General features: G+C 69.0%; 55 protein-coding genes and 2 pseudogenes (1 of these 57 running past the window's edge). 41 read left to right on the top strand and 16 right to left on the bottom strand.

Translation table 11 applies throughout. The annotated features are described in order from the left end of the window. Positions 1 to 415, top strand: the 3' portion of a protein-coding gene (locus ACWD6P_RS09190) for a hypothetical protein (RefSeq protein WP_451443406.1). Its footprint begins 143 nt before the window's first position; the window shows 415 of its 558 coding nt (coding positions 144-558); the start codon falls outside the window, past its left edge; its stop codon occupies positions 413 to 415. Positions 416 to 565: 150 nt separating this feature from the next. Here the strand turns inward: ACWD6P_RS09190 and ACWD6P_RS09185 are convergent, their stop codons facing one another. Further along, positions 566 to 1423: a 2OG-Fe dioxygenase family protein gene (locus ACWD6P_RS09185; RefSeq protein WP_451443405.1), complete on the bottom strand. Its 858-nt coding sequence runs from the start codon at positions 1421 to 1423 to the stop codon at positions 566 to 568. 215 nt (positions 1424 to 1638) lie between these two features. Here ACWD6P_RS09185 and ACWD6P_RS09180 point away from each other — a divergent pair, with 215 nt between their 5' ends. The 3 genes from ACWD6P_RS09180 (at position 1639) to ACWD6P_RS09170 (ending at position 5659) form a co-directional block, all read left to right on the top strand. Further along, positions 1639 to 3681 (top strand): NACHT domain-containing protein, encoded by a 2043-nt coding sequence (locus tag ACWD6P_RS09180; RefSeq protein ID WP_451443404.1) that lies wholly within the window; start codon positions 1639 to 1641, stop codon positions 3679 to 3681. Positions 3682 to 4088: 407 nt separating this feature from the next. Beyond that, positions 4089 to 5297, top strand: coding sequence for a PP2C family protein-serine/threonine phosphatase (locus ACWD6P_RS09175; RefSeq protein WP_451443403.1), 1209 nt, complete (start codon positions 4089 to 4091; stop codon positions 5295 to 5297). Between the two features lie 194 nt (positions 5298 to 5491). Next, a complete protein-coding gene (locus ACWD6P_RS09170; RefSeq protein ID WP_451443402.1) occupies positions 5492 to 5659 on the top strand; it encodes a hypothetical protein in 168 nt (55 codons plus the stop codon). Positions 5660 to 5829: 170 nt separating this feature from the next. Here the strand turns inward: ACWD6P_RS09170 and ACWD6P_RS09165 are convergent, their stop codons facing one another. Beyond that, positions 5830 to 6366: a YcxB family protein gene (locus tag ACWD6P_RS09165; protein ID WP_451443401.1), complete on the bottom strand. Its 537-nt coding sequence runs from the start codon at positions 6364 to 6366 to the stop codon at positions 5830 to 5832. Between the two features lie 187 nt (positions 6367 to 6553). Between ACWD6P_RS09165 and ACWD6P_RS09160 the strand changes: the two genes are divergently transcribed. Then, on the top strand, positions 6554 to 6748 hold the full coding sequence (locus tag ACWD6P_RS09160) for a hypothetical protein (protein ID WP_451443400.1): 195 nt from the start codon (positions 6554 to 6556) through the stop codon (positions 6746 to 6748). A gap of 108 nt (positions 6749 to 6856) precedes the next feature. Here ACWD6P_RS09160 and ACWD6P_RS09155 read toward each other — a convergent pair whose 3' ends face one another. Together ACWD6P_RS09155 and ACWD6P_RS09150 are read right to left on the bottom strand one after the other, a co-directional pair. Beyond that, positions 6857 to 7306 carry a hypothetical protein gene (locus ACWD6P_RS09155; RefSeq protein WP_451443399.1) on the bottom strand — a complete coding sequence of 150 codons (450 nt, stop codon included), beginning with the start codon at positions 7304 to 7306 and terminating at the stop codon, positions 6857 to 6859. A gap of 184 nt (positions 7307 to 7490) precedes the next feature. Then, positions 7491 to 8012, bottom strand: coding sequence for a DUF6924 domain-containing protein (locus ACWD6P_RS09150; protein ID WP_451443398.1), 522 nt, complete (start codon positions 8010 to 8012; stop codon positions 7491 to 7493). Between the two features lie 317 nt (positions 8013 to 8329). On the opposite strand from ACWD6P_RS09150, the gene ACWD6P_RS09145 reads away from it, so the two are divergent. Next, entirely contained in the window at positions 8330 to 8506 is a 177-nt protein-coding gene (locus tag ACWD6P_RS09145; protein ID WP_451443397.1) for a hypothetical protein, read from the top strand. Positions 8507 to 8575: 69 nt separating this feature from the next. Here the strand turns inward: ACWD6P_RS09145 and ACWD6P_RS09140 are convergent, their stop codons facing one another. Together ACWD6P_RS09140 and ACWD6P_RS09135 are read right to left on the bottom strand one after the other, a co-directional pair. Next, positions 8576 to 9826 carry a WD40 repeat domain-containing protein gene (locus ACWD6P_RS09140; protein ID WP_451443396.1) on the bottom strand — a complete coding sequence of 417 codons (1251 nt, stop codon included), beginning with the start codon at positions 9824 to 9826 and terminating at the stop codon, positions 8576 to 8578. A 173-nt stretch (positions 9827 to 9999) separates the two neighbouring features. Then, positions 10000 to 10197 (bottom strand): DUF1918 domain-containing protein, encoded by a 198-nt coding sequence (locus tag ACWD6P_RS09135; protein ID WP_451443395.1) that lies wholly within the window; start codon positions 10195 to 10197, stop codon positions 10000 to 10002. 280 nt (positions 10198 to 10477) lie between these two features. Between ACWD6P_RS09135 and ACWD6P_RS09130 the strand changes: the two genes are divergently transcribed. Further along, complete coding sequence (locus tag ACWD6P_RS09130) at positions 10478 to 10957, top strand: hypothetical protein (protein WP_451443394.1); 480 nt, start codon at positions 10478 to 10480, stop codon at positions 10955 to 10957. Between the two features lie 518 nt (positions 10958 to 11475). Here ACWD6P_RS09130 and ACWD6P_RS09125 read toward each other — a convergent pair. After that, positions 11476 to 13299, bottom strand: a complete 1824-nt coding sequence (locus ACWD6P_RS09125) for a hypothetical protein (RefSeq protein WP_451443393.1) — start codon at positions 13297 to 13299, stop codon at positions 11476 to 11478. Positions 13300 to 13908: 609 nt separating this feature from the next. Between ACWD6P_RS09125 and ACWD6P_RS09120 the strand changes: the two genes are divergently transcribed. Then, on the top strand, positions 13909 to 15573 hold the full coding sequence (locus ACWD6P_RS09120) for a M35 family metallo-endopeptidase (RefSeq protein ID WP_451443392.1): 1665 nt from the start codon (positions 13909 to 13911) through the stop codon (positions 15571 to 15573). Positions 15574 to 15677: 104 nt separating this feature from the next. On the opposite strand, the gene ACWD6P_RS09115 is transcribed toward ACWD6P_RS09120, so the two are convergent. Continuing rightward, a complete protein-coding gene (locus ACWD6P_RS09115; RefSeq protein ID WP_451443391.1) occupies positions 15678 to 16154 on the bottom strand; it encodes a bacterial transcriptional activator domain-containing protein in 477 nt (158 codons plus the stop codon). Positions 16155 to 16259: 105 nt separating this feature from the next. Between ACWD6P_RS09115 and ACWD6P_RS09110 the strand changes: the two genes are divergently transcribed. The 12 genes from ACWD6P_RS09110 (at position 16260) to ACWD6P_RS09055 (ending at position 27037) form a co-directional block, all read left to right on the top strand. Continuing rightward, positions 16260 to 19094 (top strand): cyanobactin maturation protease PatG family protein, encoded by a 2835-nt coding sequence (locus ACWD6P_RS09110; protein ID WP_451443390.1) that lies wholly within the window; start codon positions 16260 to 16262, stop codon positions 19092 to 19094. Positions 19095 to 19416: 322 nt separating this feature from the next. Beyond that, positions 19417 to 19662 (top strand): hypothetical protein, encoded by a 246-nt coding sequence (locus ACWD6P_RS09105; RefSeq protein WP_451443389.1) that lies wholly within the window; start codon positions 19417 to 19419, stop codon positions 19660 to 19662. Between the two features lie 163 nt (positions 19663 to 19825). Further along, entirely contained in the window at positions 19826 to 20026 is a 201-nt protein-coding gene (locus ACWD6P_RS09100) for a hypothetical protein (RefSeq protein ID WP_451443388.1), read from the top strand. Positions 20027 to 20099: 73 nt separating this feature from the next. Continuing rightward, a complete protein-coding gene (locus ACWD6P_RS09095) occupies positions 20100 to 20342 on the top strand; it encodes a hypothetical protein (RefSeq protein ID WP_451443387.1) in 243 nt (80 codons plus the stop codon). Between the two features lie 226 nt (positions 20343 to 20568). Then, positions 20569 to 20742: a hypothetical protein gene (locus tag ACWD6P_RS09090; RefSeq protein WP_451443386.1), complete on the top strand. Its 174-nt coding sequence runs from the start codon at positions 20569 to 20571 to the stop codon at positions 20740 to 20742. Positions 20743 to 20875: 133 nt separating this feature from the next. Beyond that, positions 20876 to 21055 (top strand): hypothetical protein, encoded by a 180-nt coding sequence (locus ACWD6P_RS09085; RefSeq protein WP_451443385.1) that lies wholly within the window; start codon positions 20876 to 20878, stop codon positions 21053 to 21055. A gap of 201 nt (positions 21056 to 21256) precedes the next feature. Then, positions 21257 to 21511 (top strand): hypothetical protein, encoded by a 255-nt coding sequence (locus tag ACWD6P_RS09080; protein WP_451443384.1) that lies wholly within the window; start codon positions 21257 to 21259, stop codon positions 21509 to 21511. A gap of 319 nt (positions 21512 to 21830) precedes the next feature. Then, on the top strand, positions 21831 to 22547 hold the full coding sequence (locus ACWD6P_RS09075; RefSeq protein ID WP_451443383.1) for a hypothetical protein: 717 nt from the start codon (positions 21831 to 21833) through the stop codon (positions 22545 to 22547). A gap of 176 nt (positions 22548 to 22723) precedes the next feature. Continuing rightward, on the top strand, positions 22724 to 23137 hold the full coding sequence (locus ACWD6P_RS09070; protein WP_451443382.1) for a hypothetical protein: 414 nt from the start codon (positions 22724 to 22726) through the stop codon (positions 23135 to 23137). Positions 23138 to 23346: 209 nt separating this feature from the next. Continuing rightward, the gene (tap, locus tag ACWD6P_RS09065) at positions 23347 to 25557 is read left to right on the top strand and encodes a telomere-associated protein Tap (protein WP_451443381.1); all 2211 of its coding nucleotides are present in this window, start codon (positions 23347 to 23349) and stop codon (positions 25555 to 25557) included. 9 nt (positions 25558 to 25566) lie between these two features. Then, positions 25567 to 26124 carry a telomere-protecting terminal protein Tpg gene (gene tpg / locus ACWD6P_RS09060; protein ID WP_451443380.1) on the top strand — a complete coding sequence of 186 codons (558 nt, stop codon included), beginning with the start codon at positions 25567 to 25569 and terminating at the stop codon, positions 26122 to 26124. Positions 26125 to 26686: 562 nt separating this feature from the next. After that, the gene (locus tag ACWD6P_RS09055) at positions 26687 to 27037 is read left to right on the top strand and encodes a hypothetical protein (protein ID WP_451443379.1); all 351 of its coding nucleotides are present in this window, start codon (positions 26687 to 26689) and stop codon (positions 27035 to 27037) included. A gap of 329 nt (positions 27038 to 27366) precedes the next feature. On the opposite strand, the gene ACWD6P_RS09050 is transcribed toward ACWD6P_RS09055, so the two are convergent. Next, positions 27367 to 27540, bottom strand: a complete 174-nt coding sequence (locus ACWD6P_RS09050) for a hypothetical protein (RefSeq protein WP_451443378.1) — start codon at positions 27538 to 27540, stop codon at positions 27367 to 27369. Positions 27541 to 27679: 139 nt separating this feature from the next. Here ACWD6P_RS09050 and ACWD6P_RS09045 point away from each other — a divergent pair, with 139 nt between their 5' ends. The 8 genes from ACWD6P_RS09045 (at position 27680) to ACWD6P_RS09010 (ending at position 34239) form a co-directional block, all read left to right on the top strand. After that, entirely contained in the window at positions 27680 to 28180 is a 501-nt protein-coding gene (locus tag ACWD6P_RS09045; RefSeq protein ID WP_451443377.1) for a hypothetical protein, read from the top strand. 441 nt (positions 28181 to 28621) lie between these two features. Continuing rightward, the gene (locus tag ACWD6P_RS09040; RefSeq protein WP_451443376.1) at positions 28622 to 29116 is read left to right on the top strand and encodes a hypothetical protein; all 495 of its coding nucleotides are present in this window, start codon (positions 28622 to 28624) and stop codon (positions 29114 to 29116) included. Positions 29117 to 29405: 289 nt separating this feature from the next. Further along, a complete protein-coding gene (locus ACWD6P_RS09035) occupies positions 29406 to 30185 on the top strand; it encodes a helix-turn-helix domain-containing protein (RefSeq protein WP_451443375.1) in 780 nt (259 codons plus the stop codon). Between the two features lie 16 nt (positions 30186 to 30201). Next, a complete protein-coding gene (locus ACWD6P_RS09030) occupies positions 30202 to 31386 on the top strand; it encodes a M20 family metallopeptidase (RefSeq protein WP_451443374.1) in 1185 nt (394 codons plus the stop codon). 139 nt (positions 31387 to 31525) lie between these two features. Continuing rightward, entirely contained in the window at positions 31526 to 31693 is a 168-nt protein-coding gene (locus ACWD6P_RS09025; RefSeq protein WP_451443373.1) for a hypothetical protein, read from the top strand. Positions 31694 to 31787: 94 nt separating this feature from the next. Further along, complete coding sequence (locus tag ACWD6P_RS09020; protein WP_451443372.1) at positions 31788 to 31994, top strand: hypothetical protein; 207 nt, start codon at positions 31788 to 31790, stop codon at positions 31992 to 31994. A 28-nt stretch (positions 31995 to 32022) separates the two neighbouring features. Continuing rightward, on the top strand, positions 32023 to 33471 hold the full coding sequence (locus ACWD6P_RS09015; RefSeq protein WP_451443371.1) for an asparagine synthase-related protein: 1449 nt from the start codon (positions 32023 to 32025) through the stop codon (positions 33469 to 33471). A 357-nt stretch (positions 33472 to 33828) separates the two neighbouring features. Further along, positions 33829 to 34239, top strand: coding sequence for a RidA family protein (locus ACWD6P_RS09010; RefSeq protein WP_451443370.1), 411 nt, complete (start codon positions 33829 to 33831; stop codon positions 34237 to 34239). A gap of 30 nt (positions 34240 to 34269) precedes the next feature. On the opposite strand, the pseudogene ACWD6P_RS09005 reads toward ACWD6P_RS09010, so the two are convergent. Together ACWD6P_RS09005 and ACWD6P_RS09000 are read right to left on the bottom strand one after the other, a co-directional pair. After that, a pseudogene (locus ACWD6P_RS09005) lies at positions 34270 to 35155 on the bottom strand (IS5 family transposase). A gap of 72 nt (positions 35156 to 35227) precedes the next feature. Next, a protein-coding gene (locus tag ACWD6P_RS09000) for an IS5 family transposase (protein ID WP_451443476.1) occupies positions 35228 to 36060 on the bottom strand; the annotation gives its coding sequence in 2 pieces (ribosomal slippage) (positions 35228 to 35721 and positions 35721 to 36060; 834 coding nt in all). Here ACWD6P_RS09000 and ACWD6P_RS08995 point away from each other — a divergent pair. The 3 genes and pseudogenes from ACWD6P_RS08995 to ACWD6P_RS08985 form a co-directional block, all read left to right on the top strand. After that, a pseudogene (locus ACWD6P_RS08995) lies at positions 35987 to 36463 on the top strand (transposase); the annotation flags it as partial. The gene ACWD6P_RS09000 and the pseudogene ACWD6P_RS08995 overlap by 74 nt on opposite strands. 141 nt (positions 36464 to 36604) lie before the next feature. After that, complete coding sequence (locus tag ACWD6P_RS08990; protein ID WP_451443369.1) at positions 36605 to 37111, top strand: DUF6624 domain-containing protein; 507 nt, start codon at positions 36605 to 36607, stop codon at positions 37109 to 37111. Positions 37112 to 37413: 302 nt separating this feature from the next. Continuing rightward, a complete protein-coding gene (locus ACWD6P_RS08985; RefSeq protein ID WP_451443368.1) occupies positions 37414 to 38187 on the top strand; it encodes an SDR family NAD(P)-dependent oxidoreductase in 774 nt (257 codons plus the stop codon). 83 nt (positions 38188 to 38270) lie between these two features. On the opposite strand, the gene ACWD6P_RS08980 is transcribed toward ACWD6P_RS08985, so the two are convergent. Both ACWD6P_RS08980 and ACWD6P_RS08975 read right to left on the bottom strand, forming a co-directional pair. After that, positions 38271 to 39497 (bottom strand): transcriptional regulator, encoded by a 1227-nt coding sequence (locus ACWD6P_RS08980; protein ID WP_451443367.1) that lies wholly within the window; start codon positions 39495 to 39497, stop codon positions 38271 to 38273. 573 nt (positions 39498 to 40070) lie between these two features. Continuing rightward, positions 40071 to 41045: a ScbA/BarX family gamma-butyrolactone biosynthesis protein gene (locus ACWD6P_RS08975; protein WP_451443366.1), complete on the bottom strand. Its 975-nt coding sequence runs from the start codon at positions 41043 to 41045 to the stop codon at positions 40071 to 40073. Positions 41046 to 41205: 160 nt separating this feature from the next. Between ACWD6P_RS08975 and ACWD6P_RS08970 the strand changes: the two genes are divergently transcribed. From ACWD6P_RS08970 to ACWD6P_RS08950, 5 genes are all read left to right on the top strand, one after another. Further along, entirely contained in the window at positions 41206 to 41919 is a 714-nt protein-coding gene (locus ACWD6P_RS08970; protein WP_451443365.1) for a ScbR family autoregulator-binding transcription factor, read from the top strand. Positions 41920 to 42290: 371 nt separating this feature from the next. Beyond that, positions 42291 to 45581, top strand: a complete 3291-nt coding sequence (locus ACWD6P_RS08965) for a condensation domain-containing protein (RefSeq protein WP_451443364.1) — start codon at positions 42291 to 42293, stop codon at positions 45579 to 45581. A 392-nt stretch (positions 45582 to 45973) separates the two neighbouring features. Then, the gene (locus tag ACWD6P_RS08960) at positions 45974 to 46807 is read left to right on the top strand and encodes an AfsR/SARP family transcriptional regulator (RefSeq protein ID WP_451443363.1); all 834 of its coding nucleotides are present in this window, start codon (positions 45974 to 45976) and stop codon (positions 46805 to 46807) included. Between the two features lie 193 nt (positions 46808 to 47000). After that, on the top strand, positions 47001 to 47702 hold the full coding sequence (locus ACWD6P_RS08955; protein WP_451443362.1) for an acyl carrier protein: 702 nt from the start codon (positions 47001 to 47003) through the stop codon (positions 47700 to 47702). Positions 47703 to 47783: 81 nt separating this feature from the next. Then, complete coding sequence (locus tag ACWD6P_RS08950) at positions 47784 to 48614, top strand: 4'-phosphopantetheinyl transferase family protein (protein ID WP_451443361.1); 831 nt, start codon at positions 47784 to 47786, stop codon at positions 48612 to 48614. A gap of 89 nt (positions 48615 to 48703) precedes the next feature. Here the strand turns inward: ACWD6P_RS08950 and ACWD6P_RS08945 are convergent, their stop codons facing one another. After that, the gene (locus tag ACWD6P_RS08945; protein WP_451443360.1) at positions 48704 to 49642 is read right to left on the bottom strand and encodes an alpha/beta fold hydrolase; all 939 of its coding nucleotides are present in this window, start codon (positions 49640 to 49642) and stop codon (positions 48704 to 48706) included. A gap of 169 nt (positions 49643 to 49811) precedes the next feature. Here ACWD6P_RS08945 and ACWD6P_RS08940 point away from each other — a divergent pair, with 169 nt between their 5' ends. Further along, entirely contained in the window at positions 49812 to 50759 is a 948-nt protein-coding gene (locus ACWD6P_RS08940; RefSeq protein ID WP_451443359.1) for a LysR family transcriptional regulator, read from the top strand. Positions 50760 to 50834: 75 nt separating this feature from the next. After that, positions 50835 to 52007, top strand: coding sequence for a UDP-N-acetylglucosamine--N-acetylmuramyl-(pentapeptide) pyrophosphoryl-undecaprenol N-acetylglucosamine transferase (locus tag ACWD6P_RS08935; RefSeq protein ID WP_451443358.1), 1173 nt, complete (start codon positions 50835 to 50837; stop codon positions 52005 to 52007). A gap of 17 nt (positions 52008 to 52024) precedes the next feature. Here ACWD6P_RS08935 and ACWD6P_RS08930 read toward each other — a convergent pair whose 3' ends face one another. After that, positions 52025 to 52225, bottom strand: coding sequence for an arsenate reductase/protein-tyrosine-phosphatase family protein (locus ACWD6P_RS08930; RefSeq protein WP_451443357.1), 201 nt, complete (start codon positions 52223 to 52225; stop codon positions 52025 to 52027). 134 nt (positions 52226 to 52359) lie between these two features. Between ACWD6P_RS08930 and ACWD6P_RS08925 the strand changes: the two genes are divergently transcribed. Beyond that, positions 52360 to 52542: a DUF5302 domain-containing protein gene (locus ACWD6P_RS08925; RefSeq protein WP_451443356.1), complete on the top strand. Its 183-nt coding sequence runs from the start codon at positions 52360 to 52362 to the stop codon at positions 52540 to 52542. 141 nt (positions 52543 to 52683) lie between these two features. Here ACWD6P_RS08925 and ACWD6P_RS08920 read toward each other — a convergent pair whose 3' ends face one another. Beyond that, the gene (locus ACWD6P_RS08920) at positions 52684 to 54057 is read right to left on the bottom strand and encodes an NDP-hexose 2,3-dehydratase family protein (RefSeq protein ID WP_451443355.1); all 1374 of its coding nucleotides are present in this window, start codon (positions 54055 to 54057) and stop codon (positions 52684 to 52686) included. 156 nt (positions 54058 to 54213) lie between these two features. On the opposite strand from ACWD6P_RS08920, the gene ACWD6P_RS08915 reads away from it, so the two are divergent. Together ACWD6P_RS08915 and metK are read left to right on the top strand one after the other, a co-directional pair. Beyond that, positions 54214 to 55287, top strand: a complete 1074-nt coding sequence (locus ACWD6P_RS08915; RefSeq protein WP_451443354.1) for a glucose-1-phosphate thymidylyltransferase — start codon at positions 54214 to 54216, stop codon at positions 55285 to 55287. Between the two features lie 492 nt (positions 55288 to 55779). Further along, on the top strand, positions 55780 to 56666 hold an 887-nt coding region (gene metK / locus ACWD6P_RS08910), incomplete at its 3' end, for a methionine adenosyltransferase (RefSeq protein ID WP_451443353.1).

Genomic DNA, 56666 nt, shown 5'->3' with positions numbered 1-56666 from the left:
CTTCGACTTCAACATGGGGCTGATCGATCCAAACGCACCGGAGTGGGTGTGGTGGGCCATCCCCTACGTGTTCGGACTCAGCATCGTCTCGGAGGCGTTGGCGCTGCTCTCCTTCGGCCTGGTGCGGGGCTGGGGCGAGGCGGCGCCCCGCTGGCTGCCGGTCATCGGAGGGAAGCGCATTCCGCCCTTCGCAGCCATCGTCCCCGCCGCGCTCGGCGGCCTCGGCGCGACTGCCTTCTGGGCGCCCACGCTGCTGCACTGGCTCCACGTCCCCGGCTTCGACGGACTCGGGTTCTCCAACATCTGGTGGGAGATCCTGGCGAAGGTCTGCATCTCCCCAGGCATGTTGTGGGGCCCCCTGGTCCTGGCCCTGACCTACGCCTACTACGTACGCCGCTGCCGACCCTCACACTGACCGAACATCGGCGCTCTCCTAAGGACTCCAGGACGGCACGATCTTCGACATCGGGGCGGCCGCCAGTCCGCCAGTCCGCCAGTCCGCCAGTCCGCCAGGGTGAGTGGACGCCCTGCTGAGACCAGCGGCCAGGGGCACAGCGCTACACGGCTACGGGATCCGGCCAGGAGAAATACGCCCCGTACACCGAGGCCCACATCCGGGTGGCCGCACCGCAGTTGGAGCAGATCGCCATCCGGAGCTGAACGTCACTACCAGCACGTCCCGCAGGCCGGGCCGGTGCGGGTCGGCCTGGACCAGCGGGGTGACTTCGTGCCGGACACGCTCGTCGTTGACGAGCACCAGATCCATCGGGTCTCCCAGTGTCACCTCGGCCTGGCGTTGATCGTCCAGGTCGTACAGGATCGTCGTTCCGCCGCTGACGTTCTCCCGCCGCACCAGGACCATCATCACGAAGCTGACCCCGTCACGGTGCCGGCCCTCCGGGGTCGGTGGGGCGCTCGCCGTGCCCTCCGCCGTGATGCGGAACTGGTGGACCTCGACATGCCAGTCGTCGTCGGGGGACAGCTGGCCGAACACCTCGGCTCCCAGCTCCAACAGGCTGTTCATCGTCTGGCTGTACAAGATCTCGTCGAGGACCGGAGCGAAGTAACGGGGGATTCCGCCGTTTAACCAGTTGTGCTGGAGATGCTGATGGTGGGGCTGGGGCGGATTGATATAGAACGTGTCACTGGAGGCGCATGCGCGCAGTGTTGAGAATCGGCGGCGCCGGTAACGGCCGCCATCGTTCATGAAGCCGTCGAGCGGCATTCGGGACCAGCTCTGCTGGAACGCGTCCCAGTCCGCGAGCGAGCGGGGATTCCGGGACAACAGCAGCGACTGCGCCCATTTGCCGGGCAGGATGCACGCGTTGTCCCGGTCGAGCTTCCGACACAGCTCACCGATGGCGGGAGCGGGTGGCGTGGGGATCGCCGTGCACGGGCTAAACGGATCGAGCCGAATGGCCATTGCGTCACACCTTTGGGGAATTGACGCTCTTAAGTGCGGGAGATACAAGTGTAGAAGTTGGCGCGGCGGCGTCGGAAGGCACTCATGCCTATCCGCTCCCCGGCACCGTACCTTCGGGGGGATCTTCGATATGCCGGACGCCTGGTAGGCCTGTCGTGGCGACGCGCAGGACGAGAGTGGTAGCTGCGATTGCGCTGGCTTGCGCCAGCGTCTGCTTGGGGCTTGCCACCGAGCTTGTTCCCGATCATCTGCCGGACTGGCTGGTGAAGAACTCCGCGCTCTCCTTGGCCACCTTCGGCATCACGTTTGTGCTGTGTGTCGGGGTCGTGGTGTGGCAGGAATGGATCCAGCCGAAGGATGATCCCGCACCCGATGCTCCGGTTCAGGAGCAGCACCGGAGACTGATGCTCCAGCGCCAGCGGGACTTTTGGATCGACGGGGTCCTGAACCAGTCGCTGGAGGTGGTGACGAGGCTTGAGCTGGGGCTGGAGGCCCGCTCGGACGCGGTCCAGCTCCCGTGGGACGTCGTGGTGTACGACGATCCGCACCGGCCGCGTGCACTTCCGCCGGGAACATCCGCCATCGATGTCTTCGACCAGTCCGGAGGCTCCCTGCTGATCCTTGGCATGCCCGGGTCCGGCAAGACGACGTTATTGCTTGAGATAGCCGAGGAGTTGCTTCAGCGGGCGCAGACTGATCGCGAACAGCCGATGCCCGTCGTCTTCAAACTCTCTTCCTGGGGGAAGTCCGAAAGTCCGCTGGACCAATGGCTTGAGGACGAGCTGCATAGCCGGTACACCGTTCCGCGAAAACTGGCCCGGCAGTGGCTTCACGACGAGATGATCCTGCCCCTTCTGGACGGTCTCGACGAGGTCAGAGCCGACCGCCGCGATGGCTGCGTCAAGGCGATCAATGAATTCCTCGGCGCGAACGGCCCACTGCAAATCGTCGTCTGCTCACGGGTCGCGGACTACGACGCCATCGGCTCGCGGCTCCGCCTGAACCGGGCGGTCCTGATTCGTGATCTGACGCAAAACCAGGTGCGCAACCACCTCGCCGGCGCCGGAGCCCAGCTCGCAGGGTTACACACGGCTATTGAGCATGACGACCAGCTGCTGTCACTGCTGTCCTCTCCGCTGCTGCTGAATGTGGCCTCCCTGGTCTATCGGGGCTTGTCCGCAGAGGAACTGCAGGCCGAAGGCCGGGTCGCGGACCGACGTTCACACCTGATCGACAGCTATATCCAGCACACGCTGCGCCGCAGGCCGACCGGCCGTACCTACGACGACGAACGCGTCGTCCGCTGGCTCGGTGAGCTCGCGCATCAGATGAGCCGGGACGACCAGACGGTGTTCCACGTGGAGTGGATGCAGCCTGGGTGGTTGTCGAATCCGCTGCTGAGGGTCATCACGGCATGCTTATCCCCTCTTCTCCTCGGGGTGGCGATGGCTCTGGCGAGCGGGTACGCGATCGACCACGCCAACGCCCTCGGCGCCAGGCTCTTCGGCTTGGGGAACGACGTCCATGTGGCGGGCATGTCGACGGGCTGGCTCACGGGTGCGGCGATCGGGGCGCTGGTCTGCGTCTTCGCGTTCGACAGTGCGATCCGTCCAGCCGAGACCATCTCCTGGTCGATGCACTCCCTGCGGCAGAAAGCCGGCCGGCAACTGCGCTCGGCCCTGCCCTGGGGCGTTGCGCTCTCGACCATCGTCGGGACCATCATGCATGTGTGGGGCCTGACCACCACCGTGGTCTTCGGGGCCTTCTTCATGGCCTTGCCGATCACCTTCTACGTGATGGTCGGTGGGGTGTCGCCGCAGCTTCGCGATGCCCGCATCAGTCCGAACGAAGGAATGCGCCGCTCCCTGATGAACGCCGTCGCCGTCGGTCTGCCCGGAGGAACGGCCGTCGGCATCCTGGCCGGAGTGGCGTTCGGGGCACGGATGACGTTGCTGTTCGGCGTGATCGACGGGCTGACGTGCGGCACTTCCGTGTTCGTTCTGACGGCGTTGCACACCGGAGGACGTGCCTGGCTGCACCACTACACCCTGCGGATGATGCTGGCGCTACGGGGCCGCATCCCGCTGAGGTGGGTGCGGTTCCTGCAGTACGCGAGCGACCGCATCCTGCTCCGCCGGGTCGGCGGCGGCTATATGTTCGTTCACGGCCTGTTCCTCGACCACTTCGCGGCCCTGCACGCCCGTACCGTGAACGGCTCGGCACCCGCCGGACCGTCGGCCGGGCCGCCATCGCCCTGACCTGGCCGAACATGCCTGGGTACCCCTAGATACCCCTAGATATCGGCTACGCAGTTGCGGACTTCTGCGGTCGGCGCACACTGGAAAAACGAGGCCACGCGAGGGGGCCCGATGCGCGCTGGCGATACGCACTGGCGAGGCGCTGGCTCCAGGCAGGATGCGCGCTGGCGATGCGCTGGCTCCAGGCAGAGTGGGCAGAAGCGGAAAGCGGCGTAGCGGCGTAGCGGCGTAGCGGTGTAGCGGTTAACGCTCGCCGCGCCGCGCGCCGCCAGTGTCATTGGCCCTCCAGGTCGTCGACGCGGCGTGGCCTGGCTCAGCGGGCGCCGCTGAGGTGAGAGGCGCTGTGCTCGGGCTGAGGTGAGGGGCGCCGTGATCGGTGTGAGACTGGGTGCGGAAGGGGTGATCCCGTGCCGGACCCATCGCAGGCGCCCGGCGATTCCGGCGCCGCCATCGACGAGCGTCTGCTGGAAGAGCTGATCACCGAGGCGCAGGTCGTCCTCCCGGTGGATTTGTCCGCACTGGCGAACCGGTGCGCCTCGGCCCTCGGCCTGGACACAGCGCTGATCTACCTCGTCGACCTGCAGCAATGGATACTCGTCCCGCTCGACGAGTCCCTGGAAACGCTGCCGGTGGACGCCTCGCAGGCCGGCTGGGCGTACCGCACGGTCTCCCCGCGGGTGACGGACAACGGCAACGGCCTGGTCGTGTGGGTGCCGCTGGTCGACGGCGCGGAGCGGCTGGGGGTGCTGGCGGTGCGGACCGCCACACTGGACGGGCCGCGGATGCGCCGCAGCCGGATGCTGGCCGATCTGCTCGCGATGGTCGTCACCTCCAAGCGCACCTACAGCGACTGGATCGTCGCTCGCACCCGCACCGCGACCATGCAGCTGCCCGCCGAGATGCTGCGGGCTTTCCTGCCGCCCCGCACCATCGGCAGCAAGCAGTGCGTCTCGACCGCGGTGCTGGAGCCGGCGTACGACGTCGGCGGCGACGCCTTCGACCACGCGGTGGTCAAGAACGTGCTGCACACCATGATCCTCGACGCCATGGGCCACGATCTGGCCTCCGGCCTGACCACCTCGGTGGCCATGGCCGGCGCGCGGAACGCCCGCCGCAGCGGCGCCGACCTGCCCGACCTCGTCGGCAACGTCGACCGCGCGTTCGCCCAGTGGCTGCCCGACCACTTCTGCACTGGTGTGGTGTGCCGGCTCGACGCCAACACGGGGGAGTTGCGCTGGATCAACTGCGGTCACCCGCCACCGCTGCTGATCCGTGCCGAGCGGGTCCTCGACGGGGCGCTGGACAGCCCCCCGCAGCCGCCGATCGGCCTGCACCTGGAACTCGGCGAAGCCGTCCGGCAGGTCCACGAGACCACACTCGAACCGGGCGACCGCGTCCTGCTCTACACCGACGGTGTGGTCGACGCGCGCGACGCGGACGGCGTTGAGTTCGGCCTCGACCGGTTCACGGACTTCATCATCCGCGCCTCCGCCGTCGGCCAGCGCCCGGCCGAGGTGCTGCGGCTGCTCATCCACGCCATCCTCGACTACCAGCGCAACGACCTGCGGGACGACGCCACCATCCTGCTCTTCGAATGGCACCCGCAGGACCTGTGAAGGGTATGGCGCTCCGCGCCGTCCTGACGGCCGTCGGCCCCGTGATGCACTCCCAGCCGGTCTCGGCCAGCGCCAGGCAGTGCTCCTCCCGGTGCAACTTCATGCCCTGGCCCTGATACGACGCGGAGGCAACTGGCGCACCTGAGTACCTCTACGGATGGCCTGCCACCATCGCGATCAGCACCATGGACTCTGTGACTGAACACCAGGGTGAGCCTCAGGCTCCCATGCGACCCGCCCGCGACCATCGGGCCGCAGAGAACGCGATGAAAGCCGTCCTCATCGTGGCGGCTGCAGCGGGGGCGATTCTGCTGCTCTCCATGGCCCCCTTCTTCATCAGCCTGTTTGCCGTGGCCCGTTGACCGTGGCATCTCCCCTTGTGCGCCCGGCGTCCCTGCAGCGGCAACATCCGAGACCGGCACCGGCACCGGCTCCTGCCGCGTCGCCACCAACCGCCCTCGCACCGGACAACAGCCGGTCAGCTGAACTGAGCCGGATCAGCACTCAATTGAACGCTGTCTGACTCAGGTCACTAGCGGCCTTGTGTCCTGCGGCTCGTGGAGCGGCGGACCCGGTTCTCCAGCAGGGCGCCCATCAGCTCGGTCTCGCCGGGCCCGGTGAGCAGCCGCTTGGGCACGATCAGCAGGCTGGTCTTCAAGCCGAGGCGGCCGGTCACGACGTAGACCCGCTCCGTCTCATAGGAGCGGTACATGGTGCGCCACGGCAGCCGTATGAGCTCCTCGGAGCCGCGGGAGACGACGAAGCCGGCATCGTCGACGACGGCCTGTTTCTCCCCAGTGGCCTGGTCCTTGCGGAACATGCGGCCGGCGAGCAGCGGCGGCAGGAACAGGCCGAGCACACCGTAGACCAGAGCGAGCATCAGCAGGCCGGAGTTGACCGGGCCGCCGTGAGCGAAGGGCCTCAGGCTCAGCGCCGCCATCAGGACCGCAGCCACGACGATGAGCCACCGCAGGCGCCGGAACCATCCGATCGCTGCGACGGCCTCGTCGAACTCCTCCCGCGTCAGGATTCCGCTGAAGGCGATGGTTGTCTGTCGTATGTCGGCCACGGGCGCGGAGCCTACAGGTCCGGGCCCGGCCCGCCAGGACCTGATCGGGAAGACAGGTCCCGGTGACGTGAGTCAGAGATTCGGTGGCAAGAGCGTTTCGTCCTGGCGGGGTGTTTGAGGAGTGGGCGGTCGGCTGGCACTGGGGCTGCGTCGAGCTGGCATAGGGCGGCTCTGCCAAGATGACTCAATGTTCGATTTCGGCATCGGTGGCTACGAGCCGGTGTGGCTGCACGGCCGTAGTGGCGAGGATCCGGTCCAGGCGAGTGTTGACGTGAGTTTCGTCTTCGAGGCGAGCCGGGCAACCGTTTTCAACGCCCTCGATGAGAACGGGCTGAGCGTCGGTTCTCCTGGTCCGCGTCAGCGGACCCATGCGCTCGACTGACGCACTCGGAGGTCAGGCATACCGCCAGTTCGTGGTGGTTCCGCGGGTGAGGCGTCGGTTTATGAGGTCGACGCATTGCGCGCATCGCGGCGGTCCGAGCCGACGACCTTACACACTGATCCAGCAGTACAACCGGTGGCCGCGAACGAGTGCCCTCTCTGCAAGAGCAGCGAGATCCGCCAAGAAGCCCGTGAGCCCACTCAGATCCGACTGAGCGCTGAAAACGCTCGACGTAGACCAACCACGGGCCACTTCGCCCAGCTGCTTCCGGTCGAAACGGCCGAGGGAGTCACGAAAGGAATCAGTAAGCGACAGCGTGACGACTTCTCCGTCACCCGTCATCCCGATCACATGCCCGTGTCGCGGATCCGCCTCGACGGCATCGGCAGTTCGCCCGGTAACCAGCACCTCGGCCGGAAGCAGCTCGACCACCGGATCGACGCCTTTCACGACGAACGAGTCATACCCCGTCCCCATCAGCTGGCCGTCCTCGCGGACCACAGCCCGAACGGCGTCTTCGTCATCCGCAGCGGCGTAGTAGCCGAAGAGAGCTCCCATACGACCGATCATGACACTCAGCCAATGGCCGGACGCAACGACCGTTCACCACGCAGCGTCACCGATCACAAAATGTGTGCCAGAACCCGAGACATGACGTCATCGCGTGTGGGGATGGCCCGCCACCTGGAGGGCGGCGGGCCATCGAGGGGGACCGTCTCCATGTGGCCGGGCTCGCACCCCGTCAGTCGTCGTCCTCGTCCTCTTGATCCATCTGGCGGAACTCCTCGTACACGGCCGTCCCTGGCCCCGCCACATGCACGTCGAGGTCCGACCAGTCGGAGTCGTGGAATTCGCGGAAGAACAAGTTGGCGATGCTGTCGTTGACTTCGACGCCGGCCACGTGCAGGGCCGGAACGCGGAACGGCTCCTCACGCGGCCAGGGCTCATCGCCCGCGTCGTCCACATGGATGTCGATGCCGAGCAGCGGCAGATCGTCGGAGGCGAAGGTCTCCGCGTCGGCCAGATAGACGTGGTCGTACGGCAGGTCGTGGCCGGTGTCGGGGGCGGCGGCGAGCACCGTCTCGGGCAGCAGGCCCCGGTACTTCTCCTTGTCGATCGGGGTGACATACGAGATGGCCCGGTCGTAGTCGCAGACGTCCTGCGAGCCCTCCTCGAAGGTGACGGGCATCTCCAGGGCCTGCAGCAGGCGAGCCCAGCCGGCGAGGTCGGTGAAGTCGGTGCGGAGAACGGGAGCGGCGTCCATGTGGGGCAGGCGTATCGGTCGTCGATCGTGATTCACGCCGTGGACCGTAGTGCCGGGCACTGACAGGGCGAGGACGCGAGGACGCGAGGACGCGAGGACGCGAGGACGCGAGGACGAGTGGGCATGTGCGGTTTGCCCGCCATGCCCGTCCGCATCCCCTGTCCGATAGCCCCGAGTGCCAGGTCGCCTCGCCCAGCCCGCAAACCCTGACACGCGCTCCGGCCCTCAATAGGTTTCAGGTGGCGCCTTTTTACGACAACCCGGACCGGTCCTGACCTACGCCCACAAGCCCGCCTCCCGAGCCGAGAGGACCCGCCATGACCGACCCGTCCAGCGAGCAGCCCACCCCGCCCCACACCCGCGCAGGCCAGGGCACCGGCCGTCGTCCGGTGGCTGCTCAGCCCTGGTGGCAGGAGTTCGTCCGCGGCGCGACGTACACGGCCGGCGGTGGCATCGTCACCCTTCTCGTCCAGTGGCTCCAGCACCTTCTGTGAGCCGCTTGGGACCGGTCACCGGTATGCCGGGAACGGGCAAGAGCTGCCTCGCCTACGCCATCGTCCATGTCACGCGTGGTCGGTTGTCCAGGTGCCGCTGCCCGCCCGGAGTACGACGATGCTGCCGCTGTCGCCCCCGCACGCGAGGAGGCTCCCGGTGTCCGAGAACACCACGCGGTGGGTGCGCCCGGTTCCCGTGAAGGGCGGCTGGACGGGGGCCTCGGCGCCGGTGGCGGCGTCGCGCAGGCAGACCCTGCTGCGGTCGCCGACCGCGAGCCGGGAGCCGTCGGGGGAGAGGGCCCATCCGTAACACGTCCCCCACCGGTCCGTTCGATGGGGATCCGGTACGGCCCATTCGAGCTTGCCCGTATCCAGCGCCATCGAGCAGGGGCCTTCGGCGTAGCCTCCGTTCGCGATCAGATACCGCTCCGTCGGATCGAAGCCGAGCGAGTCCACGCCGCAGCCGGCCGCACCGCGGTCGAACGGGAACGGGAAACGGTGGCGGTGCACCTGCCGGCCGGAGTCGACGTCCCAGACCTCGATGTCGTCGGCGGGCACGCCGAAGGCGAGGGCCAGCAGGCGCCCGGACGGGGACAGGACGCCGGCCCGGCATTGGGGGCGCCCTGCAACGTCGAGGTCCAGCAGGGGTTCCCCGGCGTCGGCATCGAGCACGCGGACCCGGTTCCCGGCATCGAAGACCAGCAGCCGGTGCCGGGCCCGGTCCCACGAGGGCTGCGCGCAGAACGGATTGAAGTCCGCGCTCTGATGCTCCTCGTAGGAGGCGAGGGTGCGCGACGTCCCCGTGTCGAGGTCCAGGCGCCGGGTGTGCCCATTGAGGGCGTAGACCACGCCCCGTCCGCCGGCGTCGAAGCGGACGGTGTGGAGAAACGTCTGCCGTGCGCCGGGCGGTTCCGCGTGGACCAACTGCCGGATTCCGGTCCTGACGTCGATCAGGTGGATCTCGGCGCCGTAGGCATCCTTGAGCGTGGTGCCGACCACGACGGTGTGCCCCTCAGGGTGCAGGTCAAGAGCCCCGGACGAGCAGCGGTTCGGCGCGGCGCAGACCAGGACCGGTTCGCCGAAGGCCGCCTCGGCCGGGTCGCGGAGCAGCACGAACCCGTCGTGCATCCGCTTCCTGACCTCCTTTGCCAAGGCGTCCCGGGCCTCCTCCGGCGAGCCGAAGTCCTTGCCGCTCCGCCGCGGAGTGCCGGCCGCCCCGGTTATGCTCTCCCGCCGCAGCCATCCGCCGTCCACCCACAGCCGCGCCTTCTTGGGCTTCGGGAAGCCCGGGTGCACCAGGGTGATCTCGTCCTTGTCCATGGCGGGGGACGGTAGTGCATCGCGGCTTACCGTTCCCTGGCGGCTGAGCTGTTGCCCGCTGCCGGGGGAGTCTTCGGCCCAGCGGAAGTGGTTGCCCGCCGCTCTCTCTCCCCCCCCGCACGAGAACTACGACGTCAGTAGTCCTGCGTAGTCCTCCGTGGTCCTCCGTAGTCTCAGTAGTCCTCCGGTACGCGCTGCTCGATGAGGCAGTCGGGCCCCGGGAAGATCAGTGCCTCGTGTCCGTCGTCGAACCTGACTCGGTACGGCGGCTCGCCCTGAGAACCGCGCACCTCGATGATCTCGCCAACGTGCTCCTTCATCCCCACGAGTCTTCCCTTGATCCGGACCCGATCTCCGATCGCCGCATGCATGTGATCCCTCAACCGCCTTTCACCGCTGTCAGGCTCAAGCCAGAGCGGCCAGAGCGGCGGAGCCTTACCCGTAGGCCGCCGCTGATATCCCCCTCAGCTGGATATTTACGACGGTTGGCGCTGTCCGGACCCCGCCCCGAATGCCCAAGGACCGCGGCAATGGCTGGTGCCCCGGTACGAGGTGTCCGTCGCCCGGGCAGTCGGCCATTTGATGCCCTGCGGGACGCTGGTCGGATGTTCCACGTGCTAGTGGAGAAGGCCGTGCGGCCGGTGGCGGTGAGTGTTCAGTTCTGTGTCGTCTCCACTTTGCCGCCGCCGTTTTCTTCCGGATTTTCGAGTCTTTCTTTCCTGCTCGCGCGGGGTCGACCTTCCCGGTGTTCGCATCGACGTAGACGGGATCGAGTACCACGTTCTTGTCGTCGGTCTCAAAGCCGGTCAGCCATTGAGCCCGCCACCTGCCCGCGCGCTGGACGGCCAGCAGTTCGCTGTCGGCGATGCGCACTTTGTGACCCTTGGGCTGTTGCAGGGCCTTGAGAGCTGTGCGCTGGGCCGTCTTCTTGTCGATGGTCAGCGCGGGCAGGTCGTGTGGGTCTTCCTCAGTACGGACAAGGAGCTGGGAGACTCGGCCGGCTGTGTTGATCTGAACGTCCAGGCGCATGGGCATCAGGGCGCCGTCACCGTTGCGCCGCCGCCAGCTCACGATCCATCCGAGCTCGGCTCGGTCCCCTACGGGGTGGACACGCGGCTCGGATCCACGTAGCTCACGTAGCTCACGTGGGTAGTGCTCTTGGGCGTAGCGGCGTGCGAGGGGGAGCGCGTCCTTCTCGCTGACGGGCTTTTGGGTGATGCCTGGGATGGGGTAGCTGGACGAGGTGGTCTTGCTGGAGCTTTCGAGGCTGACGTGGAGTTGTGAGGCGTCGGGCCAGGTGAGTTCGGCGAAGCCGTCGTCGAGGGCGATGAGCAGGGTGTCGGGGCTGTCGTCGACGCCTGCTTGCAGCTGTACGTTGCTGATCTTGTAGCGGTCGCCGAAGGCTTGGCGTATCGCTCGGTGGGCCGCGGCCTGTTCCTTGTCTCCGGTGAATTGGAGGCTGGTGGCGTCGACGGCGACGGGAGTGATCCAGGTGGCTACGACTCCGCCTGCGGCGACGAGGACGATTGCCGAGGTGACGGCGGTGGCTCGGGCGTGACGGCGGGGCGGGGCGACGGGACGTTCGGTTCGCCTCTGGCTTCGCTCGTGACCTGCCGGACTGTCCTCAGGGCATGTGCCTGACTTTGCGGTTATGACAGCTCACAGTTGGTTCTGGTGCCGTGGTTGTCGGGGGTGATGGTGCAGGTGTCACCGAGGGTTTCGGCTTCGGTGCCGCCGTCGATGGTGCCGTTGGCGTCGTTGCCGTGACCGCGCTCCGTGTCATGGCTGGGACCGCCGTTGACGCTGATCTTGTCGTCGCCGGGCCCGCCGTTGATGACGCCGGATTGCCCTTCGAGCTCGTAGCCGTTGCCGGCCCCGCCGCTGCCGACATCGCCGGCAGCGTTGGTTCCCCCGGCTCCGCCTGTGGTGGTGATCTGGTCGTTTCCTCGGGCGCCGTTGATTGTGGCGGCGCGGGCGGTGGTGCCGGCGTTGGCGTTGCCGCCGAAGCTGGCCAGGGCCCGGCTGTTGGTGTCGCCGCCCTTGCCGCCGGTCACCGCGATGAGGATGTCGGCGTTGCCGTCGGTGGTGATGGAGCCTTTGTTGGCGCCCCCGCCATTGCCGCCTCTGCTGGTCGTCGCCGGGCCGCCGTTTCCTCCGCTGACCTTGATGGTGTCGGCGCCGTTACCGCTGTCGATCGTGCCCTTTGGAGTGTTGCCGATCCCTCCAAAGCCCCCGGCGCTGGCGCCGCCACCGTTGCCGCCGCCCACGATGATGGTGTCGATGCCCGCTTCGGCAGTGATCTTGCCGTCACTGTTGCCGTCCCCGCCGGTCCCTCCAGTGAAGGTGGAATTGCCGCCATCACCACCCAGCACGGTGATGGCGTTGCTGTCAGCGTCACCGAAGACGGAACCGGCGTTGGCCCGGCCGCCGCCCCCGGCGACACCGACGGTGGCGAAGGGGGAGCTGCCGTCACCACCATTCACCTTGATGATGTCGCTGCCGGCGTCGCCGTGGACGGTACCGCCGTTACCGAGCCCGCCGCTGCCGCCGGTGGCATTGGTGGGGCCGGTGGTGGCGCCCCCGGCTCCTCCGTCTGCGGTGATGGTGTCAATGCCCGCGCCGCCGCTGACGGTCCCGCTGCTGCCGAGCCCGCCTCCCCCACCGGTCGTGGTGGAGACTCCGCCGACACCACCGATGGCGGTGAGGGCATCTGTTCCCTCGTCGCCGGTGATGGTGCCGCTGTTGCCCCGACCGCCGGTGCCAGGGCTGTTGCCGGTGGTCACGCCGCTGCCGCCGACGCCGCCGGTGGAGAGGACCTTGTCATCGCCGGTCCCGCCTTTGATGGTGCCGCCGTTGCCGACACCACCCACGCCGGCGCGGCCGCTGGGGCCGCCGGGGTTGGCGCCGCCGATCCCTCCGGTCACCGCGATGGTGTCGTTTCCGTCCCCGCCATCGATGGTCCCGGAGTTGCCCGTCCCGCCGTTGACGCCGGCCGCGCCGTTGGTCCCGATGACCGTGATGGTGTCGATGCCGCCCAGACCGTTGACCGTGGTCCCGGTATTGACCGCGGTCTCTCCGCCGACCCCGGCCCGGCAGGTGATGACGTCATTGCCAGGCGTGCCGTTGATGGTGGTCCCCGTGACCAGCATGCCGTTCACCGTGCAGCTGCTGCTCGCAGCCCAGGCCGGTGCGGCGGGAACCAGTACAAACCCGCCTGCCAGTACACCGACCGCAATGATTGCCAGGCGCCGCCGCCCGGCCCGCGGCCGCCCGGCTCGGTGTGACCCGGACCTGAAATCCTGGCCATAGAGCTCCAGCGCCTGGCGCCGGTCATCTCGCCTGGCCACTGCCCGGCGTACGCCTTTCGGCATACATGCGAACCGGGCCTTCGTGAACTGCGCGATCAGTTTCCGCCCTTGAGTGACAAGTTGCCTGTAATGCGTTCCGGTGAAGTTTCTGGCCTGTTCCGACATGGTGCCTGCCCCTCATCTCAGGCAGGGGACAACCACCCGGCGGCGGTCGTATGTCTGGCTACCTGCCCAAGTCGACGCCAGAGTGACACCAGTGGTCATCACCAGGCAGGGCGCGAACCCGGGCGCTTGATGCGCCTGCCATGAGCCGGCGAAGCGTGTGCAGGGCGTGAGTGGCTCGTGATAGGGGCAAGCTGGGGCAAGCTTCTGCAACACCGTTCCGCGATGATGATGCCCTCTGGCCCATGAGCCTCCCCATACCGGCCGGAACGATGTGAATGCTGGGTCGGTCACACGACCCATCGGACAGGCCCCCTAGCCCGGCGCAGCAGCTCCCTACCCCCGCCGACGTTTGACCCGACGCCCGGTCCGCGCGGCCTGCGCCCATGCAGCAGCCGATACGGGGCGGTGGCCGCGCCGCGGACGTTGGCGCGAGATGTCCGGCAGACGAGTGGGAAACGCGGCGGGAACGTTCCGGAGAACACCCATGGGATGGGTGAGGCGGAAGCTCAGGAGGGTGGACACATGGTGCCCCGCGCCGGACGGGACTGAGTTGCGGGGAGAGCCGATCCTCAGCCCTGGGCGGGTCAAGACACGAATTGAGGAAGCCCGATGAACGAAGACTTCCGTATTTACCTGCGGACCGAGCAGCCACGTTACCGTCTGGCGGAGCCGGTGCTGATCACCTGCGAGCTGACCAACGTCAGCGATCGCGATTATCGGTTGCTGGACTGGAACAGCCCCTTCGAGAGCGGGGAGGTCTTCCATTACTTCACCGTGCGCCGCGACGAGGAGCGAGTTCCGTATGACGGGCGGTGCGTCAAGCGCGGTGAACCCGAGGAGTCCTCCTACCGGCTCATCAGGGCTGGCGAGTCTCTGGCCGCAACGGACGATCTCACGACGGCCTATCCGATCACGGCGCCAGGAACGTACACCGTCACGCTCGACGCACGGATCCTCGACGCCTTCGTGGTGGAGCCGGGCGCGCCTCTCGTGCGACAACGCGAAGAGCACCACGGATTTCAACTCGACCCGATTTCGGTGACCTTTGAGGTCGTCGGTGAGGGCGAGCCCCGTATTACGGTGGCGGAAAGGGTACGGCGGGAGCTGGGAGGGCCACAGGCGCCGAGTGCGAGCCTGGCAGTGGCGAAGCTGGCTCCTCGCACACCAGTGCTGATAGGGGGGACTCTGGCGGAAAGGGAAGCGGTTCTCCGAGCTCACGAGAATGCAGGTGTGTTCTCCGAGAGTTCGATGCATCAGCTGATGTGGGTGGCCGGAGTCGCGAATGCGCACTCCAAGGAGTGGTTCGGCGCTCATGACGCGGGGCGCTATGCGACCGTCCAGCAGCACTACGTCGACATCAGCGGGGTCGTCGCGGGACAGACCGTCACCTACGACCTCACCGGCACCGGCTGCCAACCGGGCTGGTACGCCTACACATACAAGAACACACGGAAGATCTGGCTCTGCTCCGGCTTCTGGTCAGCCGCCGCGACCGGCACGGACTCAAAGTTCGGCACGGTCGTGCACGAGCTCAGCCATGCTGTCTGCAGCACCGACGACCTGGCGTACGGCGAGGCGGGAGCGCGTAACCTCGCATCGACGAAGCCCCCGGACGCGATACGCAACGCGGACAATCACGAGTACTTCACAGAGCACCTCGCCGCAAAGGTGATCACGGCTCCCATCCTGGTGAAGAACGGCAAGGCGCATATGTTCGTCGCCGGGAACCTCTTCCAGGTCGACATCGCCTTGAGCAAGGCCGAGCTGGGGCCGGTGCCCCTCACCTCCAAGTGGAGCGGGGTCTTTCCGGACCGCGTAGACGCCTGTGTGGAGTGGCCGAGCACCAAGGACGTCTACTTCTTCCGAGGCTCCGAGTACGTGCGCTTCGACAGGGCGTCGAGCGCGGTCGCCCCCGGATATCCGCTCGCGATCGACGCGCCCGCGCCGGCCGGCTGGCGGGGCGTCTTCCCGGACGGTATCGATGCCTGCTTGATGTGGCCGGGCGGCAAGAAGATCTACTTCTTCCGGGGCTCCCAGTACAGCCGTTACGACATCGACGAGAGCGGAGAGGACGGGGCGGTCGGCCCCGGGTACCCGCTCCCCATCACCGAGGGCTGGCCGGGCATATGGCCGGCGGACCTCACGGGGGCGGTCACATGGGTCGACGGCAACGTGTACTTCTTCCGAGGCTCGGAGTACATGACCTACCGGATCGCTGACGACGTGGTCGCAGGTCCCAAGCCGATCAGCTCCAAATGGCAGGGGCTGCCCTGAGGCACCGCCGATACGCCCTGTGTGCACCTTCGGCAGTATGCACCGGGGGCTTCCACCGCCCCCGGCCCGCGACCTCGTCGCACAGCTAAGACCTCGTCGCGCAGCTACGTGGGCATCAAGTCCTCGACGAGCTGGGTCATCTGCCGCGACGGTGCGACCCTCAGCTCCCGGTGCAGGAACGCCCGGTAGTCCTGATAGCGCTTGACGGCACTGGCGAGGTTGCCTTCGGCTATGTGCACCTCTATGACGATGCGATGGGCCGTCTCCCGGATGGGGTCGACCGTCATGGCTGCAAGCGCGGCCTGCAGGGCGGGAAGGTAGTGGCCCGCACTCTGGAACTGCTGGGCGAGGCTCTCAAGGGCGTACACACGCGTCTGATCCCAGCGCTCCCGCTCCAGGACCAGCCAGTCCTCGGCCCAGCCCGGCAGCAGCTCTCTGCTCAGGTCGCCGATCAGGCCGTCCCGGCCGACGGGCAACGGGCCGTGGCCGGCAATGACCTGACGGGCTGAAGCCCAGACCTCATGGAGATCGACCCGTATCGACGGTGTCAGCAGAAGGCGCCGGTCGACACTGTCGATCAAAGTAGCCGAGCCTACGCGCCGGCCGTGGCACAGGGCCGACCGCAGGTTCGCGGCCGCCCGGTAGGGAGTGCAGTCGGGCCACAGCTGCTCGGCCGCCGCCCCCCGGTGCGCACCGTCGTCGTGCAGGGCAAGGTACGCCAGCAGGCGCTGCGCCCCGAGGGGCAGGCAGATCCTGTCACTGGCGTAGGTGAGCTCGAAGGGCCTCAGAAGTTCGAGGCGGGCGCCATTCCACGACACATCCACCACTGTGCAACCGGCATCTGCCAAGCGCACCTGCTGCGCACCCTTGCCGGGTACCTGCGCACCCCTTCTGGCCTGCAAGAACGCATGAAGGATGAACCAACGACGCCAGAGAAACGCACTCGAACGCTGTGGGGAACGCCCTCGGAACGGGCGCGGGGGAACCTCGTACCGAGTCGGCTACGACGGCCGCGACAGAGAGGCGAAGGAGCTGAGATGCACATCCGGTCGGTCCTGCAGGGCATCCCTCCACAGCAGGAGCTCCTCGGCGACACCGAGGTGTGCATCGCCGTTCTCGACGGACCGGTGGACCTCTCCCATCCCTGCTTCGCGGGTGCCGATCTCACACGGCTCGACACCCTGGTGCAGGACCCGGCCGGTCCGGGACCGATGTCGCTGCACGGCACCCATGTGGCGAGCCTGCTCTTCGGCCAGCACGGCAGTGCTGTGGAGGGCATCGCACCACGGTGCCGGGGACTCATCCTCCCGGTGTTCCGGGACGCCCAGGAATGGCGGGTTCCGCAGCTCGACTTGGCGCGGGCCATAGAACGGGCCGTGCAAGAGGGCGCGCACGTCATCAACATCAGCGGTGGCGAGCGCACGGATGACGGTCGCGCCGAGAACATGCTGGAACGGGCTCTGCGGCTCTGCGACGACAACGGGGTCCTGGTCGTCGCGGCCGTCGGGAACGACGGGTGCGACTGCCTGCAGGCCCCCGCCGCGGCGCCGTCCGTGCTCGCCGTGGGAGCGGCAGGGCCCGATGGCAAGCCGCTGGACAGCAACAACTGGGGCGCCGCGTACAGCACCAACGGGATTCTGGCACCGGGGCAGGACATCGAGGGAGCGGCACCCGGCGGCGGGCGAATGGCCCTTACCGGTAGTAGCTTCGCCACCCCCGCCGTCTCCGGTGTGGCCGCGCTGCTGGTTGCCGCTCAGCTCCGGCAAGGACGCGATGCGGATCCGATCGCGGCGGGCAGCGCCATTCTCGAGACCGCGACGCGGCCCCCGTGTTCCCCCGGCGAAGCCCCCGAGTGCCGCCGGCGCCTGGCCGGCAATCTGAACGCCGCCGGCGCCCATGGCCTCATCAGGCACCAGAGCCCCGCCGTGATCGATCTTGACCTAGCTCCGGTCCCGCCTCGCCCCGTGCGGTCAACAGCGCCGCACGCCGGGGCCGTCACTTCCGGTTCGGGGGTCAACGCCGCCGGCGGACCCTCGTCGCTCCGGATACCCCAGTCCGTACCGAACGAGGGAGCCAGTGCCATGGACACCCAGCACGCAGACCCCAGTGAGAGTGCCGACATCACAGGCGAGCAGGCCGGAAACCCTGATGCCGGCCCGGCCGCCCGCCCACCCGCGCAGACCATCGCGCAGGAGGCGGAGCCCACCTCGCCCCAGCCGGAGGCCGATGCCTCCGATGCACCCTCGCAGCTCGCCACACCACCCGAACCGAACGAGGGAAGCAACGCCATGGACATCTCTTCCGCACCCGTCACCGCGTCCGGAGGAACCGTCACCGCAGGTGAGGCTCCCTCCACTCCGGCCTCTGCGGCCCCTTCGGGTCCCGCGCCGGCGGGGCACTCCCCGGTGCAAGGTGTCCGCCCCTCGTCGGATTGCGGGTGCGGCGGGGTCTCACCGTCAGGCTGCCAGTGCGGGGGGAACGGCGAGGGCTCGCGCCGCCAGTTGGTCTACGCGATCGGCACGATCGGGTTCGACTACCAGACTGAAGCCCGCCGGGACTACTTCCGCCAGCAGATGCCCGCAGTACCGGGGCAGAAGGGCGACAAGGAGACCGAAGGGCCGCCCAACATCTACGACCCGCGGCAGCTCTACGCCTTCCTGTCGAAGAAGCCGTGGCTGTCGGACAAGCTGACCTGGACGCTGACGATGGACGCCACCGCGGTCTACGCGCTGGAGGCCGAGACGCCGGTCGGCATGGACTGGCACCAGCCGCTGGTCCGCAGCCCGAAAGCGACGCCCGAACAAATAGCAACGGCCGCAAAGACGACGGCGGAGGATCCAGACCGCCTCTCCCAGGTCCTTGAGACGCTCATGTACCCCCCGGTGTCGCACGTGTACCGAATCTTCCGCGACGCGATCTTGGGCCAGATCCAGCCTACGGACGACCAGAACTATGTCTCGCGGGTGTCGATTCCCGGCGAGCTGACGGGCCGAACGACCCGGCTGTACTCCGGGCAGGAAGTGCCCGTGGTCAAGGTCAGGGCAAGCGACAGTCTGTCCACCTGGAACGAGGCTGCGCTCGTCAATGAGGTGGTCAGGGCGGTCAAGGCGATCCACGAGGAGCAGTCGCCCGATGTCGCGGTCAAGGAACTCGATCTCAGGACGACCATCCGCGCGCTCCTCGACAAGGTCTACTGGCAGTTCCGCAACCTCGGGCAGAGCTCTGCCGACCGGGCGCTGAACGCCGCCGGAACCAACGCGTTCACCATCAGCGCTTCGATCCGCGACGGCATCCTGTCCGCCCGGCACGTCCCGGGATCGACCGGCAACTTCTACACCCTGGACACCATCACCGTCGCCAAGAGCCCGTTCTGCCGACCCGGTTCAGACTGCCAGGACGTCACGCTGCACTTCTTCGACCCCGAGGACGACCGCCGGGCGAGGGTGTCCTACCTGTACACCTTCGACGTCAGCGACGAGCCCGTCAGTCTCGCTCCCGTCCACCAGTTCATCGGCTCCTGAGCGTGCATCGAACGAGGAGGTCACTCATGGATACGACAGGCATCGAGCCCAGGATCACTCTGCCGGTCCAAGCCCCACCCGTGTACCGGGAGGAATGGACGACGCCAGCCGCTCAACGCACAGCGGGCGGCGTGGAAGGTTCCGGCTCCGGCTGCGGCAATCTGACCGGAGCGGCTCGGCAGATGTGCTACCTCCAACGCCACGGGATCACGACGTGACGCACGGCAACCCAGCCTTCGGTGGGTAACCGCGTACGTCGGCCCGCCCCTCGGGTGCAGGCGGAGACCGCTCGGCTCGCATCACGAAGGCACAGGGAGAAGACATGACCATCGACCAGAACCTGGTGGAAGACATGACCGGCCCGGCCACCCTCCAGATGCCCCAGCAAGCACCCCCGATCCTCCGTAACGCAGCCGCCTCCGCGGGCGCGCTCGGCGTCACGGCGGGGGTCGGGGCGAATTTCGACTTCGACTTCTTCGGGTCTCTGGGTGGAACCGTCGACCAGATGATCGGCAGCTCCCTCAGCCAGCTCGTCGGCGCGATTCCCGACCTGAGTCAGTGGTTCTGAGGCGCTCGACGCACCGGCGACGGCGGACCGTCCGTCCTTGACCCTGACGGTGCCCGACCCCTCTCGGGCAGGGCAGCAGGAACCAGCGCAGACGGCGCCATACGAGGCCGTCATGCCAGCGGGCTTCCCGGTGACACGACGGCGAGGTGGAAGGAGTACACCCGTGATCGACCAGAACCTGGACGACGTGACCGGCCCGGCCACGCTCCAGATGCCCCAGCAAGCACCCCCGATCAACCGGACCGCGGCCCGGCCACAAGGAGCCGGAAGTGATGCCCCGGGCGTCGAGGCCGACGTCCTCCCTTGGCTGTGGGATGACTGGGACCGCCCGTGGGGACCAGACGCCCCCATGATCGTCGCTTAGCCCGGCGCCATTCGAGGCCGTCATGCCAGCGGGCTCCCCGGTGACACGACGGCGAGGCGAAGGGAGGAGACCCATGATCGACCAGAACCTGGACGACGTGACCGGCCCGGCCACGCTCCAGATGCCCCAGCAAGCACCCCCGATCAACCGCAACGCAGCCATGTCCGCGGGCGCGCTCGGCGCCACCGCGGGCGCCGAGGCCGACATGTTGCCAACCCACCTCTGGGACACGCTCCCGTGGATGGAAAGCGGCCCGTACCGACCTGGCCCTCAGCTTCCTGGCGGCATCCCGATGATCTGGGCCAAGCAGACCTGAGGGCGACAACGACAACCCGGTGCAGTGACAGCGGTCTGTCTCGGACCATCGGGGCCCGGACATCGCAGTCGGACCATCGGGGCCCGGACACCGTAGTCGGAATGCCCGACCCGGCACCTACCGCCCTCGTGCGGCTGCGCCGCTCTCACCGGCACCGCCAGCCCTCAAGAAAACGTGCCGCCGGGGGACCTCCCCGTCGGCAGGGCGAAGGTGAAAGGAGCACGAGATGAACGAGCAGATCATGCAAGACGAGGTCCAGCCGGCGTCTGCCGTGTTGCAGATGCCGCAGCAGACCCCTCCCATCGACCGGACGGCAGCCATTCCTGCCGGTGCCGACAGTGACACTCCGGGCGTCGAGGCGAACAACGTGCTTCTCGACCTCATCGGCAGCCTCTTCTAGCTGAACCGTCGTGCGTCGGCGACTTCGGTCCGTCCCAGTCGCCGACGCCCCGGAGTAGTCGCCACGCCATCCGGAAGGGAGGGGGCAGGCCCCTCTTCCTTCCACCGGCACGCCTACGATGGAAGGAGAACAAGTGAACGAGCAGACCATCCGAGACGAGGTCCAGCCGACGTCTGCCGTGTTGCAGATGCCGCAGCAGACCCCTCCCATCGACCGGACGGCAGCCATGCCCGCTGGTGCCGACAGTGACACCCCGGGCGTCGAGCCGAACATCCTCCCGCTGATTGCGGGCCTGGCCTCCTTGTTCCTCTGAGGCCGCCATGCGCCGGCACTGGCAGCTTTCCCCAGTCGCCGGCGCTCCGGCTCCGTTGCCGGGGAGGCAAGTGGTAGTGCCGCGGCAACGCCAGTCGCCCACCTCGCCCGTCACGCTGCCGAGACCCCGGGGGTGACGACGAACTGCGTGGCTTCGCCTCGCAGGATCATGCCGCGCCTCCACAACGACCATGGAGTAGCCATGCCACTCACCTTGCCAGTCCAGGGGGCAGCGATCGAACGCGGCCAGTGGAACTTCTACGAGCCATACCTGCACGAACTGGGCACCTACACCAACCCTGACACCGGCGCTCCCGGCATCCTTCTGGGCAACCCCCCGCCGACGTACGGCCATGGCGGAACCGTCATCGGGGACCCTGGCCCGCTGGCCTGCCGCGACACCCGCGGCTGGCAATGCCAGCCGATGGCCGGATGCATATGGGTGGGCGTGCTCTGACCGGCCGGGGGGCCGGACCGGTGCCGCGTCTCCGGCGTGACTCGTCGAGGTTGGCGGTCGCGCACGGAAGGCCGCTTCCCACGCGAGAGCACCAGGGCCTGGTCGAGGAGGGCGGTCAGGCTCATGGCGGCCTGGATTCTCCGGATGAGCACCCCGGGCAGCGGCAGCGGCAGCGGCTCCTTGGCGCATAGCCGAATCGATGGGCTGCGCGCAGCTGGCGTCAATACTGGCGTCAGTGCTGGCGTCAGTGGTTGCGCGAGGTGGGGCTATGGCGAGGGCGGACCCGTGGTCAGTAGCCTCAGCGGCAAGGGGGGAGCAGATGTCGTCGGTTCTCGCGAACATCCTGATCGGACTGATCACCAGCCTCATCAGTGGCACGTCCGTGTGGTTATGGCAGCGTGCCAAGTCAGCGCGTATATGGCGGCGCCAGGGGGAGTTCTTCGGTATCAGCCCAGGTCAGACTTGCCTGATCATCTTGAGTCATCGTCACGACTCGCCTTGGGTAACGGCTCACTACGATGTCTACGCCTTGCTTGAGACGGCCGCCCTCGTGGACCAGATGCGCGGACAGATCACTTTCGAGGCGGCCAACGAAATCCGTGGCGGCAATGGAAATCGCACCGAGTTCTGCATCGGTGGACCAGATGCCAACGAGCGTTCTGCTGGGCACCTCGCGCATCACCTGCCCGGCGTCATGTTCCGGCCCTTCAGCGATGGCCCCGACGCGCTTGCGCTCGTGGTCGGGGGCCGCGAGTTCTTGTATGTGCGTGGCGAGCGGGAGTACGCAGTCGTCGCCAAGTTCACTCCTCGGGGCGCGAGCAGTCCGGTGTTCCTCATCTGCGGCCAGACGGCGAACACGAATCGCGCGGCGGTGCACTTCCTCAAACACCACTATCAGGAGCTGGTGAAGACCCTGCCGTCCGTCGATCGGTTCTGCCTGGTCGTTCGGGTCTCGGCGCCACGTGTCTACGGGCATGAGCTGGTCGAGCTCGAGCGGGATGTCACAGCCGAAGCGTTCGCCGCCGTCGGAGCGTAGGGGGCAACCAGCCCGGCATGAGAGCGGTCGACCGATGACCTGTCTCGTCGAACCTTGACCGGTCTCATCGAACCTTGACCGGTCTCACCGAAGTTTGACGACTGTCCTGTTCGTCTCATCGAAGTTGGATCACCGGTAGGGGTGTCTCGTGGATCAGCCCGCGTACCCTCGGCTCCGTGCCCCGCAATCCGAAGAAGCCCCGCCGGCTGGTCGCCGACGGGCGCGTGTACCTGTGGACGCTGCGCCACAGCCACCGCGTGCTGGACGACGGCCGGTCCGCGGACTGCCGTGAGACCCTCACGCTGCACCCGCAGCCGGCCGGCACCGGCGGCCCGCTGCGCACCGTCTTCACCGAGGGCCCGGGCCGGTACGTCCCGGGCGGGTTCCCCCTGGGCTCCGGGGACGTGGGGTACGTCCGGGGCGGCTCCCTGAACCTGCACGAACCCGGCGCCGTTCAGGCCCTGCTCGACGCGGCATCGGCCCGCGGGTGGCAGCCGGGGGAGCGGCGGGCGGTGGAGGTCGACGGCTGGCCCCTGCTGGAGGCGGCGGCCGCCTCGCGAGCCGGGGACGCCGACCCCGCGGGCCCGTAGGGGGCTCCGGCCTCCACTCGGAGCCTGGCCGCGATCAAACTTCGGTGAGACTGGTCAAACTCCGTTGAGACGGGACAACCGAAGCCGATCTCCAAGGTCGGAGCAGAGCGGAAGAGAACACCCCGGCGGGCGATCCGTGAGCGATTCAGTGCGTGAAGTCGGAGTGGAGTGGCGCGCGATTCGATAGGGTGGTGGCGGAGGTGAGCCGCGTGGCCACAGAAGAAGACGCGCTGTTCAGGAACGTCGACGCGCTGCTCGAACAGGTCGCGCAGGACGACCTGCCGCCCCCTTCGGAGCGCAAGAGGCTGCGCGAGGCCTCCGGGCTGAGCCAGGCCCAGATCGCGAGCGCACTCGGAGCCCGGCGTGAGGCGGTAGGGAACTGGGAGTCCGGCAAGACCGAGCCGCGGCCGCCGAAGCGCGCCGCCTACGCCCGGCTCCTAGAGGGCCTCGCCGCTCGCTTTCCCGCCCCGGACGCCGAGGCGCCCACCGCCACAGCGCCCACCGCCACAGCGCCCGCCGCCACAGCGTCAGCGGTCCCGGAAGCCCTCACCGGCCCGGACCTGGACCCGGCCCCGGAGCCGGTACAGCCACCCGCTCCCGCGGCGCCGCCCCGCCCGGCGACCAGCAGCGCCAGGCCGTCGACCAGCAGCACCAGGCCGTCGACGTCACGCCGCCCGGCCGCGAAGAAGGCCACCCCCAGGCCCGCCATCTCCAAGTCCGCCATCCCCAAGCCCGCATCGGCACCGACCGCCGTCGATGAGCGGTTCGCGAACGGGCCGCTGGGCGTGCTGGACGGCGACGGGTCGCTGTTCTGCGTCGGCGGCCTGGTCCTGGACTGCCCGGCCACGACCTTCCCCGCGCTGGTCGAATGGGCCCTGACCGAAGCGAAGTTGGGCGCACCGAGGCTCAACCGCCACGGCAAGGACGCCGACCCGCTGATCGTCATCACCGATGCTGCCGCCGAACGCCTCGGGCTGCCGGCCGTTCTGGAGGACCGTCGCGGCCTGCGCCTGCCGGAGGACCACAAGGTCGTCCAGCAGATCACCAAGGCCAAGTGGAAGCTGACCCGGCGCGGGTTCGGCCCATGGCCCCGGATCTACCGCCCCGCCGAGGGCGGCAGGCGGCAGTGCGTGCAGTTCGCGATCCTGCCCTGGGGCGCCCTCGACACCCGCTCCTGGGGCGACACGGGTCAGCTGCCGCCGGCCGACGTAGCCGCCGTGCTCGGCACCTACGCCACCCGCGTCATCACCCCGCGCGGCTCGACCGCCGTCTGCGGCCTTGAGCTGATGAGCGCGCTGCGCCCGCCGACCCGCGCGGTCAAGGACGAATCCACCGGCTCCTGGGTGTCCGGGCCGAACCCCGGCGCGCTGACCGAGCCGGTCGACCCCGCGCCACCGGAGGCGCCGGCGGAGCACCCGCTGGTCGCCGCCCTCTACCCCCGCCACCATGTGCGCACCCCGGACCAGGTCATCGATGAAGAGGCGTACGACTGGTTCAGGCCGCTGACCGACGAGGAGTGCGCCCAGGGCTACACCCACGCGGTCGGCATCGACGTGAACATGGCCTTCGCCGCCGCCGCCAACCGCCTCGTCATCGGCACCGGCCCGGCCACCCACGTGAAGAAACCGGTGTTCGATCCGAAGCTGCCCGGCTCCTGGCTGGTCGACCTCTCCCGCATCGAGATCGACCCCCGTCTGCCCAGCCCCTTCACGCCGAAGGGCACCCGCCCGACCGGGCCGGCCTGGTACTCGACGTCGACCGTCGCCTACGCGATGGAGCTCGGCCACGCAGTCGCCCCGATCGAGGCGTACGTCCGCTACGAGCACGCGGCCTACTTCGACGCCTGGTACACCCACCTGCGCGACGCCTACATGGCCACCATGGCCGACCTCGGCGTCGAATCCGGCATGAGCGAGGAAGACTTCCTCACCGCGATGGCGCACCACAAGGACGTCGACCCCGGCCAGGCCGCAGTCCTGTCCGCCATCAAGTCGACGGTCAAGGGCGGCATCGGCAAGCTGCGCGAGCGCCCCCAGGGCATCAAGCACAAGTTCGGGGAACGGTGGCCGGCTCTGGAGCGCCCGACCTGGAGCCCGCACGCCAGGGCGGAGCTGATCGGCAAAGCGCGCACCAACCAGCACCGCAAGCTCATGGCATGGGCCCGCGCCGGCCTGTTCCCCGTGGCGATCCTGTCCGACTGCGCCGTCTACCTCTCCCACGGTCCCAGCCCGCTGGACTTCATGCCGCACACTCCCGACGGCAAGCCACTTCCCGGCGGCTTCCGCCTCGGCGTCTCGCCCGGGATGGTCAAGCACGAAGGCACCCGCGACTTCCTCTGGGTAGCCCAGACCATCGAGGACGACCAGACCAACCCGGCCCGCCACATCAAGGGCGACGACGCCCCCGACAGCGGAGAGTAGGGACACACGATGGGCATCCTCGGCGACAGCCTGGAGAAGGCCGCGGAGAGTACCTCCACCCGCCCGATCCCCAAGTCGGGGCCCGCACAGATGCGGTTCCTGGTCAAGCAGCACAAGGGCTCCACCAAGGCCGTGGCCGAGCTGCTGGGCATCTCGCAGCGCACCGTGGAGCGCTACCTCAAAGCCCAGATCAAGCGGCCCCGCAAGGACCTCGCCGCCCGCATAGAGCGCGAGGTGCGCAAGCGGTGGCAGCCACGCGTACGCGACAGGGCGAAGAAGTACGCGGCTCGCACCGGCGGCATCACCATCGAGACCCGGGCCCGCTTCGGGTTCACCGCAGCTCCCGGCACCACGGACGACGGACGGATCCGGCTGATCACCCAGCACCTGCCGCCCGCCTACGCGGCCCGCCTCTTCGACGCCCAGGCATCGGGCGCTTCGGAACAGCAGCTGCAGAACATCGCCGCCGAGGGCCTGCAGGACATCTACTTCAAGGACCGCGGTCGCCGCGCCGACGGTCTGCTGGTGGAGTTCACCGACATCGACTACGTGGAACTCGACTTCTGATTCTGATAAAGCCGCAGCTCCAGAGCGCTGAGGCGTCGTACCGTGACTGAGCGTTTTGAGCGTCAGAACGGGGTGGCGCTGCCAGGTGCTGTTTGGCGGCTACTTCTCTCCCGGCGGGTGTGCCGAAGAGGGCGTTGTGGCCGGTACTGAATCGTGGGCGTCGGGGCGGGTCGACGCGTCGAGCGAGTCGCGCCTGGCGGGGCGCTGGCCTCTCAGTCTGTGTCCACCACCTCGGGCTGGTCCGGACGCGGGAGGGTGGGTCCGGAAGCACGAAACGACGCGGACGCCAGTTCCACTCTTCACCTCTTGGTGTAGTCGTTCTGGCGCTTAGCGTAAAAGCGGCATTTCGGGACAGCCTCGTACCGGCCTCAGCACATGGACGGATGAAGGGGAGGCAGTGATGGTACGGAAGGTATGCGCTGCGGCAACGACGACTCGGACCACCCTCAGAGGCAGGACCGGCCGTGCGTGGGCTCGTGTGGCGGCCTGCGCGGTTACGGCGTTGGCCGTGGCAGGGGGGTTTGCGTCGGCCCCTGCTTCCGCAGCCACAGCCACAGCCATCGTGAAATACGACTACGTCGGCGGCTGGCCCTCAAACAGCTACCACGTCACAGCTCACGTGACCGTCAAGAGCGACGACGGTGACCACTACACGATCGAAGGGGAGTTGACGGGCGATTGCTACCTCGCCGCTGGCGTCAGTCAGTACATGGGCCTGGAATACGCCAGCAGCCGTGAATCCTGGAAAAGGATCGAGGAACCTTGCGACCACTCCGGAAGAAGCGTCGCTTTCAGGGGGAGCGGTATTTTGTCCGTGTCGGGTGACGGGAAGGTGCACCTGAGGGCCGGCGCCTGGGGCGGTACGGTCATTGGGACTTGGGGCTGGGGTGACACGACCATCGTTGTCGTCTGACAGCGATGATGCAATCGGCGGCACCGCAGGGCGTTGACCGTGTGCGCCATGGGCGTGAGTGCTTTCCTGTCCCAGATGTCGGTGCGGGGCCGACTTCCCTGGGACAGGCGCCAGGGCATGATTGTGATCAGTGTCCAGTTCAGGTGGGCTTCGCAGTGCTGGGGAAGGCGTTCATAGTCGCGCACGTTGCGTCGGGCGTTCATGATCCAGCCGATGGACTGGTCGACTCTCCAGCGGCGGGCAGGACGATGAAGCCTTTGCTGCCCCGGGACCATAGAACGGGCCGCAGGGATAACCGCAGTTGGCCTGCGATCCGTTCGGGCAGCAGGTTACGGGCGTAGGCGGAGGACCGTCGTCCACGTGCGCAGCCAGTCCAGGGCATCGTCGAGCCGGCCGACGGCCTCCTCGGTCCCGGCAAACGGCAGGAACAGCTCGTCGAGGGCGAAGGCGTGCGACCACACCGGCCCGCCTTCGGGTACGGCACCGCGATCCGAGGACTCCACGAGCCCACCTCACCGCAGTCCCGCCGTACCGACGGCCAGACCACCAGAAATCCGACTCTTGGGCCCTGTTCGCGCTACCCTGCCCACCCGCACGCTCAACTGGTCAACTACGACGCTCAGTCACACGTACCGTGGCTCGGTGGGAAACGTATTTGGTGGTGGGGAACAGAGCCTGTACCTGTCCAACGGCGGCACGGAGGCCTTCATCGACGTGCTGATGCTGGCGGTATCTGATCTTGCTGATGACGTGTGGGACTACCGCTTCGCGACACTTCTGACGCTGCAGGACCAGAACGTGATGGGGCGAGGAGCCGTCGGATTCAACCTGCAAGACATCGCGTGGGGCCCCACTGCGTGCGCACGTGCCCGCTCGAAGGACTTCGTGCTGCGCGCCACCGCACTGGCGTTGAGCCGCCACCGCTGGAGCGAGCTGGGTTACGTCCCTTCCTTCGCCCAGGACTACCTGTCCCAGTTCAAAGCGATGGTCGAGTCCTTCGTACCGGCCGACGACGCTCACCTCGCCCGAGGCTTCCCCGGCCCCGAGGAACGTGCGATGGCCTCATGCCTGCAACACCGGATCCTTAGCGCGCTGCCGCACTGGGACGGATGTTTCCTCTGCACCAAGCCAAGACAGGCTTGAGCATTCGAGTTGGCGAGCGCCGACACCTGCGGCGCTCAGTCACAGTCAGTGTTTCCGCTGACATTCGATGCGGAGCGACAGACACGGCTGAGGGCCCGGCGATTGTCGGGCCCTCAGGTCTTGGTCGGACGGTCAGCCAGTGGCCGGGTAGGCGATCAGCGTGCGGTGCTCGGCCTCGTCGAGGGCAACGCCGGTGTACTCGTTGACGGCGATCGGGGCGGTGCCGGGGGATGTGCTGTGGTCGGCACCGGCCGGTCGGCATCGGTCTTGGCGTCCAGGGCGACGGGGCCGTTGCCGGTCGTGCCGTAGACGACGCCGTGCCAGGCGGCTGTGACGGTGGGGTCGCCGTCCAGTGGCAGCAAGCATCAGGTGGGGACTGGGCCGTCTACGCCGCCGACGTCAGCCAGCGCAACCGCGCTCATCAGCAAGGAGAAGACGTACATGCCTCTCGATGACCAGCCCGCGTGGGCTTTGCTGCGGGAACTCGATGATCCGGACTACATGGAAGTCCCCCGCGGTTATGACCACACGGCCACCCGGGCCCGGTTCGACCAGCTTGCAGCCCGTCTGAACCAGCGGTTCCAGTGCACCTGCACCGTCGACCGCCAGGTCCAAGACGCAAGCCATCACGGGACGATTGTGCTCCCGGCAACCGCCACTGATAGCGCCGAGCACATCACTGTGGCCATCAGCAACTTCGGAAACTTGGCTGCCGTGACCTTGGGCAATCCTGGGAGCTACGACGAGGAAGAGGAACAGGAGCTCTTCGAGGACACAGACCGCCACCGCGTCGACGACGAGCTCAGAGCACTCGGCTACATCCCCGTCTCGGAGCACCTGCTCCGGACGAGGTACGACGGCGCCAGCGACCTCGTCTCTTACTACCCACCCGAGCATCCCCCGACGTGGTGGATGCGGTTCTTCGACTACCTGTGACCCCCGCTTCTGCAGCGTCCTTGGCCGGGGCATTCGGAGACTTCCATCCCGCAGCCGCGGACCGTCCCTCCAACATTCGTGTCCTTCCCACTCGGCCGCAGCCATCTCCACGTGCCGTCACGTTCGCAGCAACACGTAGTGCCAGTCACTGACGAACAATCAAGCCTCGTCCGCTGGTGCGGGATGCGGCCAGTCGTATGCGGGGATGAGTACGAAGGACGCCGATGAAGGGGGAACGTGCGGTGGAATCCATATGCGCTGAACCGACCATGGATCACCAGGCGGGAGGATGATCGTGGCCGGGCTGACAAGCGGAGAGTCGGCACTGAGACATGCCCGTACGGCACGGAACCTGACGCTGGAGGAGGCCGCCGATTCCCTGAACGAGATCACCGGGGGCGCGACTGACGCGAGTCTGCTCAGCGCGTGGGAGACCGGGCGACGCCGGACCGGGGCGAAGAACCGGGCCGGGTTGTGCCAGCTGTACCGGGAACGCCCGGAAATGCTGTTCGCCCACCAGGACGGGGAAGCCACCAGCGTGCTGGAGACCTCCGGCACGGCGGTCGTCGTCAAGGTCCTCACCCGCTGGACCGACCTGATCGAAGCCATGGTCAGCGTTGCCTCCTGCGCCCGCGAACAGCTGGTCGTCACCGGCAGCCGGAGCCGGGAGAAGGCGTATCTGGCGGCGATCGAGACGGTGGTGGCCCAGCACCCCGACCTGGTCCACTATCGGGTGCTTTACGGCCCGCCCCGGCATCGCACGCTCGCCGACCACCTGGTGCGGCTGCTGGAGCTGCGTGACCCGTCCGCCCGCCGCAACGGCGTCAAGACGCTCCACATCGGGATGGTCGAACCGGCGGCGGCGCTGGAACGCTTCTTCGTGGCCTCGGAGACACAAGCGGTCGTGCCGCTGCCGTCCTTCCACGGCGCGGAAGGGTTCGACTGCGGCGCCATACTCAGCCGGGAGGCCGCGGTGGGTCTGGTCCACCATGGGCGGGAGGCGTGTGCTTCGGCGCAGCCGGTGGAGACGATCGAGGCCGTCCGCGCGCTGCCGGTCCGGCACAACTGATGTGGTGGGGAGAAGCGTGAGCGAGAACCTTCAGCAGACTCGGATGGCGTCCGTGACCGAGCTCGCCCAGGAACTGATCCGGCGGCCGAGCCGAGGTGGGATCGATGACTACGGACCGGTCCTCGGCGTGCTGGAGGACTGGCTCACCGATCGCGCCGTACCGCACCGCCGTCTGAACGACGACGCAGGTGAGCTGGTGGGGCTGCTCGTGGAGATCCCCGGGGGCCGGCCGGGCCGGTGGTGGGCACTGGATGCCTGCGTAGACACCGCCCCGTACGGCGACGAGACCGCCTGGTCCTTCCCCCCGGACTCCGGGGAGGTACGACAAGGATGGCTCCTTGGTAGGGGGTCGGCTGATTCCAAGCTGGCCGCCGCGATGTTCTGCCATATCGCCGCCGACCTGCTGCCCCGGGCCGCTGACCTGCACGGTGGGCTCGCCGTGCTGCTGGACGTAGACGAGCACACCGGCGGCTTCGGTGGAGCCCGCGCCTACCTGGCCGACAAAGCCGCGGCCCGCCCGGCCGGGGTGATGATCGGCTACCCGGGCCTGGAGGAGGTCGTGGTCGGCGGCCGGGGCCTGTGGCGAGCCGCCGTCGCAGTCCATGCCCCCTCCGGGCACTCCGGGTCCAGCCGCACCGTGGTCGGTGCCATCTCCCGCGCCGCACATCTCGTACGTCTCCTCGACGCAGCCGATCTGCCCGGCGTTGATGGTGGGTCGGGATTCCCGTTGCCGCCGAAGCTGTCGGTCACCTCCTTCCACGGTGGTCAGGGCTTCTCGGTCACCCCTGACCTGTGCGAGCTCAACGTCGACATCCGTACCACCCCGACCTTCGACGCCCACGATGCCGAGACTCTGATCCGCAAGGCCGTCGCCGAGCTCGACGCGGAACTGCCTGCACCGAAGCCCACTGAGATCACCCCGGTCGCCAGCTGGCCGCCCTTCCGCCTCCGAGAAGACGAACAGCCCGCTGCCGCACTCCTCACCACCGCCGCCGAGGCCGGCCTTGTGGTGCGGGCGAAGACCGCGGGCCCCTCCAACATCGGCAACCTGCTGGCCGGAGAGGGTATCCCTGCCACCGCTGGCTTCGGCCTGCCGTACGAGGGGCTGCACGGCATCGACGAACGCGCCCACCTTGCCGAGCTGCCCCAGGTCTACGCCGTCTATCAGCGGGCCGTCCTCGACCTCCTCCGGGCGGGCTGACACTTCCCAGGCGTGTCCCAGATTTCTCCCAGATCCACTCCCAGCAAGTCCCCAACTCCGTCTCTGGGAACGGATCTTCGATCGCGGTGACATAGAGGCAGCACAACCTCCACATCACCGATGACAAGGGAGACCGGCCATGGCCGAGCAGACCACCATCACCACCAAGCCCACCCAGGACAAGCCCACGACGGCGCCCAGCACCGGCGAGTTCGCGCCGCAGATCAGCACCCACCAGGTGGCCACCCTCACCCTGGGCCGCCAGGTGTTCAACGACTCGGACAAGTCCAACTACTTCGAGGGCTGACAAGCCCAGGACCTCACGGACCAACCCGGGGGCCGGCCGCACGACGGTCGGCCCCCGGCCGCGTCACAGGGCTGATTGAAGGGGAGGCAAGCAGATGGAACAGGAGTGGCTGACCGGCGGCACGGCCGCCGTGGACGGAGCGGTGATCGAAGGGCTCGGAGACCTGCGCCGGACTCCCGGCGCACGGGTGCGGGCGGCCTGCGAGGGGCCGGTCGGCCTCGCGGTCGTGGGCGACTGCCCCGTCACCCAGGAGGAGCTGAAGGCTGCCCTTCCGGCGGTCCGGTTGGGCCCGGTGGGCTGAACTCACCTGGTGGCCCGGCTCGTACTGGGTGGTCGCCGACGACGGGCGGCAGCGGTTCGTGTGCGGCGACCTGGCGGGCATCCGGGCCGTTTACTACACGCTGCGTGGCGACGAGGGGGCGGCGTGGGCGAGCCAGGCCCGCCTCCTGGAGCAGGACAAGCCACTCACGCCGGACCTGCCGCTGCTGGCGGCCCGGCTCACCGTGAGCGAGCACCACTGGCCCCACCGCACCCCGCACGAACAGATCCGCGTGGTGCCCGGCGGCTTCGGGCTGCTGCTCGCGCCAGAGGCACCGCCGCAACTCGTCGACGTCACCGGCGTCGATCCCGTCGACGAGCTCCGCGACGGGGCTGTCCGGTTCGGACAGGCGCTGACCGAGGCCGTCCAGCACCGGGTCCGTGCCACCGGCGGCGTGGTGGGCGCGGACCTCTCGGGCGGGCTGGACTCCTCGGCGGCCGTCGTGCTCGCCGCCGAGGCCGGGACCGTGCACGCGGTGACCTACACCGACGGCTACACCAGCGGGGAGGACATGGCGTTCGCCTCCCGCATCGCCGAGCACACCGGCGCCCGGCACACGGTCGCCACCGGAGGCGACGAGCAACTGCCGTTCGGCTTCCCCGCCGGACAGCCGCCCGAGGCGGAGCCGGTGCTGGAGGCGGCCATGTACGCAATGGACGCCTGCTACCTGCACCCCGTGCAGGGGCTGCCGCTTCACTTGACCGGGCACGGCGGGGACATCGTCCTCGATGCATCCAGTTCCTGCTGGGTCCGCCTTCTGCAGGACGGCCACCGCCGCGACGCCCACCGGCAGGTGACAGCATTCGCCCGGCTCCGTAACACCGCGCCGGGGCCGTACTGGAAGGCCCTCAAACAGGCCGCTGACCTCGGGCGGAGCGGCGCCCTGGAGCGTGCCGCCGAGGCCCTGGAGCGCGGCCCGGTCACGCCGCAGAAGGCGGCCGCCGGATGGTCGTGGTGCCGTCTGGGGGCCGGAGCGTCCTGGCTGACCGGCCACGGCCGTCACGAGGTCGCCGTGCTGCTGCGGCAGGCCGCCCACGACGAACAGCAGCCGGCGCAGGCGGACGAGTTCGACCAATGGGCTGCCCTGCGGTCGGTGGGCGCCTCGGCTCGCGGCTGGGCCCCCTACGGCCACGCGCTCGGCGTACGGCCGGTGTACCCGTACCTGGACAACCAGGTTGTACGGGCCGCGTTCGCCGTGCCGGCCCTCGCCCGGCGGGGCCTGGTGGCCTACAAGCCGCTGCTGCGGGCCGCGCTGCCGCAACTGCCCGACTGGCTGACTTCGCGCCGCTCGAAGGGCTCGTTCAGCCCAGCGCATCGCCGGACTCGCCCGCCACCGCGCCCGGCTCGACGAGCTGGTCCACACAAGCCCCTTGGTGGCGTCTGGGCTCATCAACCCTACGGCCGTCGGCACGGTGCTCGCGCAGGCGGCCCGGGGTCAGAGCGCCACGGCCATCGCTGACCTGCACCAGCTGCTCGTGACGTGCTGGTGGCTGACCGGTCAGCCGACCGTATTGGGGGCGCCGTGCTGATCCCCGCCCCTCATGTCCTCGCGGCCCGTCCAGGGATGCCCGGCCCAGGGCGGGCCCCCTGTTGGCCGTTGCCGGAAGTGGATCACGTCGTTGGGTTAGGGCCTGTCCTGCGGATCATGCCTGGGATGCGGCACGCTCGCGTAGGTGGGCGACCATCACCCGAGCTGTGCCGAGGCGGACTTGCAAGCCCTCGGGAATGAATCTCAGGATCTCGTGGCTGTCGATCAAGCCGGGGTGATCACAGCTGCCCGGCTCCGCTTGTGCAGTTTTGAGGGAGTGTCAGCAATATGTCCGTCACACAGCCTGCCGCCGAGCGCGTGCGCGTCTCCGCGGAACCCGACTGGTACGACTCGGCCGGTATCTCGCTCGGCGTCCGGGTCGGGAACTTGGTCTTCACATCAGGGCAGGCGCCGATCGATGCCCAGGGAGCCACGGTCGGCGACGGGGACTTCGAGACGCAAGCCCGTCAGGCGCTCGCGAATCTGTCGACGGTCCTCACAAACGCGGGCTCCAGCCTCGCCGACGTAGTCAAGGCGACCGTGTTCGTCACGGACATAGCGCAGCAGGACATCTTTGCCAAGTTGCGCGCGGAACACTTCCCGGACAAGCCTCACCTCGCGGAGTCGTTCGTAGAGGTCTCCTCACTCGCCAACCCTGAGTGGATGATCGAGATTGAGGCCATCGGACTCGTCCGGTGATGCCGGGTACTCACAGGCTCTTCGGCGGCTTTAAGAGCCAAGCCACAGGCGAATTGCTGCGACGGTCACGGTGCCATGAAAGATGTAGGCCCTCTTGTCGAACCTCGTAGCCACCGCCCGGAAGTTCTTCAACGCATTGATCGTCCGCTCAACTTCGTTCCTGCGCTTGTAGATCGTCTTGTCGAAGGCGGCGGGCCGGCCGCCCCTGCTGCCCCGGCGTTGGCGGTTGGCCCGCTGGTTCTTCGGTTCGGGGATGGTGTGCTTGATCTGGCGACGTCGCAGGTAGCGGCGGTTGCGCCGGGAGGAATACGCCTTATCGCCGCCCAGGTGGTCGGGCCGGGTGCGCGGACGCCCGCCACCCGGGCGGTGGACACGTATGCGTTCCATGACCGGGATGAGCTGCGGGGCGTCGCCCCACTGGCCCGGCGTGATCAGCAGCACCAGCGGGCGGCGCCCGCCCTCACCGGCGAGATGAATCTTGCAGGTCAGGCCGCCCCGGAACGTCCGAGTCCCTCGTCAGGGCGGTGCTGCCGGGGGCGTGCGCGTGCGTCTTTCCCCTCACTCGCGGCGCTGTTCTGCGGGCCCCGGAGACATGCTGGTGGGCCCGGCAGGAGGTGGAGTCCACACTCACCATCGACCAGTCGATCCGGCCTTCCGCGTCGGCGTCGGCCAGGACGGACGCGAAGACCCTGTCCCACGTACCGTCCGCCGACCAGCGCCTGTGCCGCTCGTACACGGTCTTCCAGGGGCCGAAACGCGCGGGCAGATCCCGCCAGGGCGCCCCGGTGCGCTGCCGGTATAAGACCCCATTGATGATCCTGCGGTGGCTGACCCAACGGCCCCCGTGCCTCCCGGACTTCGGCAGGTGCGGCTTCAGCCGGAACCACTCTGAGTTCGACAGATCTCCCCGCCCCATGACCATGCCAACGACCCGAGACCACGACGGTCACAAGATCCGTCGGACAGGCCCTAGGTTGTGTCCGCAATGTCAGGGCAGCCATAGCCGTAGGCAGGCGATGGTGACCATGGCTTGGTAGTGGCGGGCGTGTTTGTCGTAGCGGGTGGCGAGGGCTTTGTTGTGTTTGAGCCGGTTGAAGCAGCGTTCGACGACGTTGCGGCGCCGGTAGGCCGCCCGGTCGAGCCGGCACCGGCTCTCGCCCCGCCGGATGCGGCCGTTGATCTGGTCGATCCGCTCCGGGATCGCTGCTTTGACACCTCGCTGCCTCAGGTAGTTGCGGATCTTCGTGGACGAGTAGCCCTTGTCTGCGACGACCCGGTCGGGTCGTGTCCTGGGGCGGCCGGGCCCGCAGCGTTCGATGCGGATGCGGGCCATGACCGCTTCGAACTGGGTGCAGTCGTTGACGTTCCCGGCGGTGAGGGTGAAGGCCAGCGGCCTGCCCTGTCCGTCGCAGGCGAGGTGGATCTTCGTGGTCAGTCCGCCGCGGGACCGGCCGATCGCCTCGCCCGGCCAGGACTGCCCCCTTTTCGGGCCCCGGCCGCATGCTGGTGGGCCCGCACGGTGGTCGAGTCGATACACACGATGGTCCAGTCGACGGCGCCGACGGCATCGGAGTGCTGTTGGAGGTGGGCCAGCAGGCGGTCCCAGGTGCCGTCGGCGGACCAGCGGCGGAAGCGTTCGTAGACCGTCTTCCACGGCCCGTACCGCTCGGGCAGGTCCCGCCAGGCCGCCCCGGTGGACAGCTTCCACAGAATCCCGTTGAGGACCTGACGCCGGTCGCGGACCGGCCTGCCCATCCGCGACGGAGCCAGCAACGGCTCGATCACCGACCACGACTCATCAGTCAGCTCATGTCGACGCACCACGAACAGACCAACGAACCAACCACTTTGCGGACACGCCCTAGCGGACCTCCCACGCCGGAGCGGCCTGACCAGCAAGATCCACCTCGCCGGGGAGGGCGGACGCCGTCCCCTGGCCTTGTTGCTCATTTCGGGGCACCGGGGTGACGCCCCACAGTTCATCCCGGTAATGAAGCGTGTCTGTGTGGCCCGTCCGGGCGGTGGGCATCCGCGCACTCGTCCAGATCATCTGGGCGGCGACAAGGCGTACTCCTCGCGCCGTAACCGGCGTTACCTGCGCCGACACCAGATCAAGCACACCATCCCCGAACCGAGGAAGCAGCGGACCAACCGACGCAGCCGGGGCAGTAAGGGTGGTCGCCCTACCAGCTTCAACAAGGAGATCTACAAGCGCCGCAACGAAGCTCTGGCTTCGGGGATAGATCCATTATCGCGGTCCGCGGAGGTGCCTGTCACCGTTCTCCGGAATGATCTTTACGCCCGTTATGCACTCATAGGGTTACGGGGACCGAGCACGACGTACTGACCTGATGGGGAGTCGAGAGTGGCGCACGACGTGGCCGCGCTGGCGGAGGAACTCACCTCCATGGCCGCGGCCGATCACCAGTCCTCAGTCCACGCCAACAGTGATGATCCCGCCGAGCAGTTGGCGTGGCGACGGCTTACTGCGCGGCATGGTGACCGACTCGGCGAGGTCATGGATGAGTACGGCTGGCCTACGGCGGAACTGGTCGGCGAGGAGGCCGCCCGTGCGGCGTGGCTGATCGCTCAGCACGCCGATCGGCAGCTTGACGTTCAGCGACGCGCTCTGCGGTTGATGCAGGAGGCGGTGTCGGCAGGCGCGGCCAGCCCGCGGGAGCTGGCCTTTCTGCTTGACCGCACGCGGGTCAATGAGGGGCGCAAACAGATCTACGGCACACAGATCGCTGGCGTGAAGGACGGAGCACCGGTTCCGTGGCCCTGTGAAGAGCCCGAGCGCATGGACGAACTCCGGGTCGAAGTCGGCATTGAGCCCTTCGATGAGTACGTTGGCAAGTTCTCCATGGCCTGACGCCGGCCGCGTGCTGTGGGTCATGGCACCCCGGGGCCGGGGATCATCTGCCGTGGGCAAGATCAACCGTCGTGTCTTGTAAGGAAGTTGGGGAGGTGTGGCGGTTGTGGCGGGAGGGGGCGGAGTCGTTCATCGCCGGTGCTTTCCTGTCTCGCGGCGGCCGAAGCTGCGCTCTCCTGGTGTGGACCAAGTGGCCCCGGCTGCCGGGTTCGAGGAGTGCAATGGGTGGGTGACAGCGGCTGAATATTTGGTTCCGTTTAATGGGTATATCGGCTGACCTCGTGAGATGGCAGAATCCCGGCATGACTCATCAGAACGGTCTTCTGTCCGGCAAGGTTTCCCTCATCACTGGGGCTAGCAGTGGTATTGGCGCGGCGACCGCGAAGACTTTTGCAGAAGAAGGTGCGACGGTGGTGCTTGCGGCCCGCCGGGAGGACCGCCTCTCCGCTCTCGTATCGGAGATTCGTCAGGCAGGAGGCGAGGCGGCGTACATCACTACGGATGTGTCTCAGGAAGAGGATGTGAGACGTGCCATTGAATTCACCATAGAGAGATACGGGCGCCTGGATCTGGCGTTCAACAACGCGGGCGTCGGTTGTGACCACGAGTCCCTGCACCTGATGAAACAGGATACGTACGACGAAGTCATGGGAATCAATGTCCGTGGTGTGTGGCATTGCATGCAACACGAGATTTCCGCGATGCTCCGCAATGGCGTGGGCGGATCGATCGTCAACAACAGCAGTGTCGGCGGACTGCAGGCGATCCCTGCCGGAGCGCCGTACATCGCCTCCAAGCACGCCGTGATCGGGCTGACCAAGGCAGCTGCGGCCGAGTACGCGGAGCATGGCATCCGCGTCAACTCCGTGGCGCCCGGCACGACCCGTACCGAGATCATTGCCGGCTGGTTCGACCGGACTCCCGGGCTGGAGGAGCAGCTGCACCAAGCGACTCCCCAGGCCCGTACCGCCGAACCCGAGGAGATAGCCCAGGCCGTCGCCTGGTTGTGCAGTGACCGGTCCTCCTTCGTCACCGGCGCGGTGGTACCCGTGGACGGGGGATACACCCTGGTCTGACGTCCGGTGCCGGGGACTCCCGGGCCGGTTGTCATGGGCCCGTCGCACATCGCGAGCGGGCCCGCCAGGCCGTACGGGCCACCTCATGAGCCCTCCGCACCGAACATGGCCTGTGCGTAGGCCCGATTGACCGTGTTGCTCCCGAGGAGGCGGTCGAACGCAGCTGCCGCCTCGTCCCAGTCAGGCTGGCTGCGGGCGCTGACCAGCAGTTCTCTCCCCAGCGTGTCGGGCAGTTCTCGACCCAGTGTGTCGGGCAGTTCGACGCCTTCGGGCTGAGGGCGGATCTCTTCCGGAGCACCCTGGCCGGAGGCTGTCCGCCCGGAGGCTGTCCGACGGGAGGCGAGCCGGGACAGGCCCTGGCGCAGTCCCTCTCGGATGGCCGCGGATACCGCCGGCGGGGGGCCGGACTCCTCGTAGGCGTACTCGCGCCGCTGCAGGGCAGCGCTGTGGCGTGAGTCCCGGTCCTGTTCCGCGGCCTCCCTGCGTGCCGCGGCTGACCAGATCTTCTCGGCTCCCCGCAGGCGGTAGGCGAGGAACGCCGACGGGCGATGGATGCGCCGTGCGGGGGCCGCCAGGTTCAGCCAGGCGATGACCTCGCTCGCGGACCAGCCCGCGTCGGAGACATGCCGCGCGACCCAGGCAATCCGCGGAACGGCTGCCCGATGCAGCCACGGTACGCGTCGTACGAGCTCGGCAGCCAGACGGTAGCGGCGAGCAACGAAGTTCCCCCGGCCGCGCCGCTGCGGCGGCGAAGTCGCTTCGCGCTCCCTCTCAGAGGGAGGAGTATTACGGTCCGCAGAAGAGCGACATGAGGTACGTACCTCCTTTGGGGTGCAACGCGACCGTCCGGTTCGCTTCGTGCGGCGCCTCCTCCTCTGCCCTGCCGCAGCCTTGGTGGCCAATGCGGCGATCAGCTTCCGGCCGCTCTCGGCGATGCCGACCACGCGCCGCTGAATGCCTTCTCCGAGAGTCCTGATGCCCACAGCCGTGTCGAACTCCACGGGAATGACGCGGGCGAACTCCGAAGCCAGTGCGGGAAGTCCAGCCCTTCGTCCGCCTTTGCAGATATAGGCCAAGAGGCCCGTGTCCCTCAGGGCGGCCAGGTGGTACTGAACTGTTCGCTCACTGACTTTCAGACGCCGCATCAGGTAGGCGATACCGGGTCGGCACGGATTCAGTTCAGCCAGAACTCGCGCCAGTCGCAAGGTGGTTGCGTGAAAACGCGGATGCAGTCCCGCCTCGTATGCCCAGTGCACGGCCTGCAGCCATGAAGAGGAGTCCCCGGCGAGCCGCCCCGTCGTGGTGGTCACCCACTGGTGCGTGGACGGCACCATGACCGTGCCCGGGTGGTACGGGGAGCGTTCAGCGGGAACCGGCTGTGCAGGCCGATCTGTCTCAGGGCCGTCCAGGGGCTGACAAGACGCGGGTCGGTGAGTCATAATGCGCAAGTTCTCCTTTACGGGAGGCAGTCGGAGCTCTGGCAGGCTTCGGGGTTCGGAAGAACCGTGGATGTTCGCTCGCGGCCGGGTTGGTTCCCCGGTGCGGGCCTGCGTCGGCCGAGTGGGCACTCGGTTTGACGGTTAATCGGTCTAACGAGCGAGTCGCGATCCCGGTGCGGTAACACCGGGAAAACGGCCGGGTTTGTTACCGGCGCCCCTTGCGGGGCAGCGGTCTCAGGCCTTACGCGTTACCGCCTACGTGTCCTTTCGTTCCGCATACGGCCCTGGCACTGGTGCCAGGGCCGTACGCGTGTGCGGGGGCTCACCCCGCGTGTGACACGGCCGCGCGGCAGACGGGGAAGGGGCCGGCGGGTGCCGCCGACTGCGAGGGTGTGGCGGTAGGCAGCGCGCACACCGCTGAGATCCCGCGGCGATCGCCGGTCATCAGCAGGCGGGGCCCGTGAGGACGGTGGTGAACACCGTTTCGCCGTCCTGGTGGCCGGTCACGCGCACTGCGGCGGTGGCCTCGTCCTCGGCGGCGGCAGGCCGCGCTTCGATCCAGCACGGGCTGTCGAACTCGACGTAGCGGTCGAAGACCGTGGTGACGGCCGACGGCCGGAAGGTCCCCCGTGACGTCACCAGGCGGGCGGCTTGCTGGGCGGCCTCGATCAGGACGAGTCCGGGAACGTGATCGACCGGGTGGTCGTACAGCGCGGTGTTGCGGAAGTCACTGCGCAGGAGCCACCGGCCGGCCTTGTCCGTGGGAGTCAGCGCCACCTCGACATCGGTGGCGCAGTCCACCTGGGCCGGCGGGACGGGAGCCGGTAGCGGCGGCTGGTCACGCACCGCCTCGGCGTGCACGCCCCGGAGGCGGCGGTAGACCCCCGGGGGAATCCACTCGAAGCTGGTGGCCGCCGTGCCGACCTGCTGCCCCTCATGGTGGATGCTCATCGTCATGCGCAGACCGCTGATGGAGCTGCCCCGCGACTTGGTGATTTCGCAAAGAACTTTAAGAATCAGGGTCGCCGGTTTTTTTTCAGCCTCCAGACGTTCCAGGTCGAAGGCGAAGTCGAAGGTGCGCAGCAGCACCGCATGCGACAGCGGAGCCCCGAACTCCGCGTGTGCGAGCAGCAGTCCCGCCTGCCGCACCGTCTGGGCGGCCTTCATGGACCCGCTGCGGAACCCGCGGCCCGGCACCCCGCTGTCCGGCGCTGGCCACCTGGCCGTGACCTGGAACTCCATGGCGCCGGTGCAGTGCCAGCCGGTCAGCAACACGGAGTCGCCGTACCGGAGATGGACGAATTCCTTGGGTACTCGCGGACTCTGTTCGATGGCGCGTCGCGGCGCAGGGAGCGGCAGGCTCCCGTGCGGTGCGACAGAGCTGTGTGTACGGTCGAGCCTCAGCGACGGCCTGGACATAGGTGTCCCCCCTAGGTACCTCAAAGCAACAGAGCTTCGGATGGCTGGTGATAAGATACGTACTACCCGGTTTGATTTTCAATGCGGTGCCGCACCGCGCTACGGAGCGCTCGCTCGAGCGGGGAGGCAAAGCGCATGCGGTAGCAGGGAGAGTGTGGTCATGGCGAAACAGGCACGAGCGATACAGACGCGTCGGCAGATCTTGGATGCGGCGGGCCTTGTGTTCGACCAGCTCGGATACGAGTCCGCGACCATCACGGAGATCATCGCGCGGGCGGGCGTAACGAAGGGAGCCCTCTACTTCCACTTCGACTCCAAGGAAGCCGTGGCCCGCGGTGTGCTGAACGAGGCCGTCACCACCGAGGGCGTCGTGCCGCAGGACTCCAAACTGCAGGAGTGCGTGGATGTGGGGATGGTGCTCGCTCATCGACTCCCCCGAGAGCCGATGCTGAGTGCCGCCATCCGCCTGTCGGCCGACCAGAAGGCCCGCGCGCTGTTCGGCACCTCCTGGACGCCCTGGGTCGCCTTCATGGGAGAGCTGCTCGCTCAGGCCAAGGAGCGGGGCGAGCTGCTGCCGCACACCGTTCCGGAGGAAACCGCGATGGTCATCGTCGCGGCATGGACCGGTATGGAGATCGTCACCTCCGATCTCAAGGACGGTGAGTGCCTCCAGCACCGGGTTGCCAGGGTCTACGACCACATTCTCCCCAGCATCGCCGTGCCGGGTGTGCTGGCCAAGCTGGACACCTCGCCGGACCGCGGCACCCGGATCTGGCAGGCCCACCAGGAACAGGCCCACCAGGAACAGGCACGCCGGGACGTGGAAACCGACGGAAGAGCCGACGGAAGCATCGGTTTGCCGATGTCCGCCTGAGGCACCGTCTTCCGCGGCGCCCCGGAACCCTCCCGTCACCGCCGTGACGGCAAGCGCGCCTCCGCAGAGCGGTTGCGGGAGGGTTCCGGGGCGCGCGTGGTGGGCGCGCGTGGTCGGATCTCGCGCTGAACCTTCTACGGCGTTGATGATCTGCTCAGAGATCTGCGTACGGCCCCGGGCCCGCGTCGGCCCGGCGGCATCCGCCCTCGACGGGTCATCCGGTCATCCGGCTGAGAGCCGTTGGGGGAGCGCTCCAGGGGGGCTGGAGAATACGGGCGACTCGTCTCGTGCACCGCTACTGTGCCGAGCAGGGCGAAGGTGTTTCGCTGTGTGAGAGTTTCGCTGGGTAGGGGAAGGGGCTTCGCCCCGGGATGCCGATGACCGACGGCCGTGCCGCCGCCGAACGCCGCACCGATGCGTCGATGACCGTGGTCGTCGACACCGGGCGGCCGCCCCGCCACCTCGCGTCCGTTCTGGAGATCCGGGGCCCGCTGGCCGCCGGCCGCGTGGCGGCGGCGCTCGACCACGCCGCCACGCGCACCCCCGGCGGCCGGCCTTGGCCCCACACACTGCACCGGCTCGGCCCCGAACACCACGTGCTGCACGTCGAGCCGCGGACGGCCCCCGCATCCCCCGCGTCCCCCGGCGACGACGCCTTCCCGGCCGGTCTTGTCGCGGACCTGCTCACCGCCCACGACCGGCCGGCGGTCCCGCTCGCACCGGCCCAGCGCGACCTGGTCCGGCGAGCCGAGGACGCCCCGGACCACCCCCACTTCCGGGTGCTGAACGCGGCCGAGCCGCTCGACCCGGCCGCAGTGGACGGCGCCCTGCAGGCCCTGGCCAGGGCCCACCCGCTGCTCGGTGCCCGGATCGACACCACGGCGGGCGGCGGCATGCACGCGGTGCCGCTCGTGTACGCGGCCGAGTGCACGGACCTCTCCGGCGTCCCGCGCGCCCGCGAGCAGGAGGCCGTCGCCGCCGCGGCCCGCCGCCTGGACCCCGCCACCGGCACCACGCTGTGCGCCCTGCTGCTGCGCAAGCGGCGCAGGCTCGTGCTGGTGGCCCATGAACTCGTCGTCGACCAGGCCTCGTTGGACATCCTCATGGCCGACCTGCGGGCCGCGCTGGACCGGCCCGAGGAGGAGCTCGCGGCCGAGGACGTGCAGTACCCGGACTGGGCCGCGGCGCTGCCCGCGATGGCCACCGACCCCCGGGAGACCGACCGCTGGCGCACCGTCGCCGAAGGCCGCGCCGCCACCCGCGCACTGCGCGCCCGCGGCCCGCTGCCGGACCTCGCCCCGCACCGCCACCCCGGCTTCGCCTTGGGCCCTGCGGCCACCCGGCGGTTGACTGGTGCCGTGCCCCGGCGCTTCGGCCTCACCCCGGCCCAACTGCTCACCGGGGCCATGGGGCTGGCCCTGATCCGGTGGCGCGGCACCGAGCGCGCCTCCTTCGACGTGTGCGTCGACGGACGCCAGGGCGGCCCGGCGCTCGCCCGGACGGTCGGACCGCTCGTCGAGACCGAGCCCGTGCTGCTGGAGGGCGGGGGCGGGTGCGACGAGAGCGCGTGTCAGTTCATCGACCGGGTTGCCGCGAGCCTCGGCGACGTGGGGCGCGGTGCGTTCGGCGCGTGCCGTGAACACGCCCCCGATCCGGCGCTCCGGCTCGCGCTGCGCGAACCCGTGCCGGTCCTGGTGCGCTTCACCCCGGACGCGCACGTCCGCGCGGTCGAACGGCCGCCAGGGACCGCCGCCTCGTACGCACTGGACGCCCATGCGCGCATCCGCGGCGGCCGGCTGCGCATCGGGCTCGACTGGCTGCCCGCCGCCTGCGACGGCGTCACCGAGGAGTCCGCCGACCGGCTCCTGGCCGTACTGAAGGACGTTCTGGACGAGCTGGCCGGGAGCACCGGCGCGTCGCCGGCCACGACCAGCACCGTCCCCGCCAGCCCGCTGCAGCGCGAAATCCTGGCCGACGCCGACGCGCACCCCGGGACCGGACGGCAGATCGAGCAGCTCAGCTGGGTCTGGCACGGGGCGCTGGACTTCGATCGGTTCACGGCGGCCTGGCAGTCCGTCTTCGACCGGGAAGCCGTCCTGCGGGCCGCCTTCGACCATGGCCCCGACCCTGCGATCACCCTCCACGACCGGGTCGTACCGCAGGTGGTGCGGATGCCGTACACGGGTGCGGACCGGCCCGACGCCCTCGCGAGCGACCGGCGGCGCGGGCTCGATCCGCGCTCTCCGGGGCCGCTGCGGATCACGCTGCTCGAGGGCCCGCGGGACGGCGGCACCACCCCGCAGCGCACACGGGTGCTGCTCACGTACCACCTGGCGCTGCTCGACAGCCGGAGCGTGCGCCTGCTCGTGGCGGAGTTCTGCCGCGCCTATCTGGCGGACGGCACACTGCCGGGCGGCGACCGGCGTCCCGACGTACGCGACTACGCGCACTGGATCAAGGCCCAGGACCTCGCCCCCGCCCGGGACTTCTGGCTGCGGTCCGCGCCCCGGCCCACGACCGCGACGTCGGTGCCGGCTTACGACACCGCCTCGCCCGTCGGCCGGGGGACGGGTACGGGGCGGGCGCGCGTGCGGCTGACCTCTTCCGAGGCCGCCCGCCTCGACGCGTGGGTCGCCCGGTGGGGCGCGACGGAGAGCGCACTGCAGGTCGCCTGGGCGCTGCTGCTGTACCGGGCCGCCGGAGCGGACGGCTCGATGCCGGTGCGGTTCAGCGTCGCGGTCCCCGGGCGGGGCATCCCGCTGGAGGGCGTGGAGCGCCTGCCCGGTGCCCTGCGCAATCCGCTGCCCGTCTCGGTCGAGGTCGACCCCACCGCCACCGTGCCCGACCTGCTGGCCGCCCTGCGCGACCAGGCCATCGACCTGTCGTCGTACGAGTGGGTCTCGGTCGGTCAGATCCACGCCTGGACCGGCACGGAGCCGAAGGGGCCTGCCGGGGCCGGGCGCACCGCCGAGAGCCTGCTCGTCTTCGAGAGCGGTCTGGACCCGCTGCAGCGGCTCGAACCCTCGTTCGCCGCGCACGGCATCCGTATGGACTTCCCCGAGACGACGGGTGCCGCGAACGCCTTCCCGGTCACGCTGGTCGCCCACCGCGACGAGGCCGGCGGCCTGGTGCTGTCCGTGATCCACGACCGCGCCCATCTCGCGGACGGTGCCGGACTGCTGGCCGACTGCGCCGACCTGCTGCGTGAACTGCCCTACGAGGCCGACGAGACGACGCCCATCGCCGAACTCCTCGACGAGTTGTCGGTCACGGCCGCCGCCCGGCCTCCTTCCACGACCCTGCGTCAGGGGACGGGCGGCGTCATCTGTCTGGTGCCGTCACCCGGCGTTCCCCTGTCCTGGTACGCCCGGCTGTCCCGGCAGTACGCCGGGCCGGAGACGGTGATCCTGCTGCAGCCGACGCCGAAGGGGCCCCAGGCCTGGCACGGGGTGCTGCGCTCGTTGGCCGATGCGGGGCAGCGCCTGCTGCTCGTCGCCTTCTCGGGCGGGGGAGCCGCCGCCTGCGAGACGGCCCGCCTCCTCGCGGCGGACGGGTCCCGCCCCACGACGGTCGTACTGACCGCCGACACCGGTACCGACCGCGCGGTGGGCGACCTGGCGCGTCTGCTGGCGCAGGCGGCCCGGCGGCCCGGCGACATCTGACGGACCGGCGAGATCTGACGGTCCGGCGACATCTGACGGACCGTTCGGCGGCACGGCCGACTCGAGGACAACTTGAGTGCGGGTCGTCTCGCGCATGAACGTCTGCCGCGTTGACGGCGCCAAAAGAGACCTCAGGGGATGGTTCTCTCGCTGTTTTGGGGTGCGAGCGCGTCAACTTCCCCGCGGTGGTCGCGAGTTATGTCCGCTTTTATCTGCCTAACTGCCTCATATCCATGCGGGGTCGCGGAAGGAACGGCGGTCGATAAAAAAACGGTGGAGTCGGTTTGGAATTGACAAACCGTCTGCCCTGTTTTTAACTCAAGTCACCGAGACGTGGCTCTGGATGCCGCCTTGGGCGACTGATGACGCATGCACCAAGAGGGGGAAACGGCGTGGACATCGAAGTACTGGGTGCTTTGGCCGTCGGGGAGAACGACGTCTCGGTGACGCCGCGGGCGCCGAAGCCACGACAGGTGCTGGCCCTACTGGCGCTGCACGCCGACCAGGTCGTGTCCACCGCCTCGCTCATAGACGAGCTCTGGAGCGACCGCCCGCCGCGCAGCGCGCGCACCACCCTGCAGACCTACGTACTGCAGCTGCGGGAGATGATCGCGAAGGCCCTGGAGAAGGACCCGGAGGGCCACCCGCCGCGTACGCCCAAGGACGTGCTCGCCACCGCTCCGGGCGGCTATGTGCTCCACACCTTCGGCGGCGCCAGTGACGTCCGCGAGTTCGAACGGCTCGCCGGGCTCGGCTACCGGGCCATGGACGCGGGCGACTTCCCGCGCGCGGCCCGCGAGCTGGGCGACGCCCTCGCCCTGTGGACCGACTCCGCACTCGCCGACGTGCAGGCGGGGCCGCAGCTGGAGATGCAGACCAGGCGTCTCGAGGAGACCCGGCTGTGCGCGCTCGACCAGCGCATCGAGGCCGATCTGCGACTCGGCCGGCACCGGGAACTGCTCGGCGAACTGACCGTCCTGGTCAGCCGCTACCGCACGCACGAGAACCTGCACGCCCAGTTCATGCTCGCGCTGCACCGCTCGGGGCGCCGTAGCGAGGCACTCGACGTCTACCAGCGGCTGCGGTCAACTCTCGTACGGGAAATGGGACTTGAGCCCTCCGCCAGTGTGCGCCGACTCCAGCAGTCGATCCTGATGGCCCACCCGGAGCCCAGCACCGCGCAGCCGGCCGCCGCCGATCGCGAGCGGCTGACCCGGGTGGGCTGACGGCCGCACCCCGGGCCCCCGGGCCTTGAGCATCGAGAGAGGCGAACGGCGGTACCGCGGCCGGGCGCCTGACTCGCTCGGCGACCTGGCCGCGGTCGCGTGACCCGCGCGTGTTCCGCGTGCGGGCCGCATCCGCACAGCGCAGCCAACGAGGGCACCGCCCTCACCGCACTCAGGACATTGGAGCCCCGCCATGCCCCGTGAACGACAGATCGCCCTCACCGCGGCGCCCGCCGCCCACGATGCCGACGTGCTCGCCGAGATCGTGCGCATGCTCGCCGGCATACTGCGTCTCAAGCCCGAGAAGATCGACCCCGAGCAGACGTTCCGCACCTGCGGGATCGACTCGCTGCTCTCCGTGGAGTACGTGGCCACCGTCAACGCGTACTACGGCACCGCGATCAAGCCCGCCACGCTCGTCGACCACCCCACACCGCTGGACTTCGCCCGGTACGTGGCACGCGAAATGGGGGTGGCACCGGCCTGCGCGACGCCCACGCCGTCCCCCGCGGCCACGGCGCCGATGCCGCCCGCGGCCGCGACCGTGCCCACACCGCCCGTCATCGACGTCCTGCGCGAGGAGATCGCCCGCATCCTGGGCCGCGACCCCTGGGACATCGACACGGCCATGCCCTTCTCCGCCCTCGGCGTGGAGGGCGAACCGGGCGCGGAGTTCGTCTCCGTCATCAACGTCGTCTACGGGCTGCGCGAGCGCTCCGCCGTGCTGTACGACTACCCGAACCTCACGGCGCTGGCCTCCCACATCACCGCGCAGCTGCCCGAGCGCCCCGACCCGGCCGCCGGGCCGATGTCGCTGGAGGAACTGCTCGACGGGGTGCGCGACGGCCGGGTCACCGTGGACCAGGTCCTCTCCCTGCTGTCCCGGTGGGACTGAGACGGCGGCGGACATGGACCAGCAGGACATACTCATCCGATTCAAGGGCGGCGTCCCCGGCCGCGGGAGAGAGCCGGCAGCATGACGTCTCCCGCAGCAGTGGACCGGCCCGAGCGGGTCTCGCACACCGCGGCACCCGTCCAGCTGTGGTTCTGCCCCAACGACGCGCTCGCCCCGGGGATCGCCGCGGTTCTCGCGACGCACTGGCTGGACGAGCACGAACAGGAGACCGCCGGGCGCTTCCTGTTCGACCGTGACCGGCGCCAGTACCTGGTCGCGCACGCGCTCGTCCGCCGGGTCCTGGCCCTGGAGAGCGGCATCCCCGAGGCGGAGGCCGTGCTCTGGCGGTCCTCGCGGGGCAGGCCGTTCCTGCGCAAGCCCGTGGAGGGGCTGCCGCGCGGCGGCCGGGAGCTGGACTTCAACCTGTCGCACACCGAGGGGTACAACCTGCTCGGCGTGGTGCGCCGCCATCGCATCGGTGTCGACGTGGAACGGCTCGACCGCGGCGACCGGGGCTTCGACGTCATCGTGGAGAGCTTCGCGTGCGAGGAGATCGCCTGGGTGGCCGAGGTCGCCCTGGGCCGGGCCCGCGACCGCAGGATCCTACGGCTGTGGACGCTGAAGGAGGCCTACGCCAAGGCGCGCGGCCTCGGCCTCGGGCTCTCCTTCGACTCCTTCGCGTTCACGCTCGCCAACGACCGGGGCGTGCTCGCCTTCCGGCCGCCCGATGACGAACCCCCGGGGCGGTGGCGCTTCGTGGAACTGGAGCCCGAACCCGGCGTGCTCGTCGCCGTCGCCGTCATGACGGGCCCCGACCAGGAGGTCGCACTGGACCTGCACCACGGCTTCCCCTGGAGCCGACAGGCACCTCGGCAGCTGTCCCTGCCGCAACCGGTGGGAGCGCCCGCCTAGAGGGCCGATGAAGATCTGGGGACGGGGCCGCTTGCCCGTGTGGCCGGGCGGCCTGCCAAGCCGCACGCTGACAAGGGCTACGACTACGACTACGACCACCTGCGCCGAGGCGTGCTGCCGGAGCGGGTCTCCACACTGCTCACGAACGCGGGCACCCGGCTGTTCAGCACCGGCACCGGAATCGCGTGCCCGGCGCCCGGGACGATCTCGGTGCGTACGTCGGACAGGAGCCGGCGCGCCCTGGACTCCGCGCGGCGGGCGTCGACGGCACGGCTCTCACCGCCCATCAGCAGCAGGACGGGAGCGGTGACCGAGCGCAGCTCCTCGGCGCTGATCCTCTGCGGCGAGGTCAGCCGCCCGCGGAAGCCGCGCAACGCCTCCAGGACCACGCGCGTCTGCGCCTCGGCCGTCTCGGGGCTCTCGCCCGGATCGCCGATGAGCCTGCCGAGCCAGCGGCGTTGGAAGCTTTCCGAGCCGCTCACCAGGGCGGCGATGGCCCCCAGCACAAAGCCCGGCCGGAGTGGCGCCAGAGCGCCCACCGGGTCGGCCAGGGTGACCGAGGCGACCCGGCCGGGGGCGCGTACGGCCTGGTTGAGCGCCACCCAGCCGCCGTATGAGTGCCCGGCCAGGTGCGCGCGGTCCACACCGAGTCCGGCGAGGACCTGGTCCAACCAGGCCGCTGTGGCCTCCGCCGTACGGATCGGGGCCGTCTGCGAGCTGAAGCCGGGCTCCCCCACGCGGTCGACGGCCAGCACGGGGCGGTCCTCGGCGAACGCGGCGACGTTGGAGGCCCAAACGGCCGGTGTCGCGTTCTGGCCGTGCAGCAGGACGAGCGGAATGCCGGTGGCCTTGCCGTAGTGGCCGTTGGCCTTGCCGTAGTGGTGGACGCGGGTGGTTCCGAAGAGGGTCTCGACGTCCCGTTCCCCGCGCGGACTCGGCCAGTGCTCCATCGCCCGGGCGTACGCGTCCAGGAACCGCCCCCGCGCCTTGACTCCGGTGAAGGTGCCCATGTGTGCGCCTGTGCTCATGAGGCCGCCTCCTTGTCTTACGGCGGTCCCATCCGGCCGCAACCGTTCCATCCTCTCTGCTGTGAATCCACATGAACAGGGCTTTTTGATGCGGCCGAATGAGCCATTGATAACCTCAGCTGCATAAGTCGGAGGCGGCGACCCACCGTCCCGGCAAGGGGGAGCATTCATGACCACGGATCCCAGCGCGCGCCAGTTGCGCCTGCTGCTCGTGCTGGCCGAGGAGCTGCACTTCGGCCGTGCGGCACAGCGGATGTTCATCAGTCAGCCCGCGCTCAGCCGACAGATCCGCACCCTTGAGGAGAGCCTGGGAGTCACCCTGCTGCAGCGGTCTACGCGGCGCGTCGAGCTCACACCCGCCGGCAAGGAGCTGGTGCCGCGGGCGCGGGCCGTGGTGGACGCCTTCGGGAGCCTGCGCGAGGCCGCGGAGGCCGAGGCGCACTCGCTCTCGGGCCGGATCGTCCTCGGTTCGTACATCGCCGCCCTCCCCAGCCTGCGGATTCTCATGGACCAGCTGCGTGAACGGCAGCCGGTCCCCGACATCGAGTGGCAGGAGGTGGACCACGTCGACTACGCGGACGCTCTCCTGGACGGGAGAATCGACGCGGTCATCTGTTACGGACCCGTGCGCGAAGGCATTGACACGCTCCAGCTGTCAACCGAGGCCCGCTACGTCTGCCTGCCCGACACCCACCCGCTGGCGGACCGCGAGGCGCTCACGCTCGCAGAGCTGACGGATCTGCCCGTCATCGGCTACTCGCCTCTCACGGGCCCCGAATGGCGCGACTTCTGGGCCGTGGACCCGCGCCCCTGCGGAACCCGCGTGAGGTACACCGACCACACCCCCACCACACTGGAATCCTGCGTCACCCACGTCAGCATGGGGCACGGCATCCGCTTCGTCCCCGAGAGCTGTCGGGACGTCATGCCCCGGCCCGGCGTGCGCTACATCACCGTCACCGATCTTTCCCCCTGCATCGGGCTACTGGCCTGGTCGGCCGCCCGGCAGCCCACTCCCGCCCTCAAAACACTCCAGCACCTGCTGCGCGAGCACACCCGCCCCACGGACCGGGACACCCTCATCACCAACAAGCGCTGGTCGAACTCGGTTCTGTGACTGGTCTGGAGTTCTTGCCCATGGCCTGAATCGAAGTCGCTGACCGTCGGTGGCGAAGCCGGTAGCGTCTCCGCGGTGAACAGTGACACAGTCCCGCGGTCCCTTCGCCTGATCGTTACAGGTGGCGGAACCGGCGGGCACACGTATCCCGCGCTGACCGCCGTGCGCGCTCTGCAGGCCAAGTTGACGGCTGTCGGCGGTGCGCTGGACGTCCTGTGGATCGGGACGGCGGACGGGCTGGAGGCTCGCGTTGCCCCCGCAGAAGGCATCGCGTTCACCACGGTCGCCACGGGGAAGATCCGCCGTTCCAGCAACCCGCTGAAGCTCGTGTCACCTGCGAACGTGCGGGACATGGCGCGGGTGCCACTTGGCGTAGCTCAGGCTCGGAAGGTGGTTGGCGACTTCCGGCCGGACGTGGTCCTTGCTACGGGCGGTTATGTCGCCGTTCCGGCTGGACTGGCGGCCCGCATGTGCCGTCGGCCGCTGGTGCTGCATGAGCAGACCGTGCGGCTGGGGCTGGCCAACCGGAAGTTGGCGAGCTCGGCGACGCGGATTGCGGTGTCGTCGGAGTCGACGCTGCCGCTCTTGCCGGAAGCGGTGCGCGGTGCTGCGGTCGTTACGGGGAACCCGGTGCGGCCCGAGGTGCTGTCCGGGCAAGCGGAGAAGGCGGTCGCGGCACTGGGGTTGCACGCTTTCGACCGGCGTTTGCCGACCCTCTATGTCACTGGCGGCGCGCAGGGCGCTCAGCAGATCAACGACGTGGTCAGGGGCCTTCTGCCGTGGCTGCTGGAGCGCGCGAACGTCGTTCACCAGTGCGGGCCAGCCAACGTTGAGGGGCTGCGGCAGTACGCCGCGGCCCTGCCTGCTGATCTGGCTGGGCGGTATTACCTGACCGGGTTCGTCGGCCCGGAGCTGCCCGACGTCCTGGCTCTTGCCGATGTCGTGGTCTGCCGAAGCGGCGCCGGCACCTTGGCGGAGCTCACCGCCTTGGGCAAGCCTGCGGTGTTCATCCCGCTCGCCTCCTCGGCCGGCAACGAACAGGCCCACAACGCCAGGCATCTGGAAGACGCCGGCGCCGCGGTCGCCCTCCTCGGGGACGTTACCGCCGACTCCTTGCGCGATGCTGTCGAGCCACTGCTGACCGACCCTGCCCGCAGGAATGTGATGGCGGAGCGGGCGCGGGCGCACGGGAGGCCGGACGCCGCGGACAGGCTGGTGGACGTGATCCTTTCCGCGGCGTCCGGCTAACCGGTACACGGGCGGTGTTATGGGAGGTGCCGGGTGGCGCCGTCCTCGATCAGGGCGACGACCTCGGCAAATGCCTCCGCAGGCTTCCCCCACGGGTCGGGGACGTCCCGGTTGCCGAGATAGAGGGCGAGTTTTGGGACGGTGCGCTCGTCAGCCAGTCTGCGAAGGTCGGTGAGGTTGCTGGTGTCCATCGCGTGGCCGTCGTGAAGCTTGGGCATGGGGGTCCGGTCTAGAACCGCCCAGACCGCACGGATAGAGTCCCTCGACCGACGCTTGAGTGAAGATCCAGATCCGGTCGTGAAAGTGGTGGTGCAATGCTGCCAGGGCTGTTCCTTACAGCAAGGAGGACCGTATGACTGAAACTCCGAAGAGCAACCGGGGTGAGGACGAGGTACGCGCGAAGTTCAAGGAGGCACTGGAGCGCAAGTCCCAGGCCTCGCGGGCCAAGCAGGCGCATGAAGAGGGGCGTCTCAAGGCCAAGAATCTGACCGGTCGGGCTGGTCAGAAGCGGAATTTCCGGCGTAAGGCCGGCTGATCGAGAACCTGTTCCGGAAAGGGCTGATGCACCCCGTTGCCGGGGTGCCGCAGTCTTTTGTGGTCCGGAGGGCCGCTGGGGAGGGGACCTGTCGGGCCCGTGCCGCGTCCGGGTGTGGCCCGTGGGCGCCGGCGGGTCCTGTCATGTCGCCAGTGTCAGGGCCGTCATCAGGCACCGGGCCTGCACATTGAGGTAGTTGCCGTGCTGCAGCAATGCTTGTGCCTGCGGTACCGATACCCAGCAGAAGTCCGGTGGCAGATCGCGCGTGTCCGCCTCGTCCAGTTCGACGATGAGATTGCGGGTCAGCGCGTGGTGGAAGCGCCCGCCCTCCTCGGACTGCTCGGTGTCGAACAGCACCCGCCCGGCGCGCGGTGTGAGCAGAGTGTCCAAGAACTCGGGGCGGTGCGGGCCCCGGCCGTCCAGATGGCGCAGTGAGCACTGCACCGTGGGGCCGAACTCGGCCACGTTCAGGGTGCCCGCCTCCACCCGGGCCCGCAGCAGCACGTGCGGCACCCCGTCGATGCGCCGCACGAGCAGTCCGGCGAGTCCCGCCTCCGGGGCGAGCAGCGGCTGGGACCAGCGCGCCACCTCGCGCGCCGCTGCCTCCACGGTCACGCCGAGCACCGTGAAATGCCGGCCGTCGTGCCGCCCGATGCCGTCCTCGGTCCGCTGCCACGGGCTCGTGGTGTCCTCCAGGACCTTTTGCAACGGAAGCTGGTCCTGCGCCAGTTCGTACCTGAAGCGGGCGTCGGCCAGGAGCGAGAGCACCTCGGCGAAGGAGTGCAGGGCATCGTCCTCACCCACGGGGGCCGGCGGCCCGCCGCTGCCCGCGAGCAGCTGCCGCGGCAGCGTCGACAGGACCGTGCGGCTGTCCATGTTCACCAGGTGGTCGCGGCGGAGCAGCGCGCCGACCTGACGCAGCGACAGCCAGCGGAAGCCGTCGAGCGCGGGCACGTCCTCGTCCGTCATGACGACCACGTTGCGGTTCCGCTTGTGCAGGAACCACCAGCCCTGCTCGGACTGGAGCGAGTCGGCGAGCACCCGGCCGCCGCGCCGGTCCCCGGTGAAGTACTCCGTGTACGGCACGCGGCGGCCCCGGTGGACCCCCGTGTAGTTGCTGCGGGTGGCCTGTACGGTCGGCGACAGCTGCAACCCGTTGAGGTTGCCCGGCTCCATCTTGGCCTGCAGCAGGCAGTGCACCTCGCCGCGGTACTCCTTGAGCAGAATGCCGAGCAGCCCGACCTCGCGCTGCACGATGACGGGCTGGGTCCAGCTGCGCGGGTGCTGCCCCTCGACGCCGAAGTCGGTGGTGACGCGCAGCCCGGAGACGGAGAAGAACCGGCCCGAGGAGTGCACCAGGTCTCCGGTGTCCCGGCAGAAGCGCCAGCCCGGCAGCGTGTCGAGCGGTGCGCGTCGCACGGCGTGGTGATGCCGGCGGCGCTGCTCGTCCAGCCACCGGTCGAAGGCGGCGTCCCGTGCCACGGCAGCAGGCGGTGCGGTCGACGATGAGGCCATGCGGGCATGGTCCGGGGCCCCGCTTGAGGCTCGGTCGACGACGGCCGGTCGGCCCGTCGAGCCCGCCGAGCCCGTCGGGCCCGGCACCGCGGACAAACCCCGTACTCCGGGCTGCGTCAAGCTCTCCTTGAGGAACTGCCTGCACACTCGCGGAATATGAAGGCGCTCATACTGTCAGGGGGGACGGGGTCCCGGCTACGCCCGTTCACCCACTCGACCGCCAAACAACTGCTGCCCGTAGCCAACAAACCCGTTCTCGTGCACTGTCTGGAGAACATCCGCGACGCGGGCATCACCGAGGCGGCCATCGTCGTCGGCACACACGCCGCGGAGATCGCCCAGGTGGTCGGTGACGGTTCCGCGTTCGGTCTCCGCCTCACCTATCTGCACCAGGACCGCCCGCTGGGGCTCGCGCATTGCGTTCAGCTCGCGGGCGACTTCCTCGGCGACGACGACTTCGTCATGTACCTGGCCGACAACATCTTTGCGGACGGCATAGCGAAGGCCGCCGACGCCTTCGCCGCCGACCGCGCCGACCGCGCCGACGCCGTGCTGCTCGTGCAGCCGGTGGCCGATCCGCGTGCCTACGGGGTGGCCGAGGTCGGCGCCGACGGCCGGTTGCACCGCCTGGTCGAGAAGCCGGCCGAACCCGCCAGTGACCTCGCCGTGCTCGGCGTCTACTTCTTCACCTCCCGGATCCATCGGGCGGTCGCCGGGCTGCGCCCCAGCGCCCGCGGCGAACTGGAGATCACCGACGCCATCCAGCGCCTCGCCGACGACGGCGCGCTGGTGCGCGCCGAGCGCTACGACGGCTACTGGAAGGACACCGGCAAGGCGGAGGACCTGCTCGACTGCAACCGGGAACTGCTCGGGCGGCTGACCGGGCCCGTCGTGGAGGGGGAGGTCGACGCCGCCAGCACCGTGAGCGGCCCGGTCGTGATCGAGCCCGGAGCCCGGGTGTACGGCAGCCACCTGGTGGGGCCGCTGGTGATCGCCGCCGGGAGCACCGTGACCGGCTGCACCGTCGGGCCGTACGTCTCCGTCGGCCGCGACTGCGTCCTGCGGCACACCGCCGTCGCCGACTCGATCCTCCTGGAGGGCGCCGCCGTCGACGGCGTCCCCGCCCTCCATCACTCGATCATCGGCCGCTGGGCCCGGATCGGCCGCTCCACTGCCGCCCAACACCAGCTGTTGGTCGGCGACCATGCCAACGCGGAGGTGGCGGCGTGAAGCCGCGCGTGACCGGCGGAGCCGGACGCACCGGCCCGTACTCCACCGGCCCGTACTCCACCGGTCCACGTCCCGGGCCCGACGGGTATTCCGGCGAGGCACGAGTGGATTGCGAGCGGCCCCGGCGAAAGTGGCCGATGAGCCGAGCTTGGCCGCAACGGCGGCACGCTCCGTGAGAGAACCCGGGCACCGCCGTGCCCCAGGAGGCTGAGGCAGGAGTTCCCGCATGACCGCCACCCTGACCGCCGTCAGCCGGAGTGTCCGGACAGTGCGGTGCGGCGGCAGCGACGGATGTGACCGCGGCGGCGGAAGCTCCGGCCGGCGGCAGCGCAATCGACGCCGCCGAACGCGCCGCTCGCGGCCCCCCTCACCGACGCCCCCCGCCCTCGCCGCCGCGGCCGGCACCCCCTGACACACCGCCACCCCCGAACCGTTCCCTGCCCGTCGTACCCGCTGTACCTGCTGTACCTCCTACTAGGAACCTGGAGAGCCATGTCCCGTCGCCTGTTCACCTCGGAGTCCGTGACCGAGGGGCACCCCGACAAGATCGCCGACCAGATCAGCGATGCCATCCTCGACGCGCTGCTGCGCGAGGACCCGGCGTCCCGCGTCGCCGTCGAGACACTCATCACCACCGGCCAGGTGCATGTCGCGGGCGAGGTCACGACCAGGGCCTACGCGGACATCCCGGCACTGGTGCGCGACAAGATCCTCGAAATCGGCTACGACTCCTCGAAGAAGGGCTTCGACGGCGCCTCCTGCGGCGTCTCGATCTCCATCGGCGCGCAGTCCCCGGACATCGCGCAGGGCGTCGACACCGCGTACGAGTCCCGGGTCGAGGGCGCCGCCGCAGGTGGCGACGCCGACGAGCTGGACAAGCAGGGCGCGGGCGACCAGGGCCTGATGTTCGGCTACGCCAGCAACGAGACCCCGAACCTGATGCCGCTGCCGATCGAGCTGGCCCACCGCCTCTCGCGCCGCCTGGCCGAGGTCCGCAGGGACGGCACCGTCCCCTACCTGCGCCCGGACGGCAAGACCCAGGTCACCATCGAGTACCAGGGCAGCCGCCCGGCCCGCCTCGACACGGTCGTGGTCTCCTCGCAGCACGCGAGCGACATCGACCTGGCATCGCTGCTCACGCCCGACATCCAGGAGCATGTCGTGCAGTACGTCCTCGACGAACTCGCCAAGGACGGCATCAAGCTGGAGACCGAGGGCTACCGGCTGCTGGTCAACCCCACGGGGCGGTTCGAGATCGGCGGTCCGATGGGCGACGCCGGCCTCACCGGCCGCAAGATCATCATCGACACCTACGGCGGTATGGCCCGCCACGGCGGCGGCGCCTTCTCCGGCAAGGACCCGTCCAAGGTCGACCGCTC

Source organism: Streptomyces sp. NPDC002446, assembly GCF_053595675.1.
The sequence above is the reverse complement of the archived record's forward strand: the minus strand, read 5'-3'. Positions and strand labels throughout refer to the sequence as shown.

Coding starts and splice junctions, on each gene's coding strand:
- ACWD6P_RS08950 (WP_451443361.1), top strand. CDS start 47,784: ATGACGTCTCCCGCAGCAGTGGACCGGCCCGAGCGGGTCTCGCACACC.
- ACWD6P_RS08955 (WP_451443362.1), top strand. CDS start 47,001: ATGCCCCGTGAACGACAGATCGCCCTCACCGCGGCGCCCGCCGCCCAC.
- ACWD6P_RS09185 (WP_451443405.1), bottom strand. CDS start 1,423: ATGGCCATTCGGCTCGATCCGTTTAGCCCGTGCACGGCGATCCCCACG.
- ACWD6P_RS09155 (WP_451443399.1), bottom strand. CDS start 7,306: ATGGGAGCTCTCTTCGGCTACTACGCCGCTGCGGATGACGAAGACGCC.
- ACWD6P_RS08970 (WP_451443365.1), top strand. CDS start 41,206: ATGGCGAAACAGGCACGAGCGATACAGACGCGTCGGCAGATCTTGGAT.
- ACWD6P_RS09040 (WP_451443376.1), top strand. CDS start 28,622: ATGCCTCTCGATGACCAGCCCGCGTGGGCTTTGCTGCGGGAACTCGAT.
- tpg (WP_451443380.1), top strand. CDS start 25,567: ATGGGCATCCTCGGCGACAGCCTGGAGAAGGCCGCGGAGAGTACCTCC.
- ACWD6P_RS08945 (WP_451443360.1), bottom strand. CDS start 49,642: ATGAGCACAGGCGCACACATGGGCACCTTCACCGGAGTCAAGGCGCGG.
- ACWD6P_RS09020 (WP_451443372.1), top strand. CDS start 31,788: ATGGAACAGGAGTGGCTGACCGGCGGCACGGCCGCCGTGGACGGAGCG.
- ACWD6P_RS08920 (WP_451443355.1), bottom strand. CDS start 54,057: ATGGCCTCATCGTCGACCGCACCGCCTGCTGCCGTGGCACGGGACGCC.
- ACWD6P_RS08925 (WP_451443356.1), top strand. CDS start 52,360: ATGACTGAAACTCCGAAGAGCAACCGGGGTGAGGACGAGGTACGCGCG.
- ACWD6P_RS09080 (WP_451443384.1), top strand. CDS start 21,257: ATGCCACTCACCTTGCCAGTCCAGGGGGCAGCGATCGAACGCGGCCAG.
- ACWD6P_RS09090 (WP_451443386.1), top strand. CDS start 20,569: ATGAACGAGCAGATCATGCAAGACGAGGTCCAGCCGGCGTCTGCCGTG.
- ACWD6P_RS08940 (WP_451443359.1), top strand. CDS start 49,812: ATGACCACGGATCCCAGCGCGCGCCAGTTGCGCCTGCTGCTCGTGCTG.
- ACWD6P_RS09135 (WP_451443395.1), bottom strand. CDS start 10,197: ATGCATGCGGCGATCGGAGATCGGGTCCGGATCAAGGGAAGACTCGTG.
- ACWD6P_RS08965 (WP_451443364.1), top strand. CDS start 42,291: ATGCCGATGACCGACGGCCGTGCCGCCGCCGAACGCCGCACCGATGCG.
- ACWD6P_RS09125 (WP_451443393.1), bottom strand. CDS start 13,299: ATGTCGGAACAGGCCAGAAACTTCACCGGAACGCATTACAGGCAACTT.
- ACWD6P_RS08975 (WP_451443366.1), bottom strand. CDS start 41,045: ATGTCCAGGCCGTCGCTGAGGCTCGACCGTACACACAGCTCTGTCGCA.
- ACWD6P_RS09160 (WP_451443400.1), top strand. CDS start 6,554: ATGTTCGATTTCGGCATCGGTGGCTACGAGCCGGTGTGGCTGCACGGC.
- ACWD6P_RS09025 (WP_451443373.1), top strand. CDS start 31,526: ATGGCCGAGCAGACCACCATCACCACCAAGCCCACCCAGGACAAGCCC.
- ACWD6P_RS08985 (WP_451443368.1), top strand. CDS start 37,414: ATGACTCATCAGAACGGTCTTCTGTCCGGCAAGGTTTCCCTCATCACT.
- ACWD6P_RS09075 (WP_451443383.1), top strand. CDS start 21,831: ATGTCGTCGGTTCTCGCGAACATCCTGATCGGACTGATCACCAGCCTC.
- ACWD6P_RS09140 (WP_451443396.1), bottom strand. CDS start 9,826: ATGGACAAGGACGAGATCACCCTGGTGCACCCGGGCTTCCCGAAGCCC.
- ACWD6P_RS09095 (WP_451443387.1), top strand. CDS start 20,100: ATGATCGACCAGAACCTGGACGACGTGACCGGCCCGGCCACGCTCCAG.
- ACWD6P_RS09120 (WP_451443392.1), top strand. CDS start 13,909: ATGAACGAAGACTTCCGTATTTACCTGCGGACCGAGCAGCCACGTTAC.
- ACWD6P_RS08915 (WP_451443354.1), top strand. CDS start 54,214: ATGAAGGCGCTCATACTGTCAGGGGGGACGGGGTCCCGGCTACGCCCG.
- ACWD6P_RS09035 (WP_451443375.1), top strand. CDS start 29,406: ATGATCGTGGCCGGGCTGACAAGCGGAGAGTCGGCACTGAGACATGCC.
- ACWD6P_RS09105 (WP_451443389.1), top strand. CDS start 19,417: ATGACCATCGACCAGAACCTGGTGGAAGACATGACCGGCCCGGCCACC.
- ACWD6P_RS08930 (WP_451443357.1), bottom strand. CDS start 52,225: ATGCCCAAGCTTCACGACGGCCACGCGATGGACACCAGCAACCTCACC.
- ACWD6P_RS09150 (WP_451443398.1), bottom strand. CDS start 8,012: ATGGACGCCGCTCCCGTTCTCCGCACCGACTTCACCGACCTCGCCGGC.
- ACWD6P_RS09145 (WP_451443397.1), top strand. CDS start 8,330: ATGACCGACCCGTCCAGCGAGCAGCCCACCCCGCCCCACACCCGCGCA.
- ACWD6P_RS09010 (WP_451443370.1), top strand. CDS start 33,829: ATGTCCGTCACACAGCCTGCCGCCGAGCGCGTGCGCGTCTCCGCGGAA.